The following is a 54,026-nucleotide window of genomic DNA, read 5'->3' on the forward strand; positions in this document are numbered from 1 at the left end:
GACAGAAAAGGCAAAGAACAAAACTGGACTATTCAGAATCGATTTGAAAACTAAAAATACGGCAGACTTCTCCATTGTATTGGCCAATGAGGTAGGCAATGAACTCATGGTGGGCTATGACAAAGCAGCAAACCAATATTACATCGATCGCACTAACTCCGGTAAGACCGATTTTGAAAAGGGATTTGGAAAGAAACACATCGCACCAAGATTTGCCACTGGCAGCGATATCCCCCTTACCTTAATAGGGGATGTAGCCTCCGTAGAGTTATTTGCCGATAACGGACTCACGGTAATGACCGATATTTTCTTTCCAGAAAAGCCAATGTCCAAACTGTCGATCAAATCCGTTTCTGGGATAACGATGGATCATTTGAAATATACCATTCTGAAACCTTCGGTGGAATAACGCTGTCCTAGATATCTACCCCCGATGTCGAATTCCAGTTTGCAGAATCCCGACATTGGAGGTAGCTGAATTATGGTTGCTCTTTTATGCTGGAGTGGGCGGGATTATCAAGGTATAAAATATACCACTGGAGCTCCTATATTAAGGGCCTGCATTTATCGGGGTAGGTCTTTAGATTTATTTGGTGTAATAATTTCAAGGAGGGGGGGCAAGCTTGCTAAAGGATATTCGCTGTTTGGTTAAGTATTTCAAATATTAAGTAATCCAGGTTTATTAGAAGTCATCGTAAATGGCTTAGTACTTCCAATATTATGCTAGTAATTTTTCCAATTTCATTTTCCACTTTTCCCAGTCGTTCATTTCTTTGGTTTGTAAATCGATGAATTTTTGAGTGTGGTCCTGATGTACTAAATGACATAGTTCGTGAATGATAACATACTCAATACAGCCTTTGGGTGCTTTAATCAATTCAGGATTTAATATTATTTTTCCCTTTGGTGTGCAGCTTCCCCAGCGAGTTGGCATTTCCCGTAGTACTATTGAACTTGGCTCTACCTGATGTCTTCTGAACCTCTCAATTAGTGGTCGTGAAATGGTCTCAAACTTTATCCTAGCATGTTGCAAATACCAATCATTCAACAAGAGTGCAGCTCTTGACTTTTCCTTTACGGTGACTTCAATGAATTTGCCTTTTAATTTTACACCTTCATCGTTTCCATCATGTACTAATAATCGGTATTGTCTGCCCAGATACAAATGGGTCTCACCACTAACATATTTTCGTTGCGTGGTCTTTGGGTGAAAAGAAAGGAAGTAACTCTGCTGTTTTATGATCCAAGGTGCTTTCTTTCTAATATCCTCTTTCACTTTTTCGATTGATGTGCCAGTTGGGGCTTTTACCAAGACGTCCATTTCTGGAGTTACGGTAATGCCCAGCGATTTTCGATCAGAGAACTCCAGACTAAAATCAATCGGCTTACTTCCAAATTGTATCGTTTCCATCTTTATTTGTATCGAATTTTGGCTACTTCTAGGCAATCGTGTGCAATCTGGTCCATATCATTGAAAGACATCTCCACATTGTGTTTGTCTCGTACTTCGTCAATCAAATAATCTCCGATATCTATGAGTAATTTGCCGGTAATATTAGTTTTTGATTGCCAATCAATTACAGGCTTTCCATCGTCTAATACAGACCCATGAATGAGATTGTCAATATGCAATGCCGTTTGTGTTGAAACCTCTTTTCGATTTTTTTTGTCTAAAATTTTATCCTTTAATGCTTCAGTAGTTAATCCATAAAATGCCTTTGCTGCATCTCTGCCATTCAGCTGTTCTGGCAGGTCTTTGTCTGTATGCGCCAGTACATGGTTCATGATATCTTGAACTCTGCTCAAGTATTGCGCTTCACTAATACGTTTGGCTTCATAATCGGCAATTGTTTCCTTCAACATTTGCGAAAATTTCTTATAAAAAGAGGGATCTTCATCCATTTTTTTGCTGATGTGTTTCGCCGTTCGACTGGCAATTTTATCTGCCTTGGCCGCTTTACCCGTTGTGTTTTCTACTTCCTGCTGAAATTTATCCGTATCGAAAATATTTACCAATTCGGTAATGGTTTCAATTTTATCAGTAGTAATGTGGGTGTCGATCAATTTTTGAATCTGCCCCTCATATTGCTTATAGTCGATTTCATCGCTGTATCGCTCCACTACTGCCAAGCGCAGTTTCAGGAACATCGTTAGGTCTTCCTTATAGCGATTGATTGTTTTTAATTCTGTGCCATTGTGGAACTGGATCGACGATAAAGCCAATTTCAAACTCTTGGCAAATGCGGCAAGTTTGTCATAAAATAAAACACGTATAGCTTCATCTTTCAGTAGTTGTTGATAAGCCTCTGCATCCCTTTTATTGGCTATTACCTTGAAAATATCCCATAAATCCGAATATTTTTGAGGTAGCTTTTTTATTTCTTCAGAAATATTAATTATTGTACCTGCCAAGTCTTCTTCATCAAAATCTTCAAATGAGGAATACAATTGTAAGGCATCGTCCAGATTTTCAATTACGCCGTAGTAGTCTATTATATAACCAAATTCTTTGTCTGGATATATACGGTTTACCCTTGCAATGGCTTGCAAGAGTTTATGGCCTAGAAGATTTCTTGTGAGATACAGCACAGTATTCTTAGGTTCGTCAAATCCTGTGAGTAGCTTATCTACAACAATGATGATTTCAGGGTCTTTCTGGTTTTTGAATCGGCTAATGATATTCTTCTCATAACTCTTAGAGTTTCCATGTGCGTCCATCATTTTCAACCAAAACGACTTCACTTTTTCGGGAGATTTTTCATAGGCACTTTCTTCTCCTTCTCTATCATCGGAGGACGAAATCAATACCTCACTGCTTACAATGCCAATTTCATCTAGATATTCTTTGTATTTGATAGCATTTACTTTTTTATCGCAAACCAACTGCCCCTTAAATGGGGTTTTACCTTGCCAATTATTACGAAAATGATAGCTAATGTCCCAAGCGATCATGCGCATTTTCTGTTCGGCTGAATTCAAATGGTCATATCTGGCAAATTTCTTCTTGATGTCTGACTTTTGATAATCAGACAAGGGTTCGGATACCATTCCGAAAAATGTATCCAAGGGGCTTGCATTTACATCTTGTTTGGCCATTCGGCCCTCATATAATAACGGTACAACGGCCTGGTCACTTACGGCTTGTTTGACTGTGTATGCGTCAATCACACCACCAAATTTTGCCGCGGTGCTTTTGTCTTTTTTGAAAAGGGGGGTTCCTGTCAGAGCAATAAAACAAGCATTTGGTAATGTTTTTTGCATGTCAATATTAAATGTTCCATGCTGGGTTCGATGTCCCTCGTCTACCAATACAAAAATGTCGTGGCTCTCCAGAGGCTTATCGATTTTTTTTACGGCAGCTACAAATTTATTGATAATGGTAGTTACCACTGCATCACTTTTATTCTCTAGCAGTTCAACCAACCGCTGTCCGGTGGTTGCATTCTCAACAAATTGGCCACATTTTCTGAATGTACTGGTAATTTGACTATCTAAATCAGTACGGTCGGTAACCAGTACGATCTTTGGATTACGAATACTGGGTTCCATTGCGATGGCCTGAGCTAACATGACCATGGTCAAAGACTTTCCGCTGCCTTGTGTATGCCAAATTACCCCGCCTTTCCGTTGGCCATTTTCTATGTTTTTTATTCTGTGCATCGATTTTTTGATGGCAAAAAACTGTTGATAACGGGCTACTTTCTTTTCGCCATTGTCGAACAAAACAAAATTGAATGCAAGGTCCATTAATCTGTCAGGACGGCACATACCAAACAAATATTTATCCTGTTCGGTGGGTAGGATTTTCTCTTGTTCCAATGCATCAAAGTATTGACGAACATATTGGTAACGGTCTGTGAATAATTGTTGCTTATTTTCAGTTGAAAGCGGTTGGTTTTTGACCGCCTCTAATTCGTTTTTGTAGTTACTTTTTTCTTCATCGCTGCTAAACTTTTCCTGCCACGTTGCCCAAAACTTTTCGGGAGTCGCATTGGTGGCATAGGTCGCCTCTTGTGTAGCAATGCTTAATAGTAGTTGAGAATACACATACAAATTGCGGATACCATCTTCTTGTTGGTTTCGCAGATGCTGGCTGACAGCCTGTTTCAATGGCTCTTTCATAGCCGGTCGTTTGCACTCGATGATACAAAGGGGTATACCATTTACAAATAATACCAAATCGGGTCGGTAATGCTCTTTGCTGGTGCTGCGCATCACACTGTATTCTTTGGTTACATGAAATACGTTATTCCTTATGTTTTTCCAATCGATGTATTGCAGGGTAAAACTTTTTTTATCGCCATCCACACTTTGTTCCAGTGCCTCACCCAGCGTGAGTAAATTATAGGCTCTCTCACAGGCAGTAATATACCCCTCGTTCATGGGCAGGTTTTTCAATGCGAGTATGCCCCGTTCAATATTATCGTCAGTAAAAATGCTCGTTTTGGAAGCGCTTACCCTGATACTATTGATTTCCTTTAGTTGCTTCCGCAATATATCTTCTAGTAATACATGGGTAGTTTTCCCCCCTCTTAACCGTTCCGCTTCTGTCGGTCTTAAATAGGTATAGCCCAAATTTATCAGCATTTGTAGCGCCGGAATTTGGCTGATATCGTCTTCCTTAAAACTGGGTGTTTCCATTACTTTATTATTTCATTTTGTGTCATATATAGAAAAGTGCGGTTACCTGTACATGTTAGTTCAGTTATGTATAGATTTTACCTATTCTCTTTATATGAGCCAAATTCTGTTGAAATTTAGGGGGCTATTGTTGTTTTGTAGAGAGTCTACTCAGGTAATTTTTCCTATACATATTTCGGAAACATGTATAGAAATGTGGTTTTTCTATACATGTTTGGTTTGATTTACACTCGACAATAGGTTGTATAGGTCGGTATTGATGTAATAGTTATCCCTGCCCAATTTCATCTTTTGCACAATACCAATCCGATCAAGTTCATCCAAATACTTGGTGGCGGTTATTCGGCTTACGTCCAAATCGTTCATTACAAAATCAATTTTGGTGTAAGGATGTTTAAAAAGATTGTTAATTAAATCTTGGCTGTAGAACTTGGTGTTCTCTCTTATTTTTCTCTTGTGCTTAAGCATCAAGTTCTTGATCCCTTCTATTATTTTGATGGTTTGCAAAGAAGTCTGCTCTACCCCTGCAAGAATATAAAGCACCCATTCTTCCCAGGCACTCTCAGTTCTGACTTTTTGCAGCAAACGGTAATAGTCGGCTTTGTTTTGGTTGATATAACGACTCAAATACAAAATGGGTAGATTCAATAACCCTTCTTTTACGAGATACAAAATGTTGATAATCCTGCCTGTTCGGCCATTGCCATCATAAAAAGGGTGAATACTCTCGAACTGGTGATGGATCACCGCCATCTTCACCAGCGGGTCCCAATCGCTAAGTTCATTGTCATTGATAAACTTCTCCAGGTTATTCATCAAGACAAGCACTTCGTCATAGGTTTGTGGGGGTGTATAGACCGTCTCTCCAGTTTGTTCATTTTTAAGCTCTGTGCCCGGTACTCTTCTGAAACCTGCCTCATTTTGTTCAAGCTTTGCCTGCATCTGAAGGATATGGTTGTTGGATAAAAAACCTTGATACCTCACCGTTTCAAATCCCCAAAGCAATGCTTCGGCATAGTTGTGTACTTCTTTGGATGCAATAGATCTAAACTGCTTTTTCAGATAATCGCCTTGATATAATTCATCGTGGGTGGTGATAATGTTTTCAATGGCCGAACTGTCCTTTGCTTCCTGTAAAGAAAGTGTGCTGAGAAGTATATTTTCATTCGGAATGCTAAGAGCAGCACCTTTCATCTCGGCCAATGCACTGCGCGCAGCAGCTGTTTTCTTTAGAATGGCTTTGGTCTCTAAATCCATGGGCAAGGGGAGATGGGGGATGTTATACATTGTCTGAATCAGGATTAACAACATTAATGGATTTGCTTGATTTTGGGTGGTACTTGGGATTGAATATTTTCTTGAATTGTAAACTTGTAGCTCCAAAGTTGATGAGTAGACCTATTGAAAAATCATAAGCCACCACATAGTTTTTGGCTTGTGCTAAATGAACATCTTCCAGATTGATTACTGCCTTCAATTCAACAATTACTTTTTCTTCTACCACAAAATCGGCTCGTCTTGAGCCTACATTAATACCTTGGTAATAAATGCTTTGTTCTTGCTCTCTGACGAACGAAATACTAGCTCGTTCTAATTCAATAGCTAAGCAACGTTGATAAATTACCTCTTGAAAACCATTCCCGAGCGTGTTGTGCACCTTCATGGCACATCCGTTTATATTGTATGTCAGTTCGTCAAGTGTCTGAATCATGATTTAGATAATTTTTAGATTTTCAGAATTGGGAACAGCTGAATTTAAGGATTTACCTGATTTTTTTGGCATTGATCCTGTCAATTCTTAAATCCAGAAAACTGCCTGACAGCATATTTGCCGAATTTCAATGATTTAGATGATTAGGAATTGCTTCCTTCATCCTGTTAATTCTTAAATCCTGATTCAGACGAATTTTTCCCGTCAACAACACCTGCATCATTCCCTTCTTTTGCTCCCTTAGCTTCTCTGCTTTGGCTTTGAGCAGGCTTATTTCTTTATCAGCCGCTTGCAGCACTTGGGCAATTGCGGTTTGTTCTTCTTTTGTCGGCGGTAATATCACCTTCACAATACTAAAATCTTTGAATTTGCAGTTTAATGTATCATCAACTAAGCCTTGTGAATTCCTCCAAAACAAGTTAGTCAGTTTTGGTGTTTTGAATAAATAAGAAAAGTAAAGAGAATCAGTATTTTTCTTTGGAGTAACAACTGTATATGCAGGACTAACTATTCCTTCTAAATCAGATAAAGCACTTCTACCTTGCCACATTCGCATTGTGTTGTATCCAATATCACCAGGACAAATTCTTTTGTATTTTGACTTATCACTGTTTGATGTGTCTTTCTTGATTGATTCATCTTGAGGATAAACGCCATTCTGACCAATAGAAAGTAAAGGCAGGTCAAAAAATTTAGTGTCATTGCGTTCTGCAAACATCTCGCCTAATTGCATTTCCTTCCACTCCCCACCAAAGCCCTTCAACCGTTTCTTCCCTGTAAGCAATTGCTGCATAAGCCATTTTTTGCGGAGTTCTTTTTGGGCAATGAGTTTTTCGGTGGTGTGAATGGCTGCATCTGCCGTGCTGAGTACTTTGGCAATGGCTTTTTGCTCGGAGAGAGGGGGTAGGGGGATTTTAACTTTGGAAAGATTTGTTTTTGTAACTCCATAAACAGATGTTCCAGTTGCAATCCTTCTCAATTCTCGAATAACTTGCTCATGTTTTAAAGAATAAGTACGATAACCAATAGCAATTCTCTTTTCTGATGTCCTTGCGGCAAAGGTGTGCAACCCCGCAAGTACTTTCTCCACCCCGATATTTGCCAATTCTATACAATCGCAAACACCTTTGTAGTCTTCTGAGGCATCCGCTATAATTAAATCACCGTCTTGTAATACAGGAAAATTTTCTTTGAGAAAACTCTCTGGGTTTATCAAACCATCAATCAAATATGGAACTGTTTCCTCAATCTCAAAATCAAGAATTTCATTTTCATAAGTTGCATGAATGTCTCCATAATGGATATATCTTATTCCATCATTTGTGGGAAGGTTTGTTAATTGTTCACGAGAAAATGAATAAGATTTTAGGAAAGAAAAAACATTTCCAAACTCAGGAGTCTCCCAATCGCTTGGAATTTGAGTATTGTAAAACGTTTTGGTATTTTTTGTTTCTGCCATAATTTTTAATTTGAGTTATTTGCAAACAAGCTTACAAATAGTTTTTTATTAATTCCGTGATAATCAATAACTTCTTCTTTGCAATTGGCAAAACAAAACCACCGGAACCTGCAAACAAGTCAATGAGCTAAGTTGAAAACCTTGCAAAGAAGCCTGCAAAGAAGAATTTCATAACTCATTGGTGATCAATACATTTCTCTTTGCAATCATTGTTTCAATTTATAAGTTCGTTGGTTGTGTTTGGTTTCTTCGGCTATTTCAATCTGCCCCTTCTCGATCATTTCAGAAAATAGTCTAGAAACATAAGAAGCATTGGTATCGGGAATATTCAGCAACTTGCGGGCAGCCTCATTATCTATTTCATCCATAGTGTCCAAATAGCGAATAATAGCCTCTATTTGCCTGGCTTTCTCCTGCTTTTTTAGTTTTGTATAACCAATTTTATCATCAGTTGAAGCAAGTTTGGTTTTGTGAATAATGTATTTGAGTCCCGAAGTTCTCCCAGTAGTTTCTATAAATTCGATATCTTGTAATTCGCTTAAAATTTTTCGCAATTGGTAATTGTTCACAAAAGGCAATTGCTCTAACTGTTGGAAGGTGAGTTTTTGACCGGTGTAAATATGATTGAGTACAATTAGCTTTTCTAAGTCAATATCTTTTTTGGCGGTTTGCTTATATAATAGACTCAGTTCTGCCAGTTTCTCAGAATACACATCTGCATTGATTCTCAGGAGAATAGAATGCTCGGTCTGAATGGGTTCTGGCAGTTTCTTTCCCTTTGATAGTAAGGCAGTAAATATTTTATCAAACCCACTTCCAGCTTTTTCTGCATAATTTATTTCTCGCAACACATCCATTATACCAGGATTCCGAGGGTTAGTTTTTCTCAAAAAATTGGTTTCGTTGATGCCCTGAGGAAAGTGCCCTGGACTTTCAAATTCTAAATAATTTGGATATTTCCTGATCTCAATAATTTGTTGGCGGCTGTAATCACGGTGAGCAAGTGCATTAATTAGTAATTCACGTAATACTACTTCCGGGTAGTCTTCTATATATTCCCGAAATAACCCAAAGTGAAACTCTTTCAGTTTTATTTCCGATTTTAATTGTCCAAAACAGGAATCAGCCATTTCAATAAGATTACCGCTATATTCAAAAGGCGTGTAACTTCCATCTTCATAGTAGCGTATATATTTGATTTGATTATATGGTAATTCCCTGAAAGCCTTTTGGTTGCCTATAAATAATATCCCTGAAGTTGTGGGCAACAGTTTGCCATTTTCCTCTTTAATCAAGCCCAACGTTTCAGTGAATTCAGCAGAGTTGTTTTTTAGATATGGGCTTTGAGGCTTTTCCTTTTGAATGCGAAGAAATAAATCTCTGGTTTTGCTGATATCTTGCCATCCAGGAATTGGGTTTCCTTGCTTATCTGTTTCCTGACTTTCCAGTGGCAAATCCCAAGTTTTTTGATCAAATACTATTAATCCCTTCTCTGCTTGTATGGTAGCTATCTCATAAGTTTCAATAGATCTATTGCCATCATTGCTTCTTACAAGATACTCGCTCTTGGATGTTCTATGTAATTGTGGAGAAAATGGTACTTCTAAAACAAGTACTTTTTTGTTTTGAATTACCAAACTATGGGGCTTTAATGTAATTGAGGGTACAGTTCTGTCCTGAATCTGACGTATCAATTCGAAAACTTTTGCATCTGTAAATTCAAATTCAGAATTAATTTCTTTGGTTTTATCTTCTATTCCAATGAAAAGGAAGCCGCCCTTTTTATTGGCAAATGCCACAACGTCCTTTGCTAACTCCTCATATTTTGGAGCAAAATTCTTTAACGATTTACCAAAAGCAATTTTGTCTTCCAGCTGCTCTTTAAAGTCAAGGATGTCACATTCTCCTTTTGCAAGCAAATTGTAAAACCATTGAATACTATGCCGAGTTAGTTTTTCCATTTCAGTTGGTTAATTCTTTTAAATATATCCCCATTTCACTCTGTACTTTCAGCAATTCTCCTTCCAGTTGTTCAATCTCCTGTTGCACGGCTGCAATGTCCACCTCGGCCTCTTCTTCAAAAGTGTCCACATAGCGTGGGATGTTGAGGTTGAAATCATTTTCTAATATTTCTTCGAATGTGGCCACATAACTAAATTTATCTTCCACCACACCAGGTTCCAATTTCCCAGCGTTAAAATCCCGATAAGTGTTTACAATGTGTCCTATATCGCTATCACGCAGTTTGTTTTGGTGTTTGGCACTTTCGTAGTGCTTGCTGGCATCTATAAACAGGAAGTTTTTGTTTTCGACTCCGCTCGAACTGATAGCCTTATTCTTGTTGAAAATAAGAATGGTAGCCGGAATTCCTGTACCAAAAAACAGGTTGGCAGGTAAGCCAATTACTGCTTCAAGCAGATTTTCTTCAATCGTTTTTTTTCTTATTTTCCCTTCGCTACTCCCTCTGAACAATACACCATGCGGTACCACTACGCCAGCTCGTCCTTGTTCGTTGAGGGTTTCTATCATATGGCTAATAAATGCCCAATCGCCCTTGCTTTTTGGTGGCACTCCTCGCCAAAAGCGGAGGTATTTATCGGTTTCGGGGTCGTAGCTTACTGTTGTTTTGTCGCCATCTTTGTCTTCCACCTTTCCCCACTTATCTAGCGAAAAGGGAGGATTGGCTACTACGGTATCAAATTTCATAAGGGCATCCCCTTCTATCAGCTTTGGGTTGCGAATGGTATCGCCCCAGCGTATAGTGGCATTGTCGAAACCATGCAGGAACATATTCATCACGGCCAGAGCCCACGTGCTGCCGTTGGCCTCTTGCCCGTAAAGCGAAAAATTGTCGGAGCCTACCTCTTCACCGGCTTTTATCAATAACGAGGCTGAGCCACACGTTGGGTCGCAAATACGCGAGCCAGGCTTGGACTTGGTGAGTTTGGCGATAAGGGTAGAAACTTCTTTTGGGGTGAAAAACTCTCCCGCTTTTTTACCCGCATCACTCGCAAAGTTTTCTATCAGAAACATATATGCTCCGCCTATAATATCCACGCCGTCTAGGTGCGAAGGACGAAGGTTGAGCGACTCCTTGTTGAAGTCGAGCAATAAGTTCTTCAGACGGGTATTCTTGTCTTTGGGTTCGCCAAGCTTACTGCTGTTAAAATCGATGTTTTGAAAAATCCCTGCTCCGTCTTCGCTATATAATTTTTCACGATTGGCCTCTTCTAGGTCTATTAAGGCCGTATTGATGAGCTCACCTATGTTAGGTTCATTACGAGATTCGTAGAGGAAGTTAAAATGACTATTGACTGGAACCACAAATCGCTCGTATTTCATGGCGCGATCGGCTCTTTCTTTTTCCCCGGCATACTTAGCAAGATAGGCATCATACTTGTCGTCGTAGACGTCGCTAAGGTATTTTAGGAACAGCATCGTCAGCACATAGTCTTTATAAATGCTTGGGTCAATACTGCCTCTAAAGGTATCGCAGGCCTTCCATACGGCATCGTTGATGTCTTTCTGAGTTATTTTAGTCATTATTTTATTAAGTTGGTAATTTGATGTTCGATTAATAGTTTCCTCTTTTGAAGAATTGCAAGCCGAAGATGTTTTTCGGTATCAGCTAAGTTTACCAGTCGAATGATAGCGTGTTGCTTTTCAAGACTAGGGATTGGGACTTCAATTTCTTCTAGAACGGACTTTCTAATGGATTGCATGGCCGTTCCTCTTGCATGCTCTTTTATGAAGTTTTGGGTATCGGCATTATTGAGCAGCCACGATAAGTACGCTGGTAGAATATTGCTGGCCCAGGGTTTAATAACGAAAAACGAAGTAGAGGCCACGGCTGCTGGGTGATGGCTTTCATAAACGGCTGCAAAGTTTTTGGAGCCCTTGGCTGCAAAAAGTACATCGCCAGGTTGGAGTAGGTGCTTTTCTGCGATACCTATTGACCCTATGTCAGGATATATATTGCTCAAAAGATTTCCGTTTTCGTCAAAATGTTTCGCTTGTAAATACACGATTTCACCTACTTCCTGTGTTTTAGCAAAAAGTCCAGTTTGAATGGTAGCAATATCTTTTAATAATGTTTTCAAATTTTATTCTAAGTAGTCGTCCTACAAATATAGCTGAAAATTCTATCTACTCAAGTGGAATTTGAGAAAAAAATCCAAGTACAGGCTCTACAAAACTACAAATGATTGGATTTTATTTGGTAATGATTTGATTATCAATGTTATATGGATTTTCGCGTCAGATAAAGAAATACAAGAAGATTTCTTTATGTGGGTCAATCCTATGATACGAATAAGATAAGGTAATCGAGCGACCATTTCGCCACCACCGCTTTGGCATAAGCCTCTGATCCCGCAGGGCTCCAGCCATATTACCCCTAAGCTTTGATCATGTGTTTATTAAAAAAAATTTGGCTATTGGAAAATAACTGGATCGGCAGCATCCTCAAATCTGTACCAATTGGAGTTTAAGGGCTTTGAATACCAGTCCAGCGGTATTTTTGGCCTGTAGCTTTTCCAATAGACTTTTACGATGACTCTCTACGGTTCGGCTGCTGATAAACAGCTTATCGGCAATTTCGGCGGTAGTCATTTCTTGGCATATCAACCCTAGGATCTCGCGCTCTCGTTTAGATATGGCAAAGGTATCTGCCGTAGCTGGGTTCCTGGGTGATGGCTGTAGCATCACCTCCGAGATGTACGAGGTAAAATAAAAGTCCTTCTCATAAACCTCCTTGATGGACCGTACCAACTCCTGAGCCGAGGTGTTCTTTAATAAATAGGCGCTGGCTCCAAGCTCCAGCAGTTGTACTATTGTACTCGGCTCCTGGTGCATGGTTAGTACGATGACCCGAATAGCTGGGTACTCCCGTTTGATGCGCACCATGGCCTCGATACCATCTAAAATGGGCATGTTTAGGTCCATGAGCACGACGTCGGGAGTTTGGTAGGGGAGGCTTTCGAGCAGTTCTAGGCCATTGGGAACGTCGGCTACCACCCCGAACGAGGGGATGCTATCCAGAATGGCCCGCAGTCCTTCGCGGAAAATCCGGTGGTCGTCGGCAATGGTGATTCTTATAGGAGTCATTTTTTAAAGTTTTATCTCCAGGTTCATCCTAATCCCATGGCCAACGGTGGAGTAGATATAAAGTTTCCCTCCCAGGGTACGCGATCGATTAGCAATGTTTTGAAGTCCAATAGCCTTACCGGCTTCATGCTTCAGTTGTATGGCGCCCATATCGAAGCCCACACCGTTGTCGGTGTATTCGCATTCGAGGAGGTTGTGTTTTTGTTCTAGTCTTAAAAATATACTGGATGCCTGGGCATATTTCAAGGTATTATTAAAAAGCTCCTGTAAGATACGGTACAGCTGCACCTCTATGCTTTCGGGCAAGCGGCCGACGAGGTTGGTTCGCAGCTCAATCTGTAGATGGCTGGCTTGCTGTATATCATGAATCATAGACTGGAGGGCTACCACCAAGCCGAATTTCTCTAGTGATGCCGGCGATAGTCGATGCGAGAGCTGGCGAAGGTTCTGTATGGCTTGGTCCAGGATTATTTTCGCCTTTAGGTTGATTTCGGCCGTGCTATTCCCATGGCTTAGATACAGCTTGATGGTCGAAAGCAAGGCCCCTATATCATCGTGTAGGTCGGCGGCAATGCGTCGTCGTTCATTTTCTTCGGCCGAGTGGCTGATCGTCAGGAGTTGGTTGTTATAGTCTGTCTCTAGCCTGCGTACCCTTTCATGTTCTTCTAGTAATTGTGCATTTTCTACTGAGATATGAAAAAGCCCCGCCATGGCATTTAGGGTATTTAAGGTTTCCTGGCCGATGGGAAGGCGGTCAGTTAGGGTTTCGAGGTAGATGATGGCCTTTACGTTCCCGCCTTGGCCAAGCGGAAAGCCTATCAGCGACTGAACGGCATTTTGGCTGATGTAGGGGTCCGAAAAAAAGCGTGCGTCCTTGCTGAGATCAGCGGACCAGACGGGCTGGCCGGACCGAAGTGCCAGATGAATCGCCGAGAGCGGGAAACCACCGTTGACTTCCGCATCGGAGTTAAGGATCTGGCTCATGGCCTTCTCTTCTATTTTGACCTGGATGGATTGGTCCCAGCCCGAAAAAAGCAGTAAGGCACGGTCTACATGGCAGAGCTCAACAACCATTTGCATCAAGCTTTTCAGTAATAGCTTGACGTCGGAAATGGTGGATATTCTTCCCTGAAGCATCATTATAGCCTGCTCTACCGTGTCGACTCTTTGTGGCAGCTGAGGACGAATGTCCTTGATGAAGAGTTCGGGGTATTGCCTCTCCAGGTGGAGGCATTTGGCCATTGAGCCCCATGCCCAATAGGTGGCATAGGATTTCCTGATGACCAGCTCGCAATGCGACCAGGCTTTGGTTCTGGCGAAGATCTTCCCTAAGGCTTCATAGCCTATCGCTTCCAAGTGCAGGTAGTTCTTTTCTCTTGCGAACTCTATGCCATCACCGAAATATTTTTTTGCCATCTCCAAGTCTCCTGTAGCGGAACAGTAGGCGCCAGCCACCATTTGGTACATTCCCAAGAAGTTGCCTGGGGCCGAATGGGCAATTTTTTTGAGCTTGGTTTTGGCATTTTGAATGCGCTGTAAATAACGTCGGTGGGGTTCTAGGATATAAGCGTCGGAAGCTGCTAAAGCGGCAATTAGCAAATAATGCGGATAAGACATTTGTCGTGAGGAGCTCTCATCCTCCCTTTCCCGGGCCTTTTCGGCGAATGAGTAGGCCAAGGTAGCCTCCGACAGCAGGTAGTGCAAGAAAAGCTTATACACGTAAAAGTCGAACAGTGTCGCCGAGTCTTTTTTGTCCAACAGTTTTTGAACGAAGACCTTTTCGGTAGGCTCGTTGCCAGTGATGGATAAGTCGGTGGCCTGAGGGCTGACGAGGTGGTGCACCATTTGACGTTGGTTTTCAGAGACCACATACACCAAGTCTTGCTTCATTTCGAGAATGATGACGCTATCTTCTTGCATCAGCTGTGCCACCAGGTGTAGCCTTTCGCCAGTGAAAAAAAGCAGACAACTATGAAAAGTGGCAGAAAAAGATGCATATAGCAGATCGCCGGTCTCCCGACCCATAATGTACGATTTCTTTAGTGCTGGAATGGCCTCCCTAATGTCGGACTTCCAGTAGGACAGGAAGCCGTAAAACATGGCCATCACCTTAGCCTGAACCTGGTCCGAAGGCTTGGTTTGGACTAATCCAAGGGCTAGCTTGCCAAAGGCGTAGCCTTGGTTAAGGTCGCCCATAATACTCGCCAACGCAAACCCATAGGCGGCATAGCCTACGGCGGAGTAGGGGGAGTTGCCGAATTTTAGGGAAAGCTGTACTTGTTTAAAAACGATTGAAGGGAGTAGTTCCGGAGCCGCCGAAAAGATGGAAGTCGTACACTTGGCTGTAAGCTTCATAAACATCAAGGCGGACTCATGCGTCATGGCAGGGAGGTGGGCCAAGGCCTCCGCCTTTCTGCCCTTTAATAGTAGTTTCGTTTTGCCGTATTCGATTAGGAGGTCTAGCTGCGAAGGGTTTCGTTTTATTGGATAGCCCAGGTCGTTCAACAGTACTAGCAACAGCTCAATGGCCGATGACATTTCATGATTTTCATTCAGTATATCAAGCTTTACTTCATAGCCTTTCATCCGAGTTGCGAGGGTGTTGGAGCGATTGATGATCTCCTGAGCCCAGGCTTCGGCCATAGCTCTTTCCCCTACAATGGCCGCCGACTCTGCCGCACCGATGTATAAGTTTACGATCAACTCGTAATGGACGCCCCAATGCTCAGGCCGAAGCACCATAATAGCCCTCCTGTAATATTCCAGCGCGGGTGAAAAGGCCGCTTTGGAACTCGATTCTACCCCACATTTATAGTTCAAAATGAGGTAGTTCCAGTGTTCATCGGCGGGTAGCTCTTCTAGGCCCAAGTGGAGCTGACGCGTGGTGTTAAAAAGCGTTTCTGAATGAGGGCTGTTACCATATGTTTTAAGAAAATGCTGGCCAATGGAAGCATGAATACACTTTCGCTGTAGTTCCTGTAGTCCCTGATAGACACTCTCTAAAATATGGTCGTGGGCAAATTCGTAATTATCGGCCTGGGCCTTTCTGATAAATTCCTTAAGCAACGCATCCTCCAAGAGTTCCTGGCAATAGACTATCGATTTGCCGCATACTACTGACAAATCGTTCAAGCCAAATTGTCGACCAAAACAGGATGCAACCTGCAGAACTCCCATGGTGGGTCCTGATAGTGTTTTTAGCCTATTGAGGATAAATTCCAGGACATTTTCAGTCTCTTTAAGCAGGCTTAGTTGGCTGGAGTTATAATGCCAGTGGTTCTGACGGGAGTCATAGCTGAATACCTCACTTTGCCATAGGGCATGTAAAAACTGATGGGTATAGAAAGGGTTTCCGTTGGTCTTCTCAAAAATAAGCTGAGCCAGGGTGTGGTTGTCTGAAGTGGGTATGGAATCTTCTAAGAGTGCATAGATGTCGGTGCTCGTTAAATTTCGTAAGGATAAGTGGGTGATGTTGGTCTTGTATACCGGGCTCGACAAGACCATGGCATTGGGGTCGGGGCGTGAGGCGGTTATCAACATAAAGTACTTCAAACGAGGGTAGTGAATCAGGGCATCTACCAGCTGACTCGACGAATGGTCTGCCCATTGAAAGTCGTCTAAGAAGACGATCAGTGGCTGTCCTTGTACGGCAAGGGTCTCAAACAGCCGTTGAAAGACGTATTCCAGACGGCTTTGTGCTTCTGCACCCGTTAGAGCCGGTACTTCAGGCTGCTCGCCGATAATCCATTTGAATTCGGGAACGAAATTTGTCAAGACTTTACCTACCTCTCCAACGGCGCTGTGTAGTACGCTTCTCCATTGCTCCAGCCGATGCTGATCTTCACATAATATATGCGTGGCTAGCTCCTTTAAGGCAAATGCTATGGCATAAAAGGGATTCTCTTTCTTGGTAATATCGAACTGTCCATATATGAAGACGCCTCCCTGCTGTAGGACTTCGATACGGACTCTATTGGCTAAGGCCGTTTTGCCCGTACCAGGGGCTCCTTGTATCTGTACCAAGGCCTTTTGTCCATCGATGCAGTGCTGCAGTTGCTGAGACAATACACCCATGTCAGATTCCCGGCCATAAATTTTTTCTGAAATCTTAAAACCTATGGCACGGTCGTGTTGGCCCGGTATAAATGCCATTCGTTTTTCAGGACTTTCTGCACTGTCTCTACAAAACTCTATGTCCCGACGAAGGCCATATACCGACTGGTAGCGGTCAACGGTAGACTTCGACAGGAGTTTACTCAATACCTCGTCGAGGCATTTGGGGATCTGGCTATTGACCCACCGGGCTGAGGGTACCGGACTTAGGACGATTTCACGTAACAGCTCTCCTATCTGGTTGCTCTTATAGGGCAACTGCCGCGTTAATATTTCATAGAACAAGACTCCCGCTGAGAAGAAATCGGATCGGTAGTCACTTTTTCGTCCTATTCGCCCTATTTGTTCCGGAGGGAAATAGGGAAGCTCGGCAGCGTCGAGTTTCGAAGCCGCATGAAATTGAGGGCTAAATGGAGCACACTCAGCCATTGAAAAGTCGATCAAGGTGAGTCTTCCACTAACGGGCTCTATGAGGATATTATAAGGATTGAAACGGTTGTGCAACATCCGGAGCCGCTGCAGATCGTCGAGTAAATCGAGGATGTTTAAGGCAATTGAATAAAACGACTCTAGTGAGCAAGGGTTTTTCTGGAGGTAGCTCTTCAGACTTATGCCTTCAATATGTTCTAAAAGCAGCGCTAGTTGATTGTTGTGAATGGTCCTGGATAGGGCTTTTCGAAAATGTGGTGTTGTGAATTTATGGCTCAATTCGAGCTCCCTCTGTACCAATTCTTCCGTTTCCGCATCGTCCGGAAATATTTTTAAAATGGCATCTGCTCCGCTGTCCTGCCGAATATGATAGACCAAAGAGCGCGCACTTTTAGAGATAAGCTTCTTCATTGAATTCTAAATCTTATCGAAAAATGTTTAGGAAAATATGGCCTAAATTAACTTTAATAATTGAATATATTACAGGTAGCCTTATTGTAAATTCATGAAATAGAATCAAGAGGTTATTTAATGGTCGTAAAGTCAGTCCCGCTTATTGGTCCTATGGGCTTTGGTGGTTGTGTTGGATAGTTATTATTTTTAGTATAAGCGTGTTATCTGGATCATAATGCCATCAAACATAGCCTGCATTTTTGCCGCTTATCGCTTAAGAAAATCCGTAATTATACGGATTGTGTTTTGACTATTGTCCCTCTATCTTTGATGCCGTTGAATGGCCTGGGATTATCGCCCTACTAAAACAACCATTATGAGAAATATAGCGGCCAATGCCATGCTTAATCTGAGGGATCAGCCTGCATCTTTATTTGTACACGGCTCCGTCCTAACTTTCAGAATGGACGATCGGGTGGTGATTAGCAGGGTGGTACAGGCCGGCGATGAGGGGGAGAGGGACTCTCTAAGATTAGTGCTCGTTGTGGCCGAAGGAACTGGCCCCTATAAGGGAACGGCGAAGTCCTTTGTTTTCGAAACTACTGACCCCGAAATTAGGAGTTACCAGAAGGTTCATATTAGGTACGGTCTTTCGAGCCTGGTATTACCTATCCAAGTTTTGTCTTAGAAGCGTGCGATAAGCACGTTATAATGCATTCAAGTGCGTATCGATATAGATCTTGTTTTTAATTTTTTTGTAACCCTACCTTAATTCAATCATTATGAAAGACTTGTCCAATCCCGGTAATACAATTTTTGAAATTCTTCCTCCTTTCTATCATAGCGAGTTTAGTCCAGAATTTTTACAATTAACCTTGAGTGAAATATCCCCAGAGTTGACCGAGCCAGGGGGACGTTTCCATGCCGAGTTTGAAAAACTGGGGACTGAGGTATTTGACCGGCTCCTAGACTTTCTTGCCGAGCCTTGTCGTGGTGCCGAATGGTGCCCCCCTCTGGATCTGAAAGTGAAAGTAAAGGAAATATTGGATCACCTTCCTTAGAAGGCATGCAAAGGGTCCAGTCTACCTCCGTTGTTGCCTATACGCCGGAGAACCGTTGTGGGGGAATGCCTGCCTTCGACTACCTTTTATCGGAGGCAAGCATTGGCCAATCGATTCGTTTTTTGGGTGATATTCCGGCGGACATGAGCACGCTTTGGGGGTATGAAATCAGGTTGGCCGATTACACTTTGCAGGCCGACTTCCAAATTTGTATTTCCAAGGCCACATTCGGGGCCTTTCAAGAATATTTATGGAATGTTCCTTATGCCCATCGGATGTGGGGAAATCTTCGTACCCTGGTCGACCAGTGGCGAGGTCGACGCACAGATCTGTACTATTTGCTGAAGAATATATGGCTAGAAATGGATGCGACTCAGATGGCCTCCACCGACCCCGTGCCTAATTTCTTCTTCGGGCCGGTAGATGGACTCAATACCGATGCGTTTACGAAGGTCGTACCCTTTATCTTTTCGTATTTTGGAGAAACCTTAGAAAAACCATCCATAGATTCCTTGGCTTTTATCCATGCTGCCTTGCCGGCTGGCTCATGGATCCCCCAAATAGGGAGGATGACGGCCCGACCCGGTAAGCAACCGGTCCGTTTGTTCGTTCATCGTATTTCGGAACTCGAAATAGTACCCTTTTTACAGCGGATAGGCTATCGGTTAACTTACCCGATGCTGGTCACCCTGTTGAGGGATATGCATGAGGTTTTCGACTTTGTAGACATCAATGTGGAAACTTGCTTGGGCTCCGGTCCGCATCGAGTCGGGTTGGAGGGCTACATTCAGCGTTGGGATGCTATACGCTTGCAAAAGGTATTAGATTTTTTACAAAAAAGGAAATTAATAGAATGGGTATATACCGATCGTCTCAGACAATTTTTGGCTGCAGCGACACATCGTACTTCGGCCTACCAAGAGTATATCCATCACATTAAGATCACCTTTGCAAGCGACGGGCCGCTCGAAGCGAAGCTCTATATCGGCGTTAAAAATATATCTATCTGGTCAAAAGTAGAAAAATGATGAAACCATTTGTATCGGTAGTCTTGGTGGTAGCAGGCTTGCTAAGCGGACTCTTCTGGGAGGAGGGGCAGGCCTTGAAGCAGAAATGCCTCTCCTATTCGCAAGTTCCTGTTGACTTAGCCTTGGATAATGCCATCAATCGGCCCTTAGGGCATAGGGAGTTTACGAGTCGTGCGCAAGCCGTAGCCGACACCATAGCATGGAAAACCTTTATGGCCATCCATTGGCCCTCCGACCAGGAGGGGAACCCCGACCTCTCTGCATGTTTTGGGGATAAGTCGGCCCGCTTCGTTTGGGAAAGGTGGCAGGATATAGACCGAGTTTTTGAGGGTAGTGAGGTCCAAATGGAGCTTACTAAAAAAAGAAGTGCATACCTCAAATCGGCCCTTTCTCCCTCTTCGCACCAGGCCATTTTCGCCTTAACAGACACCGAAAATAAAGAAATGAAGGCCTATGATGAAGTCGATAGGTCTTGGCCAGTAGTCGATCAAAATGGGAATAAAACCTATTTTAAAACCTACTATAATCGGGTGATGACCGATTATATCTCCGCCGCCCATCTCCATAATATGGAGGGGGTTCGGGCTTTCGTAGAAACCTTCCCATATGTAAATAAGCAAGTGGAGTTAAAAGTAAATGATCGGACGGTTCCCCTCAATAGGATCTATTTTCCGATGTATATAGCGGGAGTTACACGAGAAAAAAAATTGGGCACTCGGCCCGAATCCACCCTAAAACTTACGCCAGGTGCAGGTTCGATCATGATCAAAACCGCTTGGAAAATTTTAACACCCTCCGACGATGCCAGTCGTTATTTGGTAAGGGAGGCCATCGTCAAAGAAAATGATACCCTTGTGAAAGTAGGTTTGGTAGCCATGCATATTGTATTGAAATATGCCGAGCTTCCTCAAGGGATCTGGAGCACCTTCGAACATACCGATAATGTTCCCGATATAGTGAATAATAAGGTGGTGGTGGATCCTCATAAAAAGTACAATTATTACCATGCCTCATATGGCGACCAGGTCAATGAAAGTCCTGATACAGCAGGTAAATCGCGACTGGCTCGCCTGCGGCCTATGAGCGCGGCGGTAAAGGAGCTGAATCGGTGGATGCATGCGGAGATGCGCGCTATGACTGGCGATTCATTTTGGCAAAATTATAACCTGATCGGCAGCCAATGGTCCCAATCCCCTCGTTTATATCCGTCCGATGTGCATTATACGGGCTCACCGGAGCCGGCCTCTTTGGCCAATGCGGTCATAGAAAATTATAGGCAACGGTCGTCCTGCATTGGCTGCCACGCAGGTGCTAGCCTGCAAGTGCCTGCAGGGGGCAACAGGCCAGCTACCTCCCATAGCACCGATAAAGTGATGGGGATGACCCGACTGAACCGATAGGGATGTTTATTGGTTATATTGCTATACTTGTGTATTTTGTCGGTTTATATCGAGTACCATTGGTGACCTCTCCTGTGTCGTATTACACGACCTTAGACTCCCTGAAGACCTCATTTTGATTAATGAAACCCTAGTGGCCAACTTAATGCCTGATTGCTAGCAACGACGATCTCTTCGTAATTATAATCATGCGTTTTGCTCAATTCATTACTCTGCGATTCGTGTCCATCCAAAAAGAAAATGACTTTATTAAAAATGGGAGTGATAGGGACCTCCAAAAAAGTAGATGAAAGACGTGTGCCCATACATCCTGAACATTTAAAAAGACTCCCAGAAAATATCCGTAAACAACTCATTTTCGAGAAGGGTTATGGACTTCCTTTCCATGTTGAAGATGCAGAAATTAGGGAATTGACCGGGGGAATAGCGACCAGAAGTGAAATTTTGTCAGATATTGGCGCTGTAATTATTGCCAAGCCCGTATTGTCCGATCTGGTAGAGCTGAAAGACGGTGGTACCCTTTGGGGGTATCCTCATTGTGCCCAACAAAAGGAGATAACGCAGACTGCCATCGATAAAAAGTTAACCCTGATAGCCTTTGAGGATATGTATGTATGGAGCCCTAAGGGACAAATGGGGCGCCATACCTTTTATAAAAACAATGAGATTGCGGGCTATAGTGCGGTGATCCATGCCCTCCAACTGAAAGGGATAGACGGGCATTATGGTAACCAACGAAAAGCGATTATCTTTAGCTTTGGTGCGGTGAGTAGAGGTGCAATTTATGCCTTAAAAGCACATGGCTTTCGGGACATTACCATCTGTATTCAACGCCCCGACCATGAAGTTAGAGAGGAAGTGCTGGATGTTCATTATGCCAGGCTACGCAAGGGGAAGGCGGGGGAGCCTAGACTAATTGTGGTAGAGCATGACGGATCGGAACGGCCGTTATTGGACTTGATTCAGGAATCTGAAATAATTATTAATGGAACCTACCAAGATATCGACGACCCCATCGATTATGTAAAGGAGGAAGAAAAGGCTAGGCTCAGACCTGGAACGCTGATTGTAGATGTAAGCTGTGATGAAGGAATGGGCTTCTATTTTGCCAAACCCACCACTTTCAAAGAGCCCCTAATCGCTATTGATAAAATCGACTATTATGCCGTTGATCATACCCCGAGCTACTTTTGGGAAAGTGCCTCACGCTCCCTATCGGCCGCTTTAATCGTGCATCTTCCGGCAGTCCTTTTAGGTCGAGATAGTTGGCTTGAAAATAGTACCATTAGAAATGCCATCAACATCGATCGAGGGGTCGTTGTGAAAGACAGTATACTCGACTTCCAGCATCGGCTCAAGGAATACCCACATCTTATCAACATTGCAAGCTAATCGTATTGCTTTGAGAGGTATTCCTGCTTGCAGGGCAACCGTTAAGGAAGGGGATCGCCAGAATATGAAAATGAAGCATTTATGGTATCAGTATAATCACTTCTAAGGGTGCTTTAGTGGATGTTTACTTATTAAATTAGATCCAAAACAGGCTATTACAGTAAGTTTTATTTGGACTTGGTGCAATGGCCTGATCATCACTCAAGCACTTTTATGCACTTTCCCTTTCCAAAATTTATATTGCTGGGTGCCCTAATTGTTCTGTTAGGGGCTTTTACCATTGTTTTAAAACCCAGGGGGGAGGAGTCCCGGCCCCAGCGTCCCAATATCCTCTTCGTTATTTCCGACGATCAATCTTTCGCCCATGCTTCCGCTTATGGTTTTAAGGCCATAGACACACCGGCTTTCGACCGGGTGGCCAGGGAGGGGGTGTTGTTTACCAACGCCTTTGTCGCTTCTCCAGGTTGTAGCCCCTCAAGAGCAGCCATCCTGACGGGTAAAAACTGCTGGCAAATAGGCCCAGCAGGTACCCATGCCAGTACTTTTCCTATAGAGCTACAGATATTTACCGATGTATTGCAAGAATCGGGTTATTTTGTGGGACTAACTGGTAAAGGCTGGGGGCCTGGCAAAGTAGTGGGTAGGGCGCATAACCCCGCCGGGAAGCAATATGATCGGCATACATTAACCGCACCCAAGGGAATAAGTAATAACGATTATGCGGCCAACTTTCAGGACTTTTTCGAGCAAAAGCCCTCTGATCAGCCCTTTTGCTTTTGGATGGGTGCTCAGGAGCCTCACCGCCGTTATCCAACGGGGATTGGTGAGCGCAGCGGTATGAAGATTTCCGATGTGAAGGTACCTGCTTTTCTGCCCGATCAGGACGAGGTGAAATCGGATATGCTCGATTACCTATACGAAATCCAGTGGTACGACCGGCATTTGGGGCGAATTTTGGCCCTATTGGAGGAGAAAGGCGAGCTAGAAAATACCCTGGTGGTGGTGACCTCCGACAACGGCATGCCTTTTCCTCGTGCCAAGGCCAATTGTTATGAATATGGAATCCATGTACCCCTGGCCATTCGGTGGGGTGCTCAGGTAAAAGGAGGACGCGTGATAGACGACCTGGTGAGTTCTATCGACTTTGCACCTACCTTTTTGGAAGCGGCTGGGATAGGGCTGAATACCATGAAGCTGGAAGGAAAAAGCCTGATGAATATTCTGAAGGCTACTACCGAAGGTTTGGTGGATACAGAACGTACGGCCGTTTACGCCTCTCGGGAGCGGCATTCGTCTTCTAGGTGGAATAATTGGGGGTATCCACAGCGCACCATTCGGAAGGGTCAGTACCAGTATATATGGAATGTTCATCCAGAGCGCTGGCCAGCAGGTGCACCTCAAAAATACGACGCTGATGGTACTTTGGGCCCCATGCATGGCGCTTATCATGATATCGACGACTTCAACGAGTCGCCACTAAATATTTTACGGGAGGATAAGGATATGGCCCCCTACTTTCATATGGCGGTCGACAAGCGACCGGCTGAGGAACTATATGATATTAAAAAAGACCCAGGCTGCCTACAAAACCTGGCTGCCGACCCTGCTTATGCAGGCATCCGCAAGCAGATGTCCCAGGAACTTAAGGACTATCTGGCCCAAACCCACGACCCACGGACCACTGCCGACGGGGAGATCTTTGAAACTTATATTCGCTACAGCCCGATCCGGACATTTCCAAAACCCAATTGAGGCAGCCGGTTGCAGCTTTTTAGGCTAGTGGCTGCCCGAGGCAATTTCCTGAATCGGTTTATTGGTTTGGGCCAGCCGTAAGGCATTGGTGTCGAATTTTTCCTTAAGCAGGCACGCTTTACGTTCATATTCGGTAGGGTCGAGCCACGATTGTTCCGGGTTTAATAGGGTGTCGGGGACATTGGGGCAATGCTGAGGTACCGCTACTTCGAAAACGGGGTGTGTCACGAAGGGGGTATGAGCGAGGCCGTTGTCCAGCACGGCATGCAGTAAGGCCCTGGTATAGGCCAGAGGAATCCTGTTTCCTACGCCATAGGGGCCACTGATCCAGCCCGTATTGAGCAGCCATACTTGGGCTTTGCTCTGTTCCAATCTGTCGCCAAGCATACGGGCGTATACGTCGGGGTGTAAAGGAAGAAATGCCTCTCCAAAGCATGACGAAAAAGCCGCTACTGGCTGGTTGACCCCCATTTCTGTTCCCGCGAGCTTAGCAGTATAGCCCATTTTGAAGTAAAACATCGCCTGCTCGTTGGTCAGGCGCGACAGGGGCGGTAATACTCCGAAAGCATCGGCGGTAAGGAAGAAAATATGCTGGGGGGGAGGGCCTATGGATGGGTGGCAGGCATTGGGGATATAGTCGAGCGGATAGGCCGTTCTCGTGTTTTCGGTAACCGAAATGTTTTGGAAATCGACCGTCAGGGTATTTGCATAAAACCGGGTGTTTTCGAGTACTGTCCCCGTACGGATGGCCTGAAATATTTCGGGTTCGCTTTCAGAAGTCAAATTGACGACCTTGGCATAGCATCCTCCTTCAAAATTAAATATGCCATTTTGGGACCAGCCGTGTTCATCGTCGCCAATAAGCTGTCGGCTGGCATCGGCCGATAGGGTCGTTTTTCCCGTCCCCGACAATCCAAAAAATAAGGCGGTATGGGCCTGGTCGTTGGCATCCTTCCCTACGTTAGCCGAGCAGTGCATGGGCAGAACCTGATGCACGGTAGGTAGTAAAAAATTCATAACGGTAAACATGGCCTTTTTAATCTCTCCTGCGTAAGCCGATCCACCGATAAGGACTATTTTTTTGGTGAAATTGATGATGGTGAAATTCCCTTGCCGGGTACGATCTTCCGTGGGGTTCGCTTCAAACTCGGGTATACATATTACCGACCAGTCTGGATGGAATGCAGTAAGTGCCCTATCGCCGGGTCTGATGAAAAGGTGATGACAGAAAATACTCTGCCATGCAAGGGTGCTGCTGATCATCAGCCGTTGTTCATAGCGCACTTCGGCGCCTACCGAGGCATATCGGACAAAAACCTCCTTGCCTTTCAGGTAAGTCAACATTTTTTGGTGCAAGGTATCGAAAGCGTCTGGGGAATAAGGAAGGTTAATATCGCTCCAATGGATGGGTTCCCTGGTGAGGGCGTCGAGCACTATAAACCGGTCTTTTGGTGAACGACCCGTAAAATTGCCCGTATCGCACATCAGGGCCCCTGTGTCGGTCAGTATGCCTTCCTTTCTCTTAAGGGATAGCTTGACAAGCTTTTCTGGACTTAGTTGTAAATATACCCGCTTGCAGTGCATAAGGGCTTCTATAGGGCCGGTGTCTACTAGTCGGTCGGTAATTACCTTTGTTTCTTTTTCCATGACCCTCTCTATTTAGTGTAGCGATGTACTCCTAAAATAAGCTATATTTTTGTTAATTCCAATAGTATCTTGTGCTATTTCCAGAGGGTTGTCGCTGGACCTGGTAGGCTAGTGAAGAAAATACGCCTACCGAAGGGGTATCCAAAATATTTAAGGGGAATCGTTTTTGGAATCATTACTCATAATTGGCCTTGTAGTTCCTAGGGGTGGTGCCGGTATATTTTCTAAAATTCCGATTGAAGTTCGACAGAGAGTCGAATCCGCTATCATAGGCTATTTGGGAGATGCTCGTTTTTTTGTCTAACAGCAACTTACAGGAGTGCCCAATACGTATTTCGTTTACAAAATCAACAAATGTTTTATTAACCCGAGCTTTAAAGTACCTACAGAAAGCAGCTTCAGTCATTCCGGCCAACGCAGCAACGTCTCCCAGTCGGATCTCCTGTTGGTAGTGTTGCAGCACATGATTATGGACCTTTTGCATGCGTTCGGTTTCGGAGAGTTTATAATGATTGGTATACCCGTAGCTTGCAATAGGGGTGCCTCCCGACTCATGAGTCATAGCCTCCAGCAAGTGGAGGAGCTTCAAAAGGCTCTTTAGGCCATCCATGGCTAGCATCTCCTGAAGCGTGCTGGCTATTAGCTCTTTCAAAGGGCCTTTATATTGTATCCCTCGCTTCGCATCCAAAAACAATTGTTTGAGGGGGATCATTTCTGGTCTATCGAGGAAATCTTTCCCCATAAAGTCCTCTTGAAAATACAAAACAATTCCGTGGGTCATAAGACCAGTATCGGCAGCGTAATAGGCGGCATCATTTCTCCATAAATGTGGGACGTCGGGGCCTAGAAAAACGGTATCGCCCGGCTCAAACGATTGAATAGAGTCCCCAATAAAACGTTTTCCCGTTCCCTCTAAAACCGTGAATAGCTGATAATGGGGATGGAAATGCCAATTGGAGTCGAAATGGGGCTCAATGAGTTCTTGAATCGTGATGCTTCGAATCTGACTTTCAATTTTTTTGTGGATGGGCGCCTTCATATGTCTACCTTAATATTTGCCTAAAATAGATTTTAACGAGTGAATTTAATCAAAAAAAGATCAAATTGTGCAAGAGGATAGGAATATTGACTTATTTAATTGAAAATAATAGAGCCATCCATTTGTTTTCCGAATACTAAAATGATCGTTTTTGGGCTAGAATTTGTTTGGGTTTTACCTATATTCATATCCACGTTATCAAATTGATACTAATATATCTTGGGAATTCGTTGGGTAAAACCAAGTTTGGCATCATATTAATATGAGTCGTATTTGCTTTTAGGGCTTATCGGAGTACATCTTCAACTATCCTACTCAGTAGTTATGAAAAACTTAAAAATTGGCGTATTGATGTTAACACTGGCGCTGGCCAATCTGTCGTGCCGGCAAGAAGCTTCCTTACAACGTGATTTGGAGCTTACGGGTAGTTGGAAGCTGGAGTCCATCGTAGAGGATAATGTACAGATGCCCGCCACCAACAACCAACTCGTGACGAGTATGGTATTTAAGGATAAGGGGGAGTTGGAGGCCCGTACCGCTTCTAATTTTATTAGTGGATATTACGAAACTGGCCAGCAGAATACCATGCAAATTGCCGGTGGAGGCACCCAACGCACAGAAACCGCCTGGGGCGAACGGTTCATTAATGCCCTGCCAGCCATCGATCATTACGAGCTGAAACCCGATCGGTTAATCTTGTACTATCAAAATACCAATCAGCTTATCTTTAGCAGAATGATTCAGTGACCCCTGAAGGAGCGAGAGCGCTGAACTTTCAAAATTAGCCGGATCAATTTTTATTCATCATTTATCAATTCCCATTTCGTTTAAAAGGATAATACTGTGTACCATTGTATTTTGAAATAAAAAATCGAAATATGAAATATGGTATGAATCTCCTTTTGTGGGGAACAGAAATTGACGATCGCTTCTTCCCCACCTTGGAATTGATCAAGGAAATAGGCTTCGATGGGGTGGAAGTACCGGTTCATCATAATAAACCGGAGCATTGGTTCAAATTTCGCGCCAAATTAGATTCATTAGACTTGTTATGTGAGACAGATACCTTTTGTGGTGCTGAGCATAATTTAATTAGTCCCGATGCCAACGTCCGTAGACGGGCCGTTACCTACCTTAAAGGATGCTTGGACTGTTCGTTGGTGCTGGGGGCCTCCAAGCTGATGGGGCCACTGCACTCGGCCTTAGGCACTTTTACCGGAAATCCGGCTACCGAGTTGGAATGGAACTATGCCGTAGAAGGGATCCGAGAGGTGGCCGACTACGCCGAGTCTTTGGATATCGTCCTTGGAATGGAGTACCTCAACCGGTTTGAGCTCTACCTGACCAGCAGTACCCAGGAGCTATTAGATTTCGTTAAGGCGGTCAATCATCCCAACTGTCGGGTGATGTTCGATACCTTTCATGCTAATATCGAGGAAAAAAACGTGGGCGATGCCATTCGATTGGCCAAAGACCAGATTACTTTTATCCAGCTTTCGGAGAACGATAGGTCTACCCCTGGGGCAGGGAATGTGGATTGGGATGGCGTCTTTGCTGCCATTAAGGAAATAAACTACGACGGATGGCTTAGCATAGAGGCTTTCGGTCTCAAACTCCCCGCCGCCAATATATGGCGTAAAATGTACCATAACGAGCATCAGTTGATGCGGGAAGGCCTAGCCTTTATAAAGGCGGGTATGATGGATAAAGCTTGAAATAAAGCGACTACTACTGCGAATCTTAGCCCAATACGTTTCGGACTTGTGTTCCCACAAGCCCGAAACGTGCTGATTAATAGATTTTCTGAAGGAGCTGTGGCCTTTCTGTTTCTAATTTCAATAATAATTCTCCAAACAGGGTGTTAACCCATGCAAACCACTTTCTAGTGAAATGAGCCGGGTCGTCCTTATCAAAAGACTCGTGCATAAAGCCGGTATGGTTATGAGTAGCCTTTAAGAGGCTCAGTTGCGCCCCGATCTCATGGTCGCTGGTGGAGGTGATAGCCCGGGCAATAATTCCCATCGGCCAGATCTGGTCAACCAGCGTATGCGGGCTGCCTAGACCTTCTCCCGCTTTTCCTTTGAAAAAATAAGGGTTGGACTCACTGAAGGCAAATTTCCTGGTATTCTGATAAATGGGATCATCTTCCCTAACAGCGTCCAGATAGGGCATACTTACCAATCCGGGGATGCCGGCGTCGTCCATTAAAAGGTAGTTTCCGAAACCATCGACTTCGAAAGCGTATATATCTCCAAATTGAGGATGGGCATATACCCCATATTCTTTAACGGCCTGCTCCACCTCCTGAGCAAAGTCGGTGAAGGCTTGGGCTAGTTTGGCATCCTTGCCCATAGAAAGGAGCATTTCGGATAATTGGCGGAAGGAAACCACCGCAAACAAATTGGATGGGATCAGGAAGGGGTATATGGTAGCGTCGTCGGAAGGCCTAAAGATACTAGCAATGAGTCCATTGGGCTTGATGGGGTTGCCGTAGCCATTGCCCGGTACGGTGTCGGTAGACCAGGCCGTTTCCCTACCGAACCGATAGGGCCCCCGGTCGTGCTTGCGCTGCTGCTCCCGGCAAGTTTGTAAAATGAGCCCGACGGACTTTTCCCAATCGGAATCAAATGGAGTTTGGTCCCCGGTGATTTTCCAATAATGGTAAGCCAGCCTCACTGCATAGCACAGGGAGTCGATTTCCCATTTCCTTTCATGCAACATGGGCTTCATGTCGGTGATGTCCTTGGACCATTCGCTCTCCTTGGGCCGATCGTAAAAGGCGTTGGCATAAGGGTCTATATTGATGCAGAAGGTTTGACGGTTAATCAATCCCGCTACCATCTTCTTGAGCGGGACATCTTCCTGTAACAGGGGTAAGTAAGGCCATACCTGGGCGGTACTGTCCCGTAGCCACATGGCATCGATATCACCCGTTATCACGAAGGTGTCGGGCTTACCGTTAATTTGCTTATGATGTACGGTAGTATCTATGGTATTGGGAAAGCAGTTTTCAAACATCCAGGCAAGTTCTGGATCCTTTATTTTTTTCTTCATCCTCTCGATGGTACGCTCCACCGCTTGGCTGGTGAATTGACGTTCGGCCGGCGCCGTACGTACGGTAGGATACGCTCCTTGGTATCCCGATCCAAACCCAAGCTGGGCTATGGAAATACCTGCCCCAGCCAAGGCACTCGTTTTAATAAATTCCCTTCTATTGATCATGGCATGGAAGTTTTTAATTTATTTTAAAAAGGCAAGTTACTGTTTTTTTTAGAAGGTTCCAGATAGGGGAATAAGAAACCCACCTGACGGACCCTTGGGAATGGAACGCGACAAGCCTAGTCCTGGACCGATTCAGGTAGGTGAAGGACTGGAAAGAACCTTATTGTTTCCATCAAATGAACGAGGTCCGCGATAGAGGAGTCAAGTTAGGTTCCAGTCCATCATTTTTCCCTTATTTATAGTTCAGTCGATCGGATCTGGGTCGTTTGAAGAAAATACTGGAACGGGCTCTTCTGTGCTGTTATTGATACGAAAAATGTAATTATTCTGATTTTGTATCAAAATACGATTAGTACTTATCAAAACATGTTTTGAAATTGGTATTTTTTGAGGTTAAAATTGTAACCTAAAGTTGTGTGCCTTATATCGCCTTAGGAAGGAGATTGGAAAGGTGCTTGTAGATGGATATTCACATTTTATTATCTCATGATGTCTCAACAGATCAATATTGCCCTTGTGGGTTTGGGCTTTGGAGCCGAATTTATTCCTATATACCAAAAGCATCCTCATGCGCATATGTATGCCATATGCCAACGTACCGAATCGAAGTTAAATGCGATTGGCGACCAATATGGGATAGCAGTTCGCTACAGCAGTTTCGACGAACTATTAAAGGACCCTAAGGTAGATGCCGTACATATCAACTCTCCCATTCCTAACCATGCCGAGCAGACCTTAAAAGCGCTTAGGGCGGGTAAGCATGTGGCCTGTACCGTTCCTATGGCTACGAGTGTGGCCGATTGTCTGGAAATAGTAAGGGCGGTCAAAGAAACCGGGAAACAATATATGATGATGGAGACGGTGGTGTATGCCCGTGAATTTTTATTTGTAAAAGAATTGTACGAAAAAGGAGAGCTCGGAAAGATTCAGTTTTTGAAAGCCAGCCATCAGCAAGATATGGAGGGGTGGCCCGACTATTGGCCTGGTCTTCCGCCCATGCATTATGCCACGCACTGTGTAGGACCGGTGGCGGGTCTATTGCGTTTGGAGGCCGAATATGTGTCTTGCTTCGGGTCTGGAACCATCCGTGAAGATCTGGCGAGTATTCATCAGTCACCTTTTGCCGTCGAGTCGGCCCATATCAAATTTAAGGATAGCGATTTGTCGGCCCAGGTGTACCGCTCCCTGTTCGACACTGCCCGGCAGTATCGGGAGAGTTTTGAGGTATATGGCAGTGAGAAGTCCTTCGAATGGCCTTTAATAGAAGGGGAGCAACCCGTAATTCATAGTGCTAAGAAACCAGAAAATGAAATTCCGGAGCGAGTGCCCACTCCAGACTATGCGCATTATCTGCCCGAAGAAATCCGGGAATTTACCGGGCACGGGGTATATGATTCGGACGAAACGCATTTGTCCTTCGTACAGGGTGGGGGACATGGAGGATCGCACCCCCACTTGGCACACGAGTTTATTTCTGCCTTATTGGAAGGGCGGGAGCCTTTCCCTAACGCCATTCAGTCGGCCAATTGGACTAGCGTAGGGATACTGGCGCATGAGTCGGCACTTAAGGGCGGGGAGATTGTCCAGATCCCCGATTTTAATGAGGTTTATAAAGGTAGAGTCATACATTTATGAGGGTTAGCAGGGCTGCGGATGTGGTCTCTGCTCCCATCATCTTTATTATATAAATACAAGGATGAAGCACATCTTAATTCATATATTGCTTGGGCTGGCCCTTTTTGGTTGCGCCCAATCTAAGTCGGGCCAGCAGGCCATTCAGAGTCGGAGCGTTGCTGTGGAAGGACGCCGTTTGGAGGTTTTGTTTTTGGGCGATACCCTTCAACACCATAAACCAGCTGAGCGCTTACCCCAATTGATGGCTGCCCTAGGACCTAAGGGGATTAATTTTACCTATACCGACCGGTTAGAGGATTTAAATCCCAAGACTTTGGCACAATTCGATGCCCTAATGCTCTTCGCTAACTGGGACGAAATAGCTCCCCAGCAGGCCGAGGCACTTTTGGACTTTGTGGCTGGCGGCAAAGGGTTTATCCCGGTACACTGCGCTTCTTATTGCTTTAGAAATAACGAGGCCATAGTCAAACTTATCGGCGGACAGTTTTGGCGACATACCTGGGATACCATTCAGCCGGTATGGAAGCAGCCGGGGCATCCAGCCATTGCCGGGGTGAAATCTTTCAAAACGATCGATGAAACCTATTTGCATACCAAACTCCAGCCCGATAATGTCGTTTTGACCGAGCGTATGGTACAGGACGATCAGAAAAAAGATAAGCCTGGCTTAGAAAATGAACCCTATACCTGGGTGCGTACGCATGGGAAAGGACGGGTGTTCTACACGGCTTATGGGCACGACGAGCGCACTTGGGCCAATCCCGGATTCCAAGCCTTGCTAGAAAAGGGTATCTTATGGGCGGTCAATGAGGAGGCTAGACAAGCGCATCAAAATTTGAATCCACAACCCTTCACGTATCGGCCCGCCAAATTGCCCAATTATGAGCAGCGGCCAGGTCCTCAGCTTCAACAGCTGCCCCTGTCGCCCGAAGAGTCGGTAAAGCATATCCAAGTGCCAGTAGGCTTTACTTTAGAGGTTTTTGCCCACGAGCCCGACGTGATGCATCCCATAGCCATGACTTGGGATGAAAAAGGACGGCTTTTTGTGTTGATCACCAAAGATTATCCCAACGAAAGAAAGGATATGGGTGGAAGTGACTATATCTTGATCTGCGAGGACACCGATCAGGATAGAAAAGCCGACAAATTTACCCGCTTTGCCGATGGACTGAGCATCCCCACGGGACTGGTATTTGCCAATGGCGGACTCATCGTTTCACAGGCCCCTCATATGCTTTTTTTGCAGGATACCGATGGCGACGACAAGGCAGATGTTAAACGTATCTTGTTCTCGGGCTTCGGCACTGGAGACACCCATGCCGGTCCCTCCAACCTTCACTATGGCTTCGACAACTGGGTGTATGGGTCAGTAGGTTATTCTGGTTTTAAAGGAAAAGTAGGGCAAAGCGACTCCTTGAATTTTGGTCAAGCGCTATTTAGATTCAAGCCCGACGGTACTGATATGGAAATAGTAACTAAAACCTCGAATAATACCTGGGGACTCGGATTTAATGAAGCTGGCGACTTGTTTGGCTCTACAGCCAATAACTCACATGGATGGTATAGTGCTATTCCCAATCGATACTTTGGTAAGAGCAAGGTCGATAACGGAGGACGGAGCACCGACACCCATAAAGACATGCAGCCCATCACAGAAAAGGTTCGCCAAGTCGATGTTTTCGGGGGATTTACCGCCGCTGCAGGTCATAATTTCTACACGGCTCGTGCTTACCCCAAAGAATATTGGAATCGCGTAGCCTTCGTCTCAGAGCCTACCGGGCATTTGCTGCACCGGAATATCATGGTGAAAAAAGGGACTGATTTTGAAGATAAGTTAGGTTTTAACTTATTGGCCGGGGCCGACGAATGGGTTTCTCCCGTATTTGCTGAGGTGGGTCCCGATGGTGCCGTATGGGTCGCCGATTGGTATAGCTTTATCATCCAGCACAATCCCACCCCTGCCGGAATGGAGAATGGACAAGGGAATGCCTATGAAACCGATCTACGCGACTATACTCATGGCCGCTTGTACCGGATTTCTTGGAATGAAGCCCCCGCCTATCAACCGATCTCACTGAGCAAGGACCGGCCCGAGGAGTTGGTGTATACCCTACGAAATACCAATATGCTATGGCGTAGGCATGCCCAGCGCTTGTTGGTGGAGCGGAATAGGAAGGATGTCGTTCCGGCCCTACTAGCCTTGGTTAATAATCAGCGTGTCGATGAACTGGGTTTGAATACCGCAGCCATCCATGCATTATGGACTTTGGAAGGGCTTCAGGCCGTCTCCGATCCTTCTGTTTTGCCTGCCATCAAAGAGGCCTTGAAACATCCTAGTGCCGAGGTACGTAAAACGGCACTGAAGGTGATACCCAAAACGGCTGACACCGGTAAGACCCTGTTGGCGATGGACCTGTTGCACGATCCATCACCTGTTGTGGTATTAAACACGTTATTGGCTTTTATAGATATTCCCCTTACCAAAGAAACGGGAGATGCCGTCCTGGCTTTAATGGACACCTATCCCGATGCTCAAGACCGCTGGATGCCCGATGCATTCGCTGCCATTATGAATGCCCATAACGGTGCGCTAAGAAATCGGTATTTGGACAGTAGGGTAGGGCGATCCGAAATGAAGGAAACGAAAAAGGCTGGCTCCGCCATGGATCATAGTACCATGCATCATGCTGAGGCTGTAGAATCAGGAATTAAGGTTCAAGGTGCTGCAGAGCTGGCCATTACCGATATCCGTATAGAACCTTCCGAACCCTATATTAGAGAGTATGCGAGGGTGGTCGTGGAAATCGCCAATCAAGGCAGTGTGGCCGTTGAGAAAGGCGTTGTCCCGGTCGTAAACGTGAACGTGAAAAGTCGATCCATCAATACCAACTACATCAGTAAGAAGCTGGATCAGGGCCTAGCACCAGGAGAAAAAGTATTGCTTACCGAAGGCAATAATGGTCCTTGGAGGAGTACTTTTGGCTTTACTTCCGATGAGGCGGGGCCTGTTACTGTGTCGGCTAATATCGATATGGATAATGTGGTACCTGAGAAGGAGGATTTTAATAATAATAGTTTCAGCAAAACCTTCGAAGTGAAGATGTTGGATCAGCTGGCCGATTTTGCCCTAGAAAGATGCCTTCGCAGTTATACATCTTATGCATCTGGAGCCGAAGTGCTGGCGGTATTAAAGAGGGTAAATAACCTGGACCCTGCGGCAAAAAATGCCGTTTTGAGAGGTATCCTGAATAACTGGAACCCCAAACGGGTGGAAAAGGCCGGTGAAGAGGATAAAACTTGGCTGGCGCAATCGAAAAATATGGTGACGGCCGATCTGACTGGCAGGTACACTACTTTCTTGGAATCCTATGGGATAAAAGAAATAGTGGAGGTAGATCCTAATATTCAGATCGTAACCATCAAAGCCATTCGGGAAGAGATGAAGTACGACGTAACGGATTTTGAAACCGTGGCTGGGAAAACGGTAGAAATCATCTTTGAGAATCCCGACGCCATGCAGCATAATATTGTTTTTGGAAAGCCTCAGTCCACACCCATAATAGGTGCGGCTGCCGACAAAATGATTACCGACCCCAAAGGAGCAGAGAAGAACTATGTGCCCAATATTCCTCAGATCATCGCGGCCTCTCCTCTGGTAAATCCGGGTCACACCTATCGCCTGCGTTTCGTGGTGCCCGATCTTCCTGGCGACTATCCTTTTGTATGTACTTTTCCTGGCCACTGGAGGCTGATGACCGGGGTGATGCGGGTACTGAAAGAGTAACCGAGGGGCAGGAGTACAGGACTGAAATGGTTTTTTTGGGTCGCTGGTTGATAGCTGATATTAAATCTACTATCAACCAGCGATCCTTCTTTTGTGGTAGAATGGGGCTGTATGGCCTTATTTCTTATTCGCTATAGTACATCAATTTGCTAAAAACTTCCGTTATTACTTCTAGAGATATGATTAGTATTGTAATATGAAAGTAATACCCTTCACCATTCCCGTTGTTCAGAATTGTACCCTTGTAGTGCAGCGGCAAAAGTTACATTATTATTATCCTCATCTTCATCGGCATCAAGAAGTTCAGCTGGAATATGTGCTGAAAGGGAGTGGTATCCTCATTGCAGGGAATTATATGCAGCGCTTTCAGGCCGGTGATATCTATTTGATAGGGGCCAATCAAGCGCATATGTTTAAAAGCGACGAAGGGCACTTCGTGGCAGGTCTTGCGCCAGAGGTCGACTCGCTTTCTGTATTTTTTAAAATCGAAGCCTTGCAACATACCCTCCTGGCTTTGCCTGAAATGGAGGAAGTGCGGAGGTTGTTACTGAATAGTCATAATGGATATCAAGTTCCGGAAGAGAACGCCTCGGTGGTGCAGCATACCATGCTTCAGCTGAGCCAAGAGTCCGAAAACCTCAGGATAGGGACTTTTATTCGACTCTTACAGCAGCTATCTAGGCTGGGCCCTAAGCCATTGGCCAGCTTTAGCAGCGTAGACACCCTATCGGAGGCCGAAGGCAGTCGTATGGATAAGATTTTTCAGTTTATGGTAGGCAATCATCATCGCCATATTGCCCTCTCCGAAATCGCCGAAGTGGCTAACTTTACACCTCAGGCATTTTGCCGATACTTTAAAAAGCATACCGACAAGACTTTCGTGTCTTTCTTAAACGAGATCAGGGTCAAGGAAGCCTGTAAGCTCATTGTATCTGGAAGGCACGAGGGCTATGCCGATATTGCGTTTAGGGTCGGCTTTGAAAATGTCACCAATTTTAACCGTGTTTTTAAGAAGGTTGTGGGGCAAGCGCCAGGAATTTATTTTCATCAGTTTCAGGCCTCCCACCGAACGCAGTAGAGGAGCCAAACCGCCGCCCCTATCGGTAGCTCTCCTTGGCATCTATGAAATCGCATGAGCCCGATTCGCTGCTATTTTATTCCGTTATCCTTATTTTAAGGACACGTCCTTGCTTCTGAGCTTTGGAATCCATTATTGCACCAATAGCCATCCCGGCGATGATGCCGGCGATCACGGAGTAAACTCCATAATAATATTGAAATATAGTGCCTGCTAACAGCCCGAATAGCATGCCGTATCCCATGAAGTAACCTTCTGATATTAATGAATGTTCCACCCTTAAAAAGTCCTTGAATTCAGTTAATTTCTTGTTGAAGTGTTTCTTCGGATCGTCCGTTTTGGCTTGTAATGCCAGGTTGTCTAATGCTTCCTCTATAGATGTGAGTTGGGGCATAGTCAAATTCCGACTCTCCAAAGCCGTTAAAATTCCAATGAATTTATTGTAAACTTTGATTTCCGATTTCTCAGTCGTATTACCTTTTAGATCCAGAAAAAAATTCAATGATTCCCTGATTTTCATTCGCTTTCCTATATTAAATGGGCGGGTGGGTAGATTCGTTATAGCTACAAGAAGATCATAATTTGGTTGATTATCAAATGTGCGGTCGGAGTGTAGTGACGATGGGCTACGAATATTCCTAGAATTTAGCGATTTGAGAGCCAAATTACTAAAGATTCATTTTTAATAGAAGGGTTAAAAAATGCCGTCAAATAAATGGGGACCAGCTTAAATTCATTTAACTTGGGGCCTTTATTTGAACCTTTCAAACCTATGTTTTCTAAACAAACCTATATATCACGCCGGCAAGTTCTCCAACAGAAAATGGGTAGCGGCTTGCTCTTGTTTTTGGGTAATGATGATAGCGGTATGAATTACCGCGACAACATTTATCCCTACCGCCAGGATAGCACTTTTTTATATTTTTTTGGAATCGACTCCCCGGGTTTATATGCCGCCATGGATGTAGATACCGGTGAACAGGTGCTTTTTGGAGATGAGCTCACCCTGGACGATATCGTGTGGACGGGCCCTAAGCCTTCATTGCAAGAGCAGGCCGCTCGGGTAGGAGTCAGCCAGGTACTCTCTTCGAAGGCCTTCTTTGACTATGTGGCCAAGGCCGTTCATGGAGGGCAAGCCATTCATTTCCTGCCTCCCTACCGCGCCGAACATACGCTGAAGTTACAAGCGCTGCTCGGTATGGCTGGGCCCGAGATTCCGACCCGGGTTTCGGCCGCTTTTATCCGTGCTATCGTGTCGATGAGAGCCTATAAGTCGGAGGAAGAAGTGGCCGAAATAGAAAAGGCTGTCAACACCTCTGTGGACATGCATCTGCACTTTATGCAGCAAACCCGGCCCACGATGACCGAGCTCACCATGGCTGGCCAATTGCAGGCATTGGCCATCGGCGGTGGGGGGAATATTTCCTATCCCGTTATTTTGACCGTCAACGGCGAAATACTCCATACCCATGCGCGTGACCTGGCCATGCAGGAAGGCCAACTGGCCCTATGCGACGCCGGCGCCGAAACGGCCATGCGCTATTGCGGGGACCTTACCCGCACCATTCCGGTAGGGAAGGGCTTTACGAGCGTCCAAAAGGAGATGTATCAGATCGTTCTGGATGCCCAAATGGCCGCCATCCAAGCCTGCAAGCCTGGGGTGCTTTTTAAAGACATTCATGCCTTGGCATGTCTGAGACTCCTGGAAGGACTTAAAGGGCAGGGGATCATCAAGGGTGACCCACAAGAGGCCCTAGCAGCGGATGTGCATACGCTGTTCTTTCAATGCGGCCTAGGCCATATGATGGGAATGGACGTTCATGATATGGAAAATCTTGGCGAGCAGCTCGTGGGCTATGGCGACGACCTGCAGAAAAGTACGGACTTTGGGTGGAAGTCGCTAAGGCTAGGAAGGGCGCTGGAGCCGGGCTTCGTGGTTACCGTAGAGCCAGGCCTCTATTTTATCCCCACCCAAATCGACCAATGGAAAGCTGAAAATAGGCTATCCCAGTTTATCGACTACTCAGAACTCGAAAAATATAGAGATTTCTCTGGTATTAGGATTGAGGACGATCTAGTGATTACGGAGTCAGGGAACCGGGTTTTAGGTAAACCCCTTCCCAAAACCATCTCCGAGATCGAAGCGTTGAGGAGGCTTTAGGTAGTTGAATATTGCGTATACCAATATACGCTTTCTATTACTACATAAACGGAATTGGAAATATTGATTTGCCTTTCATATAGAACTTTTTAAATTTATACTATTCATTATCAGTATTTTACTGTTTGGGTAGTATATTTTTTTTAACAAAAACACTGGACTTATGAAAAGCAATTACAAGTATTTTTTTCTTTTATGGATGTTACTATTAGGCTCTATGAGCCAGGCTCAAGGTATATATATGTACATTAGAGACGTCACCACCGGGTCGGGGTTGGCCGATCCACACGAGGATGAAGTTCAGCTGACCAGCGCTCAAATGAGTATGACCAGGCCGATGAGTCGGTCTGGTGAAGTCACCGTTTCGGAATATATACTGACCAAAGACGCCGACATTAGTTCCACCGCATTGATGACTTTGCTGTCTTCTGGTGCTGAGATTCGCTCCCTGGAAATCAGGTATTATGATTACTCCAATACACTGGTTGCCGAAGTTGAATTAGAACAAGCATTTATTACTAGCTATGCGTCGAGTTCTGCAGCATGCGGTGGAGCCTGCCCTGTTTTTTCAGAAAGCTTTTCTGTAGGCTTCAACCGGATTAGAACCTCCCTTAATGTGCACACCAGAAATCCAGGTATTTTTAACTGGGTGAATCCGCCTATGGGACCTTGATCGACGATGGATGAACTCGGGTGCTATTTCAAACCTTCAATAGTGGAGAATGGGAAGGCGGGACCCAAAGGAATGGGTTTATGGAAGGAGTAAACTCGAAAAAAACGTCCTCAAATGGATGATGAAATAGAATAATATTGACCGTATACTGAAAAAAGTGGATCCGTTTTAAAAATGCTTTTCATCCAGAATGTGGGGCAGATTTGGGTGATTAGGAAGTGCTAGGCGATATATTTATAAAACATTTTTATAAATATATGTATATAATATTAAAAATTATTCAATTACCGTATAATCAAAATACAAAAATAAGCTTGATTTTATTCTATGGTAGGGGTACCTTTTAGCATCTTTAATGATCTATTCCATAAACTATACCCTTATGAAGAACAATTATTTACTCCAATTTTGTCTGTTTTTTCTGGTTGTCGGCTTCCAAAGTCATGCCCAAGGCATCTATCTTTATATGGAGGATGTAACAACTGGTTCGGGACTGGCTAGTCCACATGACAACGAAATCAAACTAACCAGTGCTCAAATGGACGTCTCGAAGGAAGGGTCGGCGGCTCCAGCATTTTCGGAATACAGCCTAACCAAAGATTTGGATATGAGCTCCGCCTCCCTGATGACGCACGTAGTTACAGGAGCCATTCCAAAATTCGTAGAAATTCGATATTATAATAGCACCAATGAGATAGTCTCGCGGGTTGAATTGCAAAATGCGTTGGTTACTAAGTATTCGGCGAGTTCAGCGGATTGTGGTGGCAGTTGCCCCACTTTGTCTGAAAGCTTTTCGATATCCTTTGGAGGGATTCAAGTGGTCCACCAATCCAACTTAAAAGACCCAACCTTTTTTAACTATAATTATACACCTTGATCTATCAACTATGAACTCAATATCTTCAATCTTGATTTGTAGCCTGGGTTTTATAGGTTCAGAAGTGAGTGGACAGGTATTCAGTCCTTTCCATCAGGGAGTTTTACAGCCTTATAAAACCCTGCAGCAGCTGAAGGCGGAAGCCTTGGTACAAAAAACGGAACCTGATTATTATCGATATAAGCTAGCTCAAAATATAGGTCAATCACGTTCGAACCTGCGTACCCAGGCTGACTGTGGAAACGAATACCTTTGCAATACTGCCTTGCCGGTAAGCCTGATGCGCTTTGAAGCGGAACGAAAGGGTGTCGACCAAGTGGAGGTAAGCTGGGAAACGGCTAGCGAAACCAACAACCAGGGTTTCGAAGTGGAGCGGTCCTTTACGGGACTCAACGATTTTGAAAAGGTGGGGGCTATCGATGGGGCGGGAAATAGCGCAAAGTCGAAAGAATACCGCTTTTCAGACCCCAATAGTCATGCCGAATGGAGCTATTACCGCCTGAAGCAGCTCGATTGGGACGGTAGCTATACGTACTCCCGGATCGTTTCGGTCAAGGGATCTAAAGCGCCTTTTGAGGTCACCGGTATGCCCAATCCTGGGCCTCAGGAACTCCTCCGATTTAGAGTCGAAGGTGCCCAAGAGTCGCCAAGGGTGAAGGTGTTTAGTCAATCGGGCCGGCTGATGTACGAAAACCAACAACAGCGCCTGGATGATGATCAGGAGTTTTCGGCCGAGGCCTGGCCCGCTTTAAATTTGGGCCAGTATTTTCTGCACGTAGTGGCTGGAGAGGAAACCGTGGCGGTACCTTTCTTGATATGGCCCGAATGATTCAGCTCCATTAAAGTCCTGAATTAGTCAACCAATATGGAGCCCAAACCTTGCTTTGGGCTCCATTGTTTTTTTAATTGGGCCGATCCCAGAAAGCGGGCGGTTCTATTCCCAGGCTACGCAGGTACACCTAAGCCTGTCCTCGGTGGTGGATCCGATTGTCTATAATACCCAAGGCCATGCCCTTTACGCCAGGACGCGCTAGGTCGATCAACTCCATACATCATTCGGCAAAAATTACTTTTACCTTTCTCTCTTACCTTTAACTTGTCACTTTAAACCTGTCAAGCTACCAACGATGTGCTTCGGAGTGTTTTGCTGCCTTAGGCCTTTCTGGGGGCTCCAATCTGCCATTGGAAGGCAGAGGGTAGTTTTTAACAGCTTATTGGTTATATATAATTAGAAAAAAATAGATATTTCTCTAGAATGAAGGTTGAAAAGGGCTTGGTAATTACGGGGCTAGGGAATCGGTCTGTAAGGATATTTTGTCCAAAACGATAGGGTCGATTGAGATGTTAAAGCCACTCAATGTAGTTAAATTTTTATGTTCATATGTTATTTTTTCTAAAATTATTTTGTAAGAATACGATATAAATTTTTAATTCCCAATATAACTTAATAGATTTATCCAGTTCATTTTCAATGATTTATTGAGTGACTAGCATAAATTTTATTTAAAAAATTAGACTTATGAAAAACTATTACACGTATTTTCTCCTTCTCTGTATGCTACTTTTAGGCTCTATGAGTCAGGCTCAGGGCATTTATATCTACATCCCCCAAGTAACATCAGGCTCAGGGCTAGCCAGCCCACATGCCGACGAAGTCAAACTAACTAGTGCCCAAATGAGTATGGACAGGCCATTTGATATCAGTACTGGGGTCGGGGGGTCGAGGGAGTATGCTTCAGTAAACTTTACGGAATACAGTCTGACCAAGGAACTGGATAAGAGCTCTGCCAAGATTATGAAACAAATAGCTTCGGGAACTGTTAATCCTTCCATAGAAATTCGATATTATAATAACACCAATGAGATAGTCTCACGGGTTGAATTGCAAAAAGCGTTAGTAACTAGTTACTCGGCAAGTTCAGCTGATTACTGTTCAAGTTGCCCTCCTTTATCTGAAAGCTTTTCGATAGCTTTTGAAGAGATTACAGTTACCCATCATGAAAATTTGAAAGTCAAAGAGAAGTTTAATTGGAATGTCGTAACTAGCAGTGGGAACAATTTATGACCTTGATCTACCAACTATGAACTCATTTTCTTCAATCTTGATTTGTAGCCTGGGTTTTATAGGTTCAGAAGTCAGTGGACAGGTATTCAGTCCTTTCCATCAGGGAGTTCTACAGCCTTATAAAACCCTGCAGCAGTTGCGGGCGGAAGCCTTGGTGCAAAAAACGGAACCTGATTATTATCGATATAAGCTAGCTCAAAATATAGGTCAATCACGTTCGAACCTGCGTACCCAGGCCGACTGTGGAAACGAATACCTTTGCAATACTGCCTTGCCGGTAACCCTGATGCGCTTTGAAGCGGAACGAAAGGGTGTCGACCAAGTGGAGGTAAGCTGGGAAACGGCTAGCGAAACCAACAACCAGGGTTTCGAAGTGGAGCGGTCCTTTACGGGACTCAACGATTTTGAAAAGGTGGGGACTATCGATGGGGCGGGAAATAGCGCAAAGTCGAAAGAATACCGCTTTTCAGACCCCAATAGCCATGCCGATTGGAGCTATTACCGCCTCAAACAGCTCGATTGGGATGGTAGCTATACGTACTCCCGTATCGTTTCGGTCAAGGGGGCAAAAGCGCCTTTTGAGGTCACCGTTATGCCCAATCCTGGGCCTCAGGAACTCCTCCGATTTAGAGTCGAAGGTGCCCAAGAGTCGCCTAGGGTGCAGGTGTTTAGTCAATCGGGCCGGCTGATGTACGAAAACCAACAACAGCGCCTGGATGATGATCAGGAGTTTTCGGCCGAGGCCTGGCCCGCTTTAAATTTGGGCCAGTATTTTCTGCATGTTGTGGCTGGAGAGGAAACCGTGGCGGTACCTTTCGTGATATGGCCCGAATGATCCAGCGCCTTTAAAGTCCTGAATTAGTAAACCAATATGGAGCCCAAACCTTGCTTTGGGCTCCATTGTTTTTTTAATTGGGCCGATCCCAAAAAGCGGGCGGTTCTATTCCCAGGCTACGCAGGTACACATAAGCCTGTCCTCGGTGGTGGATCTCGTTGTCTATAAAATACAAGGCCATGCCATAAACCGGGCCAGGGTAGCGGCCGAAGGCTACATCTTGCTCCTGAAACCTTTCCAAGCTTATCCGAGGCCAGTATTGGTCGATCGTTTCAGTGCCTGCATCCCATAAGGCCAAAAGCTCCTTTTTGGTTTCTGGAGCCTTGGAATGTGCCATATCTTCGTCCGATTGATCGATGTGCCAGTCGCCTGTGGCCATGCCCTTTACGCCTGGACCGGCTATGTCGATCAGCTCCATACATAATTCGGCAAAGGTACGCATGCCCCCAATCCGTAATTCGTAGAACTCCTTTTCAGGAAAAACTTCGATCAATTTTCGGGTAAGAGCTCGATGTCCCTGCCAGTGCGCAAGCATTTGTATAGGGCTGATCATAACGGCCTCTTCTGTCTTTGTAATCGTCGGATTAGTATCCATACTTTGTTGTGGTTTAAGGTAATGCTTTCGATTTCTAATACAAAGAAAACCATGGTCCGTGACAGCAGTATGTCAGCAGGTTTGCTATTCAAAAATTTTTAAGAATTCAATTAAACCAATTGCCTCTGTTTGATTGGATAGAGGGAATCGGTCTGTACCTGCGTGTATGATAAATTTGTTCGTTGCTTTAATGTCCTCGCAGGCCCTAAGGAATCCAGATGGAACCCTAGGTGCACTAGTTCTTTTAATTTCGATGGCATATCGGGTCATGGAGCGTTCTAATATCAGATCAATTTTAGTTTGTTCTGCACTTCTATAATAACTCGCCGTCCATTGGTCAGATATATTGCTCAAAATACTTTCAATAACGAAGCCTTCCCAAGAAGCACCTATTACGGGGTGGCCCAATAAATCTTCGAATGCTGGAATGGAAAGCAACCGATGTAATAGGCCCGTGTCTCGTATATATATCTTTGGGGATTTGATTAGTCGTTTCTTTGTATTACCAGACCAAGGCTGTACCTGGCGAACCATATATAGGTCTGTCAGGATATCTAGATAATGACGGATAGTAGTATGTGATACTTCTAGGCTCTTAGCCAAGGACGACATATTGATTTGTTGTCCGTGATAGTGAGCTAACATGCTCCAAAACCTGCGCATCCGTAAGTTGGAAACGTTGATCCCAAGATTAGGGACGTCTCTTTCCACATAGGTCCCGATAAAGTCTGATCGCCTTTGCCAACTTTCTTGGTCATCCTGAGCCAAATAACTATCAGGAAAGCCCCCTCTGAGCCATAGACGTTCCATTTTAAAATCCATTGGATTATCCTTGAATACTTCGGAAGCTAGAAAGGGGGTTAACTCTAAATAACGAATTCGCTCTGCCAGTGTTTCTGAGCCTTGTTGTAGCAAATCTTTAGAAGCAGACCCCAATAGTAAAAATTGAGCAGACTTTTCACCTGTCCTTTTTCGTTTGTCGATTACGCCGTTATGAGGTAAGTACAAGAATAATTGGAAAGATTCTCTGGAACCTGTCTTTTGTTTTAAAGACGGGGTTTTCCAGTTCTATCAAAAGTGTGTATTTTTACTAATCCCGAATCTTTTAAATTCCTTGCTATGAGATCATTCCAGCCCTTTTTTACTTGGATTTGCTTGTTTACATTGGCCTTCAACGTGGCTTGTTCGCCAAAGAGAAAGGTCGATCTGGTCGTGCATCATGCCCAGTTGTACACGGTAGATTCCCTGTTTTCTATGGCCGAAGCCATGGCGATTAGCAATGGGAAAATTTTGGCAGTAGGCTCCAATGCCGACATACAATCGGCCTATGAGGCCGAGGAGGAATTGGATGCGCAAGGAAAAAGTATTTATCCCGGTTTTATAGATGCTCATTGCCATTTCACGGGCTATGCCTCCAGTCTATGGAAATGCAACCTCACCGGTACGGAGTCCTATGAGGCCGTTCTTCAAAAAATGAGTTCCTATGCTGAGACGGCTCCTATGGAGTGGCTTTATGGGAGCGGTTGGGATCAGAATGATTGGGATACCAAGGAATTTCCTACCAAGTGGGAGCTCGACAGGCTATTCCCCGATCGTCCGGTATTCCTTACTCGTATCGATGGCCATGCCGGGTTGGCCAATCAGGTGGCATTGGATCGGGCAGGAATAACGGCCGCCACCCGTATGATCGGGGGGCGTATTGAACTTGAAAATGGTAAGCCCACGGGACTGTTGATTGACAACGCCATGGGCCTCGTCGAGAATCAAATACCTCCCATATCCGACTCCTTGACTAGGGCCTATTACCTGCAGGCTCAGGAGGATTGTTTTGGGCAGGGACTTACGGGCGTGCACGATTGTGGAGTCAGTGAACATACGGTAGAACTCGTCGATGCTAGCCAGCAAGCTGGCCAGTTAAAGATGAAGATCTTTGCCTTGTTGAACGACACGAAAGACTATTATGATCGGTGGGTCAAAAAAGGCCCTTATAAAACGGATCGTCTCCATGTAGGTGGGTTTAAAGTATATGCCGATGGCGCATTGGGCAGTCGTGGAGCGAGTCTGCTACACGACTATTCCGACAAGCCGGGCTGGAAAGGGTTCCTGTTGAGCGATCCGACACATTTCGATAGCCTTGCTCAGCTATTGGCTAATAGTGATTTGCAAATGTGTACCCATGCCATCGGCGACAGCGGCAATCGTCAGATCCTGAAGGCCTATGCCAAGGTATTAAAAGGCCCCAACGACCGGCGTTGGCGGATTGAACATGCCCAGGTGGTCAATGAAGACGACTTTCATTATTTTAAAGACTATAACATTATTCCGTCCGTACAGCCTACACACGCCACCAGCGATATGTATTGGGCCAAAGACCGACTAGGTGCCGAGCGGGTGAAAGGGGCTTACGCCTTTAAGAGACTCCAAGAAGCCAATGGGTGGATCCCCCTGGGTACCGATTTTCCGGTAGAATATATCTCGCCCTTCAAGACTTTCTATGCGGCTACGGCCCGCAAGGATGCCAAAGGCTTTCCCGAAGGTGGGTTCCAGTATACCCAGGCTCTAAGTCGGGAGCAGACCATTAGAGGAATGACGATCTGGGCGGCTAAAGCTGCTTTTGAAGAACACGAAAAAGGTAGTTTGGAAGTAGGGAAAGCGGCCGACTTTATCCTGCTCGATACCGATCCGATGAAGGCCGATTTGGCTCAAGTCTTAGCTACCAGCGTATTGGCGACCTATATCGATGGCGAAAGGGTGTTCTGAAAATAAAAATAGTCCGTTTTATTAAAATGGAGTCCTAGGAAAAGGATAACGGCCCATCAGGACCGACTTGATAGATACGTCCCTGTACCAATCTGCCGTCTTTTAAAACTCTCCGTGATTTTTAGGATAGATAAAAGGAATAAGTGTCTTTTTTGTTTTATAAACCTATCGAACAAATGAATATTCCTAAATATCTTCCTGTATGACCAAACTGTATTTACTCTTTGCACTCTTGACGCTCGGGTGGGGTAGCCAGGCCCAATCTCCCACCCAATCCCTCTTCAACGGCCAAGACCTCACGGGCTGGACCACCGTAAACCCGGCCAAAATGAGCGAGTGGTCGGTAGTGGATAGTACCATCCGGAGCGGGGATGGTATCCGCAAAATACCCGCCAATACCTATCTGTATACCCAAAAGGAATATGCCGATTTTGAATTCAGCTGTTTATTTAAAATCTGGGGCGACGCCTCTACCGGTCTTATTAATAGCGGTATTCAGTACCGGTCTATAGTAAAGGATGGGAAAATGGTAGGGTATCAGGCCGATATCGGTAAGGGGTACTGGGGCGATATCTACGATGAACACCGACGGGGCAAGCTTGTAGGTGGGCAACTGTCTACGCTACAGCATGTGCTGAATCCGGAAGGCTGGAATAGCTATATGATTCGTTGCAAAGGGCCCCTTCATGAAATTTATATCAACGGAGTGAAAACCGCCAGCTATATCGAAAAGGATGCGACGATTCCTCAGAAGGGTGTCATAGCTGTTCAGATTCACTCCGGTGGAAAGGCTCAAGTGGCCTTTAGAGACCTTACTATTACTGAGCTGTAAGCACAGATCCATTCAGACTATTCCTGTTTTCTATGAAAAAAAATATATTTCTATTGGTGGGCTTGTGGCTATTAGTAGCAACAATGACCTTCGGGCAAAAGAAAACGCATTCGACACGCACGCGGATTTATACTCCTGCCGAAGAGATGGCAGGGTTTAAAGTGCCGCCGGGCTTTGTGGTCGAGCTGGTGGCCAGCGAAAAAGACGGGATCATCAACCCCATCGACCTGACCTTCGACGACGCCGGTCGCCTATGGACCCAAACGGCATCTATGTATCCCCTCGACCCCGTCACCGACATCAAATGGAATGAGCTGCAAAAGCTGATGGACGACCCTGAGGCCCAGCGAAGAAATCCTGAGTTTAAAAGAATACTTGACCTATATAGCGGAAAGACCAAGGGGGCCGACAAGATTTTGGTCCTCTCCGGGTTATACGCTAACGACAAGCCGATGGTGAAGGTATGGGCCGACGGTCTCACCATTCCCATGAGTATCTTGCCCTATAAAAATGGGGCCTACGTTGCCCAGGGCTCCGAGTTGTTTTTTTTGGATGACCCAAATGCCGATGGCCTAGCCGACGAACGTAAGCCTCTATTGACGGGCTTTGGAATCACCGATACCCATACCATGACCCACGTGCTTACAAGGGCACCGGGTGGGTGGATTAACTTTAGTCATGGAGCACTCAATAAGGGGAAGGTTACCTCGCTGGTTAGCGATGCCCAGCTATCGATCGATTACAGTAAGATTGGGCGCTTCTCCTTGGATGGTCGTAAGATGGAGCTACTTAATGCGGGCCTTAACAATATTTGGGGTTACCAGCTTCGTGGCAATGGGCAATGGTATGGCTGCGAAGCCAACGACCTGGGCTATTCCATAGTACCTATGGAAGCCGGCGCTGCCTACCCGGGGATAGGTACCGACAGGCTCAGGAGCTATCAGCCATTTATGCCCCAGCTGCATCGCTTTCGGGTAGGGGGGACGGGTATTTCAGGCCTGGCCTTTGCCGACGATGCTTCCGGGAGTTTTCCGGCCGAGTGGAAAGACGTGGCCTTGCTGGCCAATCCGATTACCAGTACCATCAATGCCATTAGAATCAGCAGACTTTCCGATGGACGTGTTGAGGCGACTCATCTGCCCGATTTTTTAACCTCGGAAGACGACTGGTTCCGCCCCGTTAATATGGAATTTGGGCCGGATGGCTGTCTGTATATCGCCGATTGGTACAACAAAATCGTCTCACATAATGAGCTGCCCACCACCCATCCCGACCGGGACAAGGGTCATGGACGTATCTGGCGTATCCGGCATGAAAGCCAGGACCGCCGTGCCATTCCCGACCTTACGTTGGCAGCCTCCCATGCGCTCATCGATCACCTGAAGTCCCCTTCCTTATGGGAAAAGCGTGCCGCCTGGCATCAGATTGCCGATAGGCCCGCCACGGAAACGAAGGCCTTGGTGCCGGCTCTTGCAAAACTTATACTAGACCCGTCCGAAACAGAGGACACCCGCATCCACGCCCTTTGGGCCCTGGAAAGCCTAGGGACTGGCGACTTGGCGCTGCTCGACCGACTCATGAAGGGGACTTCGGACGATCTTCGCCGAGAGGCCATGCGTGCTCTGGTGCACTTTGAAGGCAGCAGTTCTGAGAAGTCCAGCCTGCTCATGACCTACGCCGAAGATCCCAATCCTATGATACGCTCACAGATACTACGCAGTGCCGGGGAGCTGGATAGGGCCGCCCTGGACAGGGCTGACCCTGCCTTATTAGCCCTGCTGATAGGAGCTTGTAAGCCCGAACTGCCAGGCAATGAAATGGGAGGTAGCTACGAGCGACGGTTGGAGCGTTATTTGGCAAGAAAAGCACTGGAAAAAAATTCCGAGGCCTTAGAGGCCTTTGTACTTCAGGAGTTACCTGCCCACATACCTGCCGTAAATATGCTCTGGGCCATTCAAGCCCTGCCCCAGGAAGCCAAAGAAAAGGCCTTTCAGAAATATTGGCCCATGGCTAAGCTCAGCTCTTTCGACGAGTCGACCTTCGTGGCGGTAGCCGGGATGCTGGCCAATACGGGTGTTTACGATTTGGCGCAAGGAGTGATATCTCAGGAAGATAATCAATCTCAATATTTACAATTTGCCATTCAAAATCAGGCTCAGGTGCAAAGTGAGCCCCTGAAAATGATTTTGGCCGGGCCGGTTCAGCGTCTGCTGAAAAGCAATTTGGAGGCGGAACGGCAGTTGGCCTTGGAAGTCATGGGGCGTTATCAACTCAAACTTCCAGTGGAGGCTATAGGCAGTATATTGGCCAAGGATGTTTCCGAAAAGACCCTCGGGCTAGCCCTGAAGGCCCTGGAGGTCGATCCTGCTGCAAGTAGATCCATTTTAGTAGGATTGATAAAAAATGATAAAATAGGCGTGGACCTTAAGCGACAGGTCATTGGCAACTTGCTCAAGTCCGATGCTGCAGAAGCCCAGAGACTCGTACTGTCCTGGCTCCCGACCTTATCTGATATAGAGAAAAAAGAATTGGTAACCGACCTTTCTCGCTCCGTGGAAGGGGGCACTATGCTAAAAACACTTTATGGGAGTAAGAAATTGAGCTCCAAATCCTTTGACCTATCGGCGGCAGAGCGTATTCTGGAAGCTAAAAAATCCGATCCCAAGGCCCAGCAACTCCTTAAGGAGGTGAAGGCCGCAGAGGTAGCCGACAAACAGCAATTTCAGAGAAAACTGGACCATTATATGACCTTGGCAGCCAAGAAGTCGGGATCTCCTAAAGAAGGAAAGGTCCTATTTCAAACCTGCCTGCTCTGCCACCAGGTGGGCAGTGAAGGCCAGAAGATAGCCCCGGCTCTGGATGGTTCGGCCTCTCGGGAAATGGAGGCGCTCCTAACGGCCATTCTCGATCCCGATGCTGCGGTAGAGTCCAACTATGCCGTTTATCGCATTAGCAAAAAAGACGGGAGCACCGTAGAAGGGTATCTGGTCAACAAAGACGAACGAGGGGCGACCATCGCCTTTATGGGTGGTACAACGGTATTTGTCCCCACAGCCAGTATCGCTAAACAAGGTTTTATGGCCGGTCGGTCGTTTATGGTAAAAGGGCTGATGGACCATTATAGCGATCAACAAGTGGCCGATTTGCTTTCTTTTATCAATACCTTGAAATGATTCTTAAACCTAACGATTCGATGCTATGATCCGACATTTTGGTGTTTTTAAGTTTAAAAAAGAGGTTAGTCCCCAACAGGTCGAGGAGTGCTTTGTAGCCCTGAAAGGGATGGTAGGGCAGATAGATGGATTGCTATCCTGCGAGCATGGCCCTTATAATGGCAATGAGGGATTGAATGGGGAGTTTACCCATGGCTTTTTAATGACCTTCGATAATGCCGACTCTCGGGATGCTTACTTACCCCATCCCATCCATGAGGGGGTGAAGGCATTGGTGGTGCCTCGCCTGGAAGAATGTATCGTCTTCGATATCGAAGTGTAAGGAGCCCTTGAATACCGGCTCCAGAATTTTAAAAAAGAAAGAACCTATGAACGATAAAAAGATATTGGTATTGGGCTGCTTCGATACCAAAGGGGTAGTGTTTGAGTTTCTGCTGGACCGTTTACGGGAATTGGGGCAGGAGGTGATCACCCTCAATACCGGTGTGATGGATGCGGATTATAATTTCCATGTCGACTTTACCTCCGAAGCCGTGGCCCTGGCTGCTGGTGATGAGCTTGAAAGCCTGCGCCAGCTCGGAGATAGAGGGAAGGCCATTGGGGTTATGGGCAAAGGGGCGGCCAAATTGGTAACCCAGCTGGTGGCGGAGAATAGGATCAAAGGAGCCATCGGCATGGGTGGGGGCGGGGGGACTTATATGGCCCTAGCGGCTATGCAGGGCATCCCGCTGGGCATCCCTAAGCTATGCCTTACCACCCTGGCTACCAAAGATCTCTCCCGGCAGATTGGCGACAAAGACATCACCCTCATGCCGTCGGTGGTCGATATTGCAGGCTTAAATCCGATCATCAAGGCCTTTGTAGGCCAGGCCGCCGCTGCCATTACGGGTATGGCTCAGGCCATGGTATATCCCATTCCTATGTTGAAGAGCATCGCCATCAGCATGTTTGGCAATACTACCAAATGTGTGGATCGCTGCACCGAATTGCTCAACGAGGCGGGCTATGAGGTCTATGCCTTTCATGCTACCGGTGTGGGCGGGAAGACCATGGAGTCGCTGATCAGGGAAGGGTGTTTCGAAGCCGTGTTGGACGTGACCACCACCGAGCTCGCCGATAACCTCTGCGGAGGAATATGCAGTGCCGGCCCCGACCGCCTTTTGGCAGCCGTTGAGATGGGCCTGCCGCAGGTGGTGGTTCCGGGCTGTCTGGATATGGTCAATTTTGGGCATCTGGACACCGTTCCCCTGCATTATCGACAGCGTCAACTCTACAGCTGGGCACCCGACGTGACGCTCATGCGGACCAATGAGGAAGAAAATCGTATGCTGGGCAAGGAGATTGTTAGTAAATTGGCGACTAGTAAGGCACCCACCCAGATCGCCTTGCCGTTGCGAGGCCTGTCTCAAATGGACGATCGGGAGGGTCTTTTTCATCACCCTGCCGCTAATCGGTCCTTATTCGACAGCATTAGAGAAGGGGCTACTGCCAAGCTCGAGGTAGTAGAAGTCGATGCCCATATCAACGATGCCAGGTTTGCCGAGCATATCGTAGCGCAGCTCTTGAGTATGATAGAAAAGAATCGACAAGGTCAAAATTGACCGGTACTAATAGTTGAAATCATTTTTAAAGACAAAATAGAATAGTTATGCCAAATCCATGGACGGGAAAAGGGAACCCCTACACCCGGGAAGAAGTAAGGGAACGACTACGCAATACCGTCAACCAAAAAAAGGCCATTATAGCCGCTGGGGCGGGCACGGGCATTAGCGCCAAATTTATAGAAAAAGGGGGAGCCGATCTGATCATCATCTACAATTCTGGTCGTTTCCGTATGTCGGGACACGGCTCTACGGCCGGCCTAATGGCCTATGGCGACGCCAATGCGGTGGCCATGGAAATAGGAGAATTTGAAGTGCTTCCCGTAGTGGAAGAAGTGCCCGTCATCTGTGGGGTTCACGGCTCCGACCCGCGTCGGCGCATGTGGCATCACCTTTTAAAAGTGAAGGAAATGGGTTTTTCCGGGATCAATAATTTCCCTACCCACTCCATCGTCGATGGGCATTTTAGAGCCGTATTGGAGGAAACCGGTATGGGTTTCCAGAAAGAAGTGGAGATGGTAGCCATAGCCAGTAAGATGGATCTGTTTTCTATCGTATATGTGGCCACGGCCGAGGAGGCACGGCAGATGGCCGAGGCCGGTGCCGATGCCATCATAGCACATGTGGGCACCACCGTGGGAGGATCTATTGGGGTGGTCAATGCCTCCTGCACCATGGACGATGCCATAGCGCGAACCCAGCAGATCATGGACGTAGCACAGGGAGTCAATCCTGATATCTTCTTTTTGGCCCATGGAGGACCGGTGAATACCCCGGAGGATGTAGCCGAAATCCTGTCCAAAACCAGCGTTCATGGCTTTGTGGGGGCCTCTTCTCTGGAGCGTATGGGCGTGGAGCAATCCCTTACCGACCTCACCAAGCGCTTTAAGGAGCTGACCTTGAAATAAAGAAGCAATAGACTTTGTAAGACTAGTTCATATTGCTGAAGGCTATTGGCAGTCAGACTTTTCCTGAAAACGATTTTCTAGCTAATGGATCCTTACCGATATTGAAAAGCTCATACAATAGCATTCGTGATACGGTCTAATAAACAGAAACATATTTCGGCCGGTCGGGAGTATTCCCGATCGGCCGTTTTAATAGGTGGTAGTTGTCGTCGCTTCTTTTATAGGCTTTCATTAGAGGGATTCTTTAGTGATGGGAATATAGTTTTTCCCGGTAAGAAGAATATGAGTTGCTGCTTAAAAAAATATGCGCTTCATATTGGGATAAAGTGATTGCTTTAGAATCAAATAAATAGAATTGCCAAGGAATAACGGCTTGCACTACTTGCATGATTACATTATACATTTATAATATGTGACCGATATTTTGCGCCGTAAAATAGTCCTTTGCAGGGATCAATAGTACTGCCTGTCAGGCTATTGTTATATTCATAAAAAAAATTCAAATTGCAACAATCCTTTAACTTACCAACAGTTCCTTACTATGGAAAATACAATAAAAGTTGAGGCATCCGGCAACAGGAGAGATTGGCTGAAAAAAACATCTTTAATAGGATCGGCATTGCTTACCAGCTCCCTGACCCATGCGGCTGAGCCGC

Annotated in this window: 40 protein-coding genes (1 of these 40 only partly in view); 24 read left to right on the top strand and 16 right to left on the bottom strand. The window is 45.5% G+C overall.

The window, feature by feature from the left end:
- Nucleotides 1-409, top strand: partial view of a glycoside hydrolase family 32 protein gene (locus tag CLV98_RS20650; RefSeq protein WP_211320089.1) — the final stretch only. Its footprint begins 1,037 nt before the window's first position; only the last 409 of its 1,446 coding nucleotides appear in the window; the start codon falls outside the window, past its left edge; it ends in the stop codon at nucleotides 407-409.
- 309 nt (nucleotides 410-718) lie between these two features.
- Here the strand turns inward: CLV98_RS20650 and CLV98_RS20655 are convergent, their stop codons facing one another.
- The 10 genes from CLV98_RS20655 to CLV98_RS20700 all read right to left on the bottom strand — a co-directional run bounded on the left by CLV98_RS20655 (nucleotide 719) and on the right by CLV98_RS20700 (nucleotide 17,870).
- Complete coding sequence (locus CLV98_RS20655) at nucleotides 719-1,411, bottom strand: M48 family metallopeptidase (RefSeq protein WP_109677573.1); 693 nt, start codon at nucleotides 1,409-1,411, stop codon at nucleotides 719-721.
- A 2-nt stretch (nucleotides 1,412-1,413) separates the two neighbouring features.
- Complete coding sequence (locus CLV98_RS20660) at nucleotides 1,414-4,641, bottom strand: type I restriction endonuclease subunit R (protein WP_109677576.1); 3,228 nt, start codon at nucleotides 4,639-4,641, stop codon at nucleotides 1,414-1,416.
- Between the two features lie 204 nt (nucleotides 4,642-4,845).
- A complete protein-coding gene (locus CLV98_RS20665) occupies nucleotides 4,846-5,928 on the bottom strand; it encodes a Fic family protein (RefSeq protein ID WP_109677578.1) in 1,083 nt (360 codons plus the stop codon).
- A complete protein-coding gene (locus CLV98_RS20670; protein ID WP_109677580.1) occupies nucleotides 5,921-6,352 on the bottom strand; it encodes a GxxExxY protein in 432 nt (143 codons plus the stop codon). The genes CLV98_RS20665 and CLV98_RS20670 overlap by 8 nt, the downstream gene beginning before the upstream one ends.
- A 127-nt stretch (nucleotides 6,353-6,479) precedes the next feature.
- A complete protein-coding gene (locus CLV98_RS20675) occupies nucleotides 6,480-7,811 on the bottom strand; it encodes a restriction endonuclease subunit S (RefSeq protein ID WP_109677582.1) in 1,332 nt (443 codons plus the stop codon).
- 206 nt (nucleotides 7,812-8,017) lie between these two features.
- Nucleotides 8,018-9,772: an RNA/DNA-binding domain-containing protein gene (locus CLV98_RS20680; RefSeq protein WP_109677584.1), complete on the bottom strand. Its 1,755-nt coding sequence runs from the start codon at nucleotides 9,770-9,772 to the stop codon at nucleotides 8,018-8,020.
- Nucleotide 9,773: 1 nt separating this feature from the next.
- Nucleotides 9,774-11,354: a type I restriction-modification system subunit M gene (locus CLV98_RS20685; RefSeq protein ID WP_229203505.1), complete on the bottom strand. Its 1,581-nt coding sequence runs from the start codon at nucleotides 11,352-11,354 to the stop codon at nucleotides 9,774-9,776.
- Nucleotides 11,354-11,911, bottom strand: coding sequence for a restriction endonuclease subunit S (locus CLV98_RS20690; RefSeq protein ID WP_109677588.1), 558 nt, complete (start codon nucleotides 11,909-11,911; stop codon nucleotides 11,354-11,356). Before CLV98_RS20690 ends, CLV98_RS20685 begins: the two co-directional genes overlap by 1 nt.
- Before the next feature lie 364 nt (nucleotides 11,912-12,275).
- Complete coding sequence (locus tag CLV98_RS20695; RefSeq protein ID WP_109677590.1) at nucleotides 12,276-12,917, bottom strand: response regulator transcription factor; 642 nt, start codon at nucleotides 12,915-12,917, stop codon at nucleotides 12,276-12,278.
- A 3-nt stretch (nucleotides 12,918-12,920) separates the two neighbouring features.
- Nucleotides 12,921-17,870: an AAA family ATPase gene (locus CLV98_RS20700; RefSeq protein WP_109677592.1), complete on the bottom strand. Its 4,950-nt coding sequence runs from the start codon at nucleotides 17,868-17,870 to the stop codon at nucleotides 12,921-12,923.
- A gap of 358 nt (nucleotides 17,871-18,228) precedes the next feature.
- Between CLV98_RS20700 and CLV98_RS20705 the strand changes: the two genes are divergently transcribed.
- The 6 genes from CLV98_RS20705 (at nucleotide 18,229) to CLV98_RS20730 (ending at nucleotide 24,485) form a co-directional block, all read left to right on the top strand.
- On the top strand, nucleotides 18,229-18,540 hold the full coding sequence (locus tag CLV98_RS20705; protein WP_146202318.1) for a hypothetical protein: 312 nt from the start codon (nucleotides 18,229-18,231) through the stop codon (nucleotides 18,538-18,540).
- 94 nt (nucleotides 18,541-18,634) lie between these two features.
- Nucleotides 18,635-18,913, top strand: coding sequence for a hypothetical protein (locus CLV98_RS20710; RefSeq protein ID WP_109677596.1), 279 nt, complete (start codon nucleotides 18,635-18,637; stop codon nucleotides 18,911-18,913).
- A gap of 5 nt (nucleotides 18,914-18,918) precedes the next feature.
- Complete coding sequence (locus tag CLV98_RS20715) at nucleotides 18,919-19,941, top strand: hypothetical protein (protein WP_109677598.1); 1,023 nt, start codon at nucleotides 18,919-18,921, stop codon at nucleotides 19,939-19,941.
- Nucleotides 19,938-21,341, top strand: a complete 1,404-nt coding sequence (locus tag CLV98_RS20720; RefSeq protein ID WP_146202319.1) for a hypothetical protein — start codon at nucleotides 19,938-19,940, stop codon at nucleotides 21,339-21,341. The genes CLV98_RS20715 and CLV98_RS20720 overlap by 4 nt, the downstream gene beginning before the upstream one ends.
- 240 nt (nucleotides 21,342-21,581) lie before the next feature.
- Nucleotides 21,582-22,733: a N(5)-(carboxyethyl)ornithine synthase gene (locus tag CLV98_RS20725; protein ID WP_109677602.1), complete on the top strand. Its 1,152-nt coding sequence runs from the start codon at nucleotides 21,582-21,584 to the stop codon at nucleotides 22,731-22,733.
- Nucleotides 22,734-22,946: 213 nt separating this feature from the next.
- On the top strand, nucleotides 22,947-24,485 hold the full coding sequence (locus CLV98_RS20730) for a sulfatase family protein (RefSeq protein ID WP_109677604.1): 1,539 nt from the start codon (nucleotides 22,947-22,949) through the stop codon (nucleotides 24,483-24,485).
- A gap of 24 nt (nucleotides 24,486-24,509) precedes the next feature.
- Here CLV98_RS20730 and pckA read toward each other — a convergent pair whose 3' ends face one another.
- Nucleotides 24,510-26,132: a phosphoenolpyruvate carboxykinase (ATP) gene (gene pckA, locus CLV98_RS20735; protein ID WP_109677606.1), complete on the bottom strand. Its 1,623-nt coding sequence runs from the start codon at nucleotides 26,130-26,132 to the stop codon at nucleotides 24,510-24,512.
- A gap of 175 nt (nucleotides 26,133-26,307) precedes the next feature.
- A complete protein-coding gene (locus CLV98_RS20740) occupies nucleotides 26,308-27,171 on the bottom strand; it encodes an AraC family transcriptional regulator (protein WP_109677608.1) in 864 nt (287 codons plus the stop codon).
- A 324-nt stretch (nucleotides 27,172-27,495) separates the two neighbouring features.
- Here CLV98_RS20740 and CLV98_RS20745 point away from each other — a divergent pair, with 324 nt between their 5' ends.
- Both CLV98_RS20745 and CLV98_RS20750 read left to right on the top strand, forming a co-directional pair.
- Entirely contained in the window at nucleotides 27,496-27,918 is a 423-nt protein-coding gene (locus CLV98_RS20745; protein WP_109677610.1) for an META domain-containing protein, read from the top strand.
- A gap of 143 nt (nucleotides 27,919-28,061) precedes the next feature.
- On the top strand, nucleotides 28,062-28,886 hold the full coding sequence (locus CLV98_RS20750) for a sugar phosphate isomerase/epimerase family protein (protein WP_229203506.1): 825 nt from the start codon (nucleotides 28,062-28,064) through the stop codon (nucleotides 28,884-28,886).
- Between the two features lie 76 nt (nucleotides 28,887-28,962).
- On the opposite strand, the gene CLV98_RS20755 is transcribed toward CLV98_RS20750, so the two are convergent.
- Nucleotides 28,963-30,390 carry a glycoside hydrolase family 125 protein gene (locus tag CLV98_RS20755; protein ID WP_374755202.1) on the bottom strand — a complete coding sequence of 476 codons (1,428 nt, stop codon included), beginning with the start codon at nucleotides 30,388-30,390 and terminating at the stop codon, nucleotides 28,963-28,965.
- Nucleotides 30,391-30,882: 492 nt separating this feature from the next.
- Here CLV98_RS20755 and CLV98_RS20760 point away from each other — a divergent pair, with 492 nt between their 5' ends.
- The 3 genes from CLV98_RS20760 (at nucleotide 30,883) to CLV98_RS20770 (ending at nucleotide 36,890) form a co-directional block, all read left to right on the top strand.
- Nucleotides 30,883-32,028 carry a Gfo/Idh/MocA family protein gene (locus tag CLV98_RS20760; protein ID WP_109677616.1) on the top strand — a complete coding sequence of 382 codons (1,146 nt, stop codon included), beginning with the start codon at nucleotides 30,883-30,885 and terminating at the stop codon, nucleotides 32,026-32,028.
- A 61-nt stretch (nucleotides 32,029-32,089) separates the two neighbouring features.
- Nucleotides 32,090-35,812 (top strand): PVC-type heme-binding CxxCH protein, encoded by a 3,723-nt coding sequence (locus CLV98_RS20765; RefSeq protein ID WP_109677618.1) that lies wholly within the window; start codon nucleotides 32,090-32,092, stop codon nucleotides 35,810-35,812.
- Between the two features lie 196 nt (nucleotides 35,813-36,008).
- Nucleotides 36,009-36,890, top strand: a complete 882-nt coding sequence (locus CLV98_RS20770) for an AraC family transcriptional regulator (RefSeq protein ID WP_109677620.1) — start codon at nucleotides 36,009-36,011, stop codon at nucleotides 36,888-36,890.
- Nucleotides 36,891-36,966: 76 nt separating this feature from the next.
- Here the strand turns inward: CLV98_RS20770 and CLV98_RS20775 are convergent, their stop codons facing one another.
- Nucleotides 36,967-37,410, bottom strand: a complete 444-nt coding sequence (locus CLV98_RS20775; RefSeq protein ID WP_109677623.1) for a hypothetical protein — start codon at nucleotides 37,408-37,410, stop codon at nucleotides 36,967-36,969.
- 252 nt (nucleotides 37,411-37,662) lie between these two features.
- On the opposite strand from CLV98_RS20775, the gene CLV98_RS20780 reads away from it, so the two are divergent.
- The 6 genes from CLV98_RS20780 (at nucleotide 37,663) to CLV98_RS20810 (ending at nucleotide 43,501) form a co-directional block, all read left to right on the top strand.
- The gene (locus CLV98_RS20780; protein WP_109677661.1) at nucleotides 37,663-39,051 is read left to right on the top strand and encodes an aminopeptidase P family protein; all 1,389 of its coding nucleotides are present in this window, start codon (nucleotides 37,663-37,665) and stop codon (nucleotides 39,049-39,051) included.
- A 163-nt stretch (nucleotides 39,052-39,214) separates the two neighbouring features.
- Nucleotides 39,215-39,724: a type VI secretion system tube protein Hcp gene (locus CLV98_RS20785; RefSeq protein ID WP_109677625.1), complete on the top strand. Its 510-nt coding sequence runs from the start codon at nucleotides 39,215-39,217 to the stop codon at nucleotides 39,722-39,724.
- A 382-nt stretch (nucleotides 39,725-40,106) separates the two neighbouring features.
- The gene (locus tag CLV98_RS20790) at nucleotides 40,107-40,601 is read left to right on the top strand and encodes a type VI secretion system tube protein Hcp (RefSeq protein ID WP_158281303.1); all 495 of its coding nucleotides are present in this window, start codon (nucleotides 40,107-40,109) and stop codon (nucleotides 40,599-40,601) included.
- 10 nt (nucleotides 40,602-40,611) lie between these two features.
- A complete protein-coding gene (locus CLV98_RS20795) occupies nucleotides 40,612-41,430 on the top strand; it encodes a hypothetical protein (RefSeq protein WP_109677629.1) in 819 nt (272 codons plus the stop codon).
- 690 nt (nucleotides 41,431-42,120) lie between these two features.
- Complete coding sequence (locus CLV98_RS20805; RefSeq protein WP_109677631.1) at nucleotides 42,121-42,666, top strand: type VI secretion system tube protein Hcp; 546 nt, start codon at nucleotides 42,121-42,123, stop codon at nucleotides 42,664-42,666.
- Between the two features lie 16 nt (nucleotides 42,667-42,682).
- A complete protein-coding gene (locus tag CLV98_RS20810; protein ID WP_109677633.1) occupies nucleotides 42,683-43,501 on the top strand; it encodes a T9SS type A sorting domain-containing protein in 819 nt (272 codons plus the stop codon).
- Between the two features lie 73 nt (nucleotides 43,502-43,574).
- Here the strand turns inward: CLV98_RS20810 and CLV98_RS20815 are convergent, their stop codons facing one another.
- Together CLV98_RS20815 and CLV98_RS20820 are read right to left on the bottom strand one after the other, a co-directional pair.
- The gene (locus tag CLV98_RS20815; RefSeq protein WP_109677635.1) at nucleotides 43,575-44,096 is read right to left on the bottom strand and encodes a DinB family protein; all 522 of its coding nucleotides are present in this window, start codon (nucleotides 44,094-44,096) and stop codon (nucleotides 43,575-43,577) included.
- Between the two features lie 84 nt (nucleotides 44,097-44,180).
- Nucleotides 44,181-45,104: an ATP-binding protein gene (locus tag CLV98_RS20820; protein ID WP_109677637.1), complete on the bottom strand. Its 924-nt coding sequence runs from the start codon at nucleotides 45,102-45,104 to the stop codon at nucleotides 44,181-44,183.
- 111 nt (nucleotides 45,105-45,215) lie between these two features.
- Here CLV98_RS20820 and CLV98_RS20825 point away from each other — a divergent pair, with 111 nt between their 5' ends.
- The 6 genes from CLV98_RS20825 (at nucleotide 45,216) to CLV98_RS20850 (ending at nucleotide 53,370) form a co-directional block, all read left to right on the top strand.
- Complete coding sequence (locus tag CLV98_RS20825) at nucleotides 45,216-46,856, top strand: amidohydrolase (protein WP_109677639.1); 1,641 nt, start codon at nucleotides 45,216-45,218, stop codon at nucleotides 46,854-46,856.
- 202 nt (nucleotides 46,857-47,058) lie between these two features.
- The gene (locus CLV98_RS20830) at nucleotides 47,059-47,688 is read left to right on the top strand and encodes a 3-keto-disaccharide hydrolase (protein ID WP_109677642.1); all 630 of its coding nucleotides are present in this window, start codon (nucleotides 47,059-47,061) and stop codon (nucleotides 47,686-47,688) included.
- Between the two features lie 32 nt (nucleotides 47,689-47,720).
- A complete protein-coding gene (locus CLV98_RS20835; RefSeq protein WP_109677644.1) occupies nucleotides 47,721-50,861 on the top strand; it encodes a PVC-type heme-binding CxxCH protein in 3,141 nt (1,046 codons plus the stop codon).
- A gap of 25 nt (nucleotides 50,862-50,886) precedes the next feature.
- Complete coding sequence (locus CLV98_RS20840; protein ID WP_109677646.1) at nucleotides 50,887-51,183, top strand: Dabb family protein; 297 nt, start codon at nucleotides 50,887-50,889, stop codon at nucleotides 51,181-51,183.
- Nucleotides 51,184-51,229: 46 nt separating this feature from the next.
- A complete protein-coding gene (locus CLV98_RS20845) occupies nucleotides 51,230-52,462 on the top strand; it encodes a Tm-1-like ATP-binding domain-containing protein (RefSeq protein ID WP_109677648.1) in 1,233 nt (410 codons plus the stop codon).
- A gap of 47 nt (nucleotides 52,463-52,509) precedes the next feature.
- Complete coding sequence (locus CLV98_RS20850) at nucleotides 52,510-53,370, top strand: phosphoenolpyruvate hydrolase family protein (RefSeq protein WP_109677650.1); 861 nt, start codon at nucleotides 52,510-52,512, stop codon at nucleotides 53,368-53,370.
- The last annotated feature ends 656 nt before the right edge of the window (nucleotides 53,371-54,026 follow it).

It is taken from the genome of Dyadobacter jejuensis (assembly GCF_003149085.1).
Taxonomy (GTDB): Bacteria; Bacteroidota; Bacteroidia; order Cytophagales; family Spirosomataceae; genus Dyadobacter; species Dyadobacter jejuensis.

Excerpts from the sequence above, each read along its gene's own strand:
- CLV98_RS20655 (WP_109677573.1), bottom strand. The coding sequence starts at position 1,411 with ATGGAAACGATACAATTTGGAAGTAAGCCGATTGATTTTAGTCTGGAG.
- CLV98_RS20660 (WP_109677576.1), bottom strand. The coding sequence starts at position 4,641 with ATGGAAACACCCAGTTTTAAGGAAGACGATATCAGCCAAATTCCGGCG.
- CLV98_RS20665 (WP_109677578.1), bottom strand. The coding sequence starts at position 5,928 with ATGTATAACATCCCCCATCTCCCCTTGCCCATGGATTTAGAGACCAAA.
- CLV98_RS20670 (WP_109677580.1), bottom strand. The coding sequence starts at position 6,352 with ATGATTCAGACACTTGACGAACTGACATACAATATAAACGGATGTGCC.
- CLV98_RS20675 (WP_109677582.1), bottom strand. The coding sequence starts at position 7,811 with ATGGCAGAAACAAAAAATACCAAAACGTTTTACAATACTCAAATTCCA.
- CLV98_RS20680 (WP_109677584.1), bottom strand. The coding sequence starts at position 9,772 with ATGGAAAAACTAACTCGGCATAGTATTCAATGGTTTTACAATTTGCTT.
- CLV98_RS20685 (WP_229203505.1), bottom strand. The coding sequence starts at position 11,354 with ATGACTAAAATAACTCAGAAAGACATCAACGATGCCGTATGGAAGGCC.
- CLV98_RS20695 (WP_109677590.1), bottom strand. The coding sequence starts at position 12,917 with ATGACTCCTATAAGAATCACCATTGCCGACGACCACCGGATTTTCCGC.
- CLV98_RS20700 (WP_109677592.1), bottom strand. The coding sequence starts at position 17,870 with ATGAAGAAGCTTATCTCTAAAAGTGCGCGCTCTTTGGTCTATCATATT.
- CLV98_RS20705 (WP_146202318.1), top strand. The coding sequence starts at position 18,229 with ATGAGAAATATAGCGGCCAATGCCATGCTTAATCTGAGGGATCAGCCT.
- CLV98_RS20710 (WP_109677596.1), top strand. The coding sequence starts at position 18,635 with ATGAAAGACTTGTCCAATCCCGGTAATACAATTTTTGAAATTCTTCCT.
- CLV98_RS20715 (WP_109677598.1), top strand. The coding sequence starts at position 18,919 with ATGCAAAGGGTCCAGTCTACCTCCGTTGTTGCCTATACGCCGGAGAAC.
- CLV98_RS20720 (WP_146202319.1), top strand. The coding sequence starts at position 19,938 with ATGATGAAACCATTTGTATCGGTAGTCTTGGTGGTAGCAGGCTTGCTA.
- CLV98_RS20725 (WP_109677602.1), top strand. The coding sequence starts at position 21,582 with ATGACTTTATTAAAAATGGGAGTGATAGGGACCTCCAAAAAAGTAGAT.
- CLV98_RS20730 (WP_109677604.1), top strand. The coding sequence starts at position 22,947 with ATGCACTTTCCCTTTCCAAAATTTATATTGCTGGGTGCCCTAATTGTT.
- pckA (WP_109677606.1), bottom strand. The coding sequence starts at position 26,132 with ATGGAAAAAGAAACAAAGGTAATTACCGACCGACTAGTAGACACCGGC.
- CLV98_RS20740 (WP_109677608.1), bottom strand. The coding sequence starts at position 27,171 with ATGAAGGCGCCCATCCACAAAAAAATTGAAAGTCAGATTCGAAGCATC.
- CLV98_RS20745 (WP_109677610.1), top strand. The coding sequence starts at position 27,496 with ATGAAAAACTTAAAAATTGGCGTATTGATGTTAACACTGGCGCTGGCC.
- CLV98_RS20750 (WP_229203506.1), top strand. The coding sequence starts at position 28,062 with ATGAATCTCCTTTTGTGGGGAACAGAAATTGACGATCGCTTCTTCCCC.
- CLV98_RS20760 (WP_109677616.1), top strand. The coding sequence starts at position 30,883 with ATGTCTCAACAGATCAATATTGCCCTTGTGGGTTTGGGCTTTGGAGCC.
- CLV98_RS20765 (WP_109677618.1), top strand. The coding sequence starts at position 32,090 with ATGAAGCACATCTTAATTCATATATTGCTTGGGCTGGCCCTTTTTGGT.
- CLV98_RS20770 (WP_109677620.1), top strand. The coding sequence starts at position 36,009 with ATGAAAGTAATACCCTTCACCATTCCCGTTGTTCAGAATTGTACCCTT.
- CLV98_RS20775 (WP_109677623.1), bottom strand. The coding sequence starts at position 37,410 with ATGAAAATCAGGGAATCATTGAATTTTTTTCTGGATCTAAAAGGTAAT.
- CLV98_RS20780 (WP_109677661.1), top strand. The coding sequence starts at position 37,663 with ATGTTTTCTAAACAAACCTATATATCACGCCGGCAAGTTCTCCAACAG.
- CLV98_RS20785 (WP_109677625.1), top strand. The coding sequence starts at position 39,215 with ATGAAAAGCAATTACAAGTATTTTTTTCTTTTATGGATGTTACTATTA.
- CLV98_RS20790 (WP_158281303.1), top strand. The coding sequence starts at position 40,107 with ATGAAGAACAATTATTTACTCCAATTTTGTCTGTTTTTTCTGGTTGTC.
- CLV98_RS20795 (WP_109677629.1), top strand. The coding sequence starts at position 40,612 with ATGAACTCAATATCTTCAATCTTGATTTGTAGCCTGGGTTTTATAGGT.
- CLV98_RS20805 (WP_109677631.1), top strand. The coding sequence starts at position 42,121 with ATGAAAAACTATTACACGTATTTTCTCCTTCTCTGTATGCTACTTTTA.
- CLV98_RS20810 (WP_109677633.1), top strand. The coding sequence starts at position 42,683 with ATGAACTCATTTTCTTCAATCTTGATTTGTAGCCTGGGTTTTATAGGT.
- CLV98_RS20815 (WP_109677635.1), bottom strand. The coding sequence starts at position 44,096 with ATGGATACTAATCCGACGATTACAAAGACAGAAGAGGCCGTTATGATC.
- CLV98_RS20825 (WP_109677639.1), top strand. The coding sequence starts at position 45,216 with ATGAGATCATTCCAGCCCTTTTTTACTTGGATTTGCTTGTTTACATTG.
- CLV98_RS20830 (WP_109677642.1), top strand. The coding sequence starts at position 47,059 with ATGACCAAACTGTATTTACTCTTTGCACTCTTGACGCTCGGGTGGGGT.
- CLV98_RS20835 (WP_109677644.1), top strand. The coding sequence starts at position 47,721 with ATGAAAAAAAATATATTTCTATTGGTGGGCTTGTGGCTATTAGTAGCA.
- CLV98_RS20840 (WP_109677646.1), top strand. The coding sequence starts at position 50,887 with ATGATCCGACATTTTGGTGTTTTTAAGTTTAAAAAAGAGGTTAGTCCC.
- CLV98_RS20845 (WP_109677648.1), top strand. The coding sequence starts at position 51,230 with ATGAACGATAAAAAGATATTGGTATTGGGCTGCTTCGATACCAAAGGG.
- CLV98_RS20850 (WP_109677650.1), top strand. The coding sequence starts at position 52,510 with ATGCCAAATCCATGGACGGGAAAAGGGAACCCCTACACCCGGGAAGAA.